48 protein-coding genes (2 of these 48 cut by a window edge) are annotated in these 57,671 nt (G+C 42.7%); 14 read left to right on the top strand and 34 right to left on the bottom strand.

The features are described 5' to 3' along the window. On the top strand, positions 1-656 hold the 3' end of the coding sequence (locus FGL37_RS14730; RefSeq protein ID WP_028069843.1) for a DEAD/DEAH box helicase. The gene continues 1,156 nt to the left of window position 1, outside the view; the window shows 656 of its 1,812 coding nt (coding positions 1,157-1,812); its start codon lies off the left edge, out of view; the stop codon is at positions 654-656. A 203-nt stretch (positions 657-859) separates the two neighbouring features. Further along, a complete protein-coding gene (locus FGL37_RS14725; RefSeq protein WP_028069842.1) occupies positions 860-2,623 on the top strand; it encodes an AMP-dependent synthetase/ligase in 1,764 nt (587 codons plus the stop codon). A 201-nt stretch (positions 2,624-2,824) separates the two neighbouring features. Here the strand turns inward: FGL37_RS14725 and rlmB are convergent, their stop codons facing one another. Continuing rightward, positions 2,825-3,622, bottom strand: coding sequence for a 23S rRNA (guanosine(2251)-2'-O)-methyltransferase RlmB (rlmB, locus tag FGL37_RS14720; RefSeq protein ID WP_370483004.1), 798 nt, complete (start codon positions 3,620-3,622; stop codon positions 2,825-2,827). A gap of 73 nt (positions 3,623-3,695) precedes the next feature. After that, positions 3,696-5,546 carry a DNA polymerase III subunit gamma/tau gene (locus FGL37_RS14715; protein ID WP_028069840.1) on the bottom strand — a complete coding sequence of 617 codons (1,851 nt, stop codon included), beginning with the start codon at positions 5,544-5,546 and terminating at the stop codon, positions 3,696-3,698. A 349-nt stretch (positions 5,547-5,895) separates the two neighbouring features. Here FGL37_RS14715 and FGL37_RS14710 point away from each other — a divergent pair, with 349 nt between their 5' ends. Further along, positions 5,896-6,591, top strand: a complete 696-nt coding sequence (locus FGL37_RS14710) for a hypothetical protein (RefSeq protein ID WP_028069839.1) — start codon at positions 5,896-5,898, stop codon at positions 6,589-6,591. A 96-nt stretch (positions 6,592-6,687) separates the two neighbouring features. On the opposite strand, the gene FGL37_RS14705 is transcribed toward FGL37_RS14710, so the two are convergent. The 5 genes from FGL37_RS14705 to FGL37_RS14685 all read right to left on the bottom strand — a co-directional run bounded on the left by FGL37_RS14705 (position 6,688) and on the right by FGL37_RS14685 (position 15,488). Further along, positions 6,688-7,962 (bottom strand): BACON domain-containing protein, encoded by a 1,275-nt coding sequence (locus FGL37_RS14705; RefSeq protein ID WP_232048708.1) that lies wholly within the window; start codon positions 7,960-7,962, stop codon positions 6,688-6,690. 13 nt (positions 7,963-7,975) lie between these two features. Continuing rightward, positions 7,976-8,869, bottom strand: coding sequence for a DUF1735 domain-containing protein (locus tag FGL37_RS14700; RefSeq protein WP_028069837.1), 894 nt, complete (start codon positions 8,867-8,869; stop codon positions 7,976-7,978). 71 nt (positions 8,870-8,940) lie between these two features. Next, positions 8,941-10,938: a RagB/SusD family nutrient uptake outer membrane protein gene (locus tag FGL37_RS14695; RefSeq protein WP_232048707.1), complete on the bottom strand. Its 1,998-nt coding sequence runs from the start codon at positions 10,936-10,938 to the stop codon at positions 8,941-8,943. Positions 10,939-11,012: 74 nt separating this feature from the next. Then, positions 11,013-14,144: a SusC/RagA family TonB-linked outer membrane protein gene (locus FGL37_RS14690; RefSeq protein WP_028069835.1), complete on the bottom strand. Its 3,132-nt coding sequence runs from the start codon at positions 14,142-14,144 to the stop codon at positions 11,013-11,015. Positions 14,145-14,162: 18 nt separating this feature from the next. After that, positions 14,163-15,488: an IPT/TIG domain-containing protein gene (locus FGL37_RS14685; RefSeq protein WP_028069834.1), complete on the bottom strand. Its 1,326-nt coding sequence runs from the start codon at positions 15,486-15,488 to the stop codon at positions 14,163-14,165. 447 nt (positions 15,489-15,935) lie between these two features. Here FGL37_RS14685 and FGL37_RS14680 point away from each other — a divergent pair, with 447 nt between their 5' ends. Continuing rightward, the gene (locus FGL37_RS14680; RefSeq protein WP_028069833.1) at positions 15,936-16,622 is read left to right on the top strand and encodes a hypothetical protein; all 687 of its coding nucleotides are present in this window, start codon (positions 15,936-15,938) and stop codon (positions 16,620-16,622) included. Between the two features lie 258 nt (positions 16,623-16,880). Then, positions 16,881-18,080, top strand: a complete 1,200-nt coding sequence (locus FGL37_RS14675; protein WP_232048706.1) for a hypothetical protein — start codon at positions 16,881-16,883, stop codon at positions 18,078-18,080. Positions 18,081-18,323: 243 nt separating this feature from the next. Here the strand turns inward: FGL37_RS14675 and FGL37_RS14670 are convergent, their stop codons facing one another. The 3 genes from FGL37_RS14670 to FGL37_RS14660 all read right to left on the bottom strand — a co-directional run bounded on the left by FGL37_RS14670 (position 18,324) and on the right by FGL37_RS14660 (position 24,529). After that, the gene (locus FGL37_RS14670) at positions 18,324-20,192 is read right to left on the bottom strand and encodes a hypothetical protein (protein ID WP_028069831.1); all 1,869 of its coding nucleotides are present in this window, start codon (positions 20,190-20,192) and stop codon (positions 18,324-18,326) included. A 61-nt stretch (positions 20,193-20,253) separates the two neighbouring features. Beyond that, positions 20,254-21,651, bottom strand: a complete 1,398-nt coding sequence (locus tag FGL37_RS14665; RefSeq protein WP_138096880.1) for a beta-helix domain-containing protein — start codon at positions 21,649-21,651, stop codon at positions 20,254-20,256. 85 nt (positions 21,652-21,736) lie between these two features. Further along, positions 21,737-24,529 (bottom strand): TonB-dependent receptor, encoded by a 2,793-nt coding sequence (locus FGL37_RS14660; protein WP_051606830.1) that lies wholly within the window; start codon positions 24,527-24,529, stop codon positions 21,737-21,739. 866 nt (positions 24,530-25,395) lie between these two features. Between FGL37_RS14660 and FGL37_RS14655 the strand changes: the two genes are divergently transcribed. The 3 genes from FGL37_RS14655 to FGL37_RS14645 are packed head-to-tail and all read left to right on the top strand — an operon-like array spanning position 25,396 to position 27,993. Continuing rightward, positions 25,396-26,037, top strand: coding sequence for an ABC transporter ATP-binding protein (locus tag FGL37_RS14655; protein ID WP_037533170.1), 642 nt, complete (start codon positions 25,396-25,398; stop codon positions 26,035-26,037). Between the two features lie 48 nt (positions 26,038-26,085). Further along, positions 26,086-27,486, top strand: coding sequence for an ABC transporter permease (locus FGL37_RS14650; RefSeq protein WP_028069828.1), 1,401 nt, complete (start codon positions 26,086-26,088; stop codon positions 27,484-27,486). A 30-nt stretch (positions 27,487-27,516) separates the two neighbouring features. Then, a complete protein-coding gene (locus FGL37_RS14645; protein WP_028069827.1) occupies positions 27,517-27,993 on the top strand; it encodes a hypothetical protein in 477 nt (158 codons plus the stop codon). Between the two features lie 22 nt (positions 27,994-28,015). Here the strand turns inward: FGL37_RS14645 and FGL37_RS14640 are convergent, their stop codons facing one another. From FGL37_RS14640 to FGL37_RS14600, 9 genes are all read right to left on the bottom strand, one after another. After that, complete coding sequence (locus FGL37_RS14640; RefSeq protein ID WP_028069826.1) at positions 28,016-28,729, bottom strand: 16S rRNA (uracil(1498)-N(3))-methyltransferase; 714 nt, start codon at positions 28,727-28,729, stop codon at positions 28,016-28,018. 18 nt (positions 28,730-28,747) lie between these two features. After that, entirely contained in the window at positions 28,748-30,061 is a 1,314-nt protein-coding gene (locus FGL37_RS14635; RefSeq protein ID WP_037533168.1) for a hemolysin family protein, read from the bottom strand. Between the two features lie 8 nt (positions 30,062-30,069). Further along, a complete protein-coding gene (locus FGL37_RS14630) occupies positions 30,070-30,612 on the bottom strand; it encodes an inorganic diphosphatase (protein WP_028069824.1) in 543 nt (180 codons plus the stop codon). 7 nt (positions 30,613-30,619) lie between these two features. Then, positions 30,620-31,270, bottom strand: a complete 651-nt coding sequence (locus FGL37_RS14625; protein ID WP_028069823.1) for a DedA family protein — start codon at positions 31,268-31,270, stop codon at positions 30,620-30,622. 144 nt (positions 31,271-31,414) lie between these two features. Further along, positions 31,415-31,831, bottom strand: coding sequence for an HIT family protein (locus tag FGL37_RS14620; RefSeq protein WP_028069822.1), 417 nt, complete (start codon positions 31,829-31,831; stop codon positions 31,415-31,417). Positions 31,832-32,048: 217 nt separating this feature from the next. Then, entirely contained in the window at positions 32,049-32,522 is a 474-nt protein-coding gene (gene greA / locus FGL37_RS14615; RefSeq protein WP_028069821.1) for a transcription elongation factor GreA, read from the bottom strand. A gap of 164 nt (positions 32,523-32,686) precedes the next feature. Beyond that, positions 32,687-33,385, bottom strand: coding sequence for a response regulator transcription factor (locus FGL37_RS14610; protein ID WP_028069820.1), 699 nt, complete (start codon positions 33,383-33,385; stop codon positions 32,687-32,689). Positions 33,386-33,399: 14 nt separating this feature from the next. Further along, entirely contained in the window at positions 33,400-35,058 is a 1,659-nt protein-coding gene (locus FGL37_RS14605; RefSeq protein ID WP_028069819.1) for a sensor histidine kinase, read from the bottom strand. Between the two features lie 9 nt (positions 35,059-35,067). After that, positions 35,068-36,909 (bottom strand): S9 family peptidase, encoded by a 1,842-nt coding sequence (locus FGL37_RS14600; protein ID WP_232048705.1) that lies wholly within the window; start codon positions 36,907-36,909, stop codon positions 35,068-35,070. A gap of 357 nt (positions 36,910-37,266) precedes the next feature. On the opposite strand from FGL37_RS14600, the gene FGL37_RS14595 reads away from it, so the two are divergent. After that, the gene (locus tag FGL37_RS14595) at positions 37,267-37,557 is read left to right on the top strand and encodes a DUF4286 family protein (RefSeq protein WP_028069817.1); all 291 of its coding nucleotides are present in this window, start codon (positions 37,267-37,269) and stop codon (positions 37,555-37,557) included. 44 nt (positions 37,558-37,601) lie between these two features. Here FGL37_RS14595 and FGL37_RS14590 read toward each other — a convergent pair whose 3' ends face one another. From FGL37_RS14590 to FGL37_RS14565, 6 genes are all read right to left on the bottom strand, one after another. After that, positions 37,602-38,033 carry a DUF983 domain-containing protein gene (locus FGL37_RS14590; protein ID WP_051606828.1) on the bottom strand — a complete coding sequence of 144 codons (432 nt, stop codon included), beginning with the start codon at positions 38,031-38,033 and terminating at the stop codon, positions 37,602-37,604. Between the two features lie 5 nt (positions 38,034-38,038). After that, positions 38,039-38,302 carry a CAMCR motif-containing small membrane protein gene (locus tag FGL37_RS14585; protein ID WP_028069816.1) on the bottom strand — a complete coding sequence of 88 codons (264 nt, stop codon included), beginning with the start codon at positions 38,300-38,302 and terminating at the stop codon, positions 38,039-38,041. Positions 38,303-38,329: 27 nt separating this feature from the next. After that, positions 38,330-39,031 carry an RluA family pseudouridine synthase gene (locus tag FGL37_RS14580; protein WP_028069815.1) on the bottom strand — a complete coding sequence of 234 codons (702 nt, stop codon included), beginning with the start codon at positions 39,029-39,031 and terminating at the stop codon, positions 38,330-38,332. A 143-nt stretch (positions 39,032-39,174) separates the two neighbouring features. Further along, positions 39,175-40,179 (bottom strand): MlaD family protein, encoded by a 1,005-nt coding sequence (locus tag FGL37_RS14575; RefSeq protein WP_028069814.1) that lies wholly within the window; start codon positions 40,177-40,179, stop codon positions 39,175-39,177. Positions 40,180-40,184: 5 nt separating this feature from the next. Next, positions 40,185-40,958, bottom strand: a complete 774-nt coding sequence (locus tag FGL37_RS14570) for an ABC transporter ATP-binding protein (protein ID WP_028069813.1) — start codon at positions 40,956-40,958, stop codon at positions 40,185-40,187. 6 nt (positions 40,959-40,964) lie between these two features. Beyond that, on the bottom strand, positions 40,965-41,723 hold the full coding sequence (locus FGL37_RS14565) for an MlaE family ABC transporter permease (RefSeq protein ID WP_028069812.1): 759 nt from the start codon (positions 41,721-41,723) through the stop codon (positions 40,965-40,967). Between the two features lie 255 nt (positions 41,724-41,978). Between FGL37_RS14565 and FGL37_RS14560 the strand changes: the two genes are divergently transcribed. The 3 genes from FGL37_RS14560 to FGL37_RS14550 all read left to right on the top strand — a co-directional run bounded on the left by FGL37_RS14560 (position 41,979) and on the right by FGL37_RS14550 (position 45,612). Continuing rightward, the gene (locus FGL37_RS14560) at positions 41,979-43,490 is read left to right on the top strand and encodes a DUF6600 domain-containing protein (protein ID WP_051606826.1); all 1,512 of its coding nucleotides are present in this window, start codon (positions 41,979-41,981) and stop codon (positions 43,488-43,490) included. 246 nt (positions 43,491-43,736) lie between these two features. After that, a complete protein-coding gene (gene pncB / locus FGL37_RS14555) occupies positions 43,737-44,918 on the top strand; it encodes a nicotinate phosphoribosyltransferase (RefSeq protein ID WP_028069811.1) in 1,182 nt (393 codons plus the stop codon). After that, entirely contained in the window at positions 44,905-45,612 is a 708-nt protein-coding gene (locus FGL37_RS14550; protein WP_232048704.1) for a class I SAM-dependent methyltransferase, read from the top strand. The genes pncB and FGL37_RS14550 overlap by 14 nt, the downstream gene beginning before the upstream one ends. A gap of 28 nt (positions 45,613-45,640) precedes the next feature. On the opposite strand, the gene FGL37_RS14545 is transcribed toward FGL37_RS14550, so the two are convergent. The 8 genes from FGL37_RS14545 to FGL37_RS14510 all read right to left on the bottom strand — a co-directional run bounded on the left by FGL37_RS14545 (position 45,641) and on the right by FGL37_RS14510 (position 55,664). Next, positions 45,641-46,522, bottom strand: coding sequence for a DUF4097 family beta strand repeat-containing protein (locus FGL37_RS14545; RefSeq protein ID WP_081817859.1), 882 nt, complete (start codon positions 46,520-46,522; stop codon positions 45,641-45,643). Positions 46,523-46,632: 110 nt separating this feature from the next. Then, positions 46,633-47,445 (bottom strand): hypothetical protein, encoded by an 813-nt coding sequence (locus FGL37_RS14540; protein ID WP_028069808.1) that lies wholly within the window; start codon positions 47,443-47,445, stop codon positions 46,633-46,635. Then, positions 47,435-47,992, bottom strand: a complete 558-nt coding sequence (locus FGL37_RS14535) for an RNA polymerase sigma factor (protein WP_138096878.1) — start codon at positions 47,990-47,992, stop codon at positions 47,435-47,437. The genes FGL37_RS14540 and FGL37_RS14535 overlap by 11 nt, the downstream gene beginning before the upstream one ends. Before the next feature lie 225 nt (positions 47,993-48,217). Then, positions 48,218-48,700 (bottom strand): hypothetical protein, encoded by a 483-nt coding sequence (locus FGL37_RS14530; RefSeq protein WP_037533162.1) that lies wholly within the window; start codon positions 48,698-48,700, stop codon positions 48,218-48,220. Positions 48,701-48,762: 62 nt separating this feature from the next. Then, positions 48,763-50,370 (bottom strand): SusD/RagB family nutrient-binding outer membrane lipoprotein, encoded by a 1,608-nt coding sequence (locus FGL37_RS14525; RefSeq protein ID WP_232048703.1) that lies wholly within the window; start codon positions 50,368-50,370, stop codon positions 48,763-48,765. Positions 50,371-50,381: 11 nt separating this feature from the next. After that, entirely contained in the window at positions 50,382-53,639 is a 3,258-nt protein-coding gene (locus FGL37_RS14520) for a SusC/RagA family TonB-linked outer membrane protein (RefSeq protein WP_232048702.1), read from the bottom strand. Positions 53,640-53,825: 186 nt separating this feature from the next. Then, positions 53,826-54,929 (bottom strand): FecR family protein, encoded by a 1,104-nt coding sequence (locus tag FGL37_RS14515; RefSeq protein ID WP_028069803.1) that lies wholly within the window; start codon positions 54,927-54,929, stop codon positions 53,826-53,828. Positions 54,930-55,103: 174 nt separating this feature from the next. Then, positions 55,104-55,664, bottom strand: a complete 561-nt coding sequence (locus FGL37_RS14510) for an RNA polymerase sigma factor (RefSeq protein WP_232048701.1) — start codon at positions 55,662-55,664, stop codon at positions 55,104-55,106. Positions 55,665-55,927: 263 nt separating this feature from the next. Here FGL37_RS14510 and FGL37_RS14505 point away from each other — a divergent pair, with 263 nt between their 5' ends. Together FGL37_RS14505 and FGL37_RS14500 are read left to right on the top strand one after the other, a co-directional pair. Next, positions 55,928-56,464, top strand: a complete 537-nt coding sequence (locus FGL37_RS14505; protein WP_028069801.1) for an NADPH-dependent FMN reductase — start codon at positions 55,928-55,930, stop codon at positions 56,462-56,464. Then, positions 56,445-56,666 carry a VF530 family protein gene (locus FGL37_RS14500; RefSeq protein ID WP_028069800.1) on the top strand — a complete coding sequence of 74 codons (222 nt, stop codon included), beginning with the start codon at positions 56,445-56,447 and terminating at the stop codon, positions 56,664-56,666. Before FGL37_RS14505 ends, FGL37_RS14500 begins: the two co-directional genes overlap by 20 nt. Before the next feature lie 96 nt (positions 56,667-56,762). On the opposite strand, the gene FGL37_RS14495 is transcribed toward FGL37_RS14500, so the two are convergent. Further along, positions 56,763-57,671, bottom strand: partial view of a peptidase associated/transthyretin-like domain-containing protein gene (locus FGL37_RS14495; RefSeq protein ID WP_051606824.1) — the 3' portion only. It continues 786 nt past the right edge of the window; 909 of the gene's 1,695 nt are visible here — the last part of the coding sequence; its start codon lies off the right edge, out of view; it ends in the stop codon at positions 56,763-56,765.

Genomic DNA, 57,671 nt, shown 5'->3' with positions numbered 1-57,671 from the left:
AAAAGATTGAAAATGTAGAAGTAAACGACGAGCAGATCACGCCATTCTTGCCTGCAATTATGGAAAATCTGGAGTCGCTTTCCAAGGAAGACATCATTAAGAGATTTGCTTCACTTGAGTTTAACCGTTTCCTGGAGTACTACAAAAATGCGCCTGACTTAAACATTGAAGCGCGTGAAAGTTCACGTGATGACCGTGGCGACAAACGTTCACGTGAAGGCTCCAAAGGGTATACCCGCCTATTTATCAACTTAGGATCTGTGGATGAATTCAGTCGTGGTGATATGCTAGGCTTTATCTGCAACAACGCGAATATTTCCGGAAAATCTATCGGTAAAATTGACCTCAAAGGTGTATTTACATTCTTCGAAGTTCAAGATGCTGAAGTGGATAAGGTATTTCAGGGATTCCAGAGCGTGGAATACAACGGCCGTCAGGTACGTATCGAAGTATCCAGTGACGGAAGAAGCGAAGGCCGTGGCGGCAGAGGCCGTGGCGACCGTGGCGGAAGACGTGATGGAGGGTATCGTAGTGACCGCGGCGGAAGACGTGACGGTGGATACCGTGGCGGAGACCGTAGCGAAAGACGAGACCGCAATAGCGGAGGTTTCCGTGATTTCTCCGGTAAACGCAAAGAATCGAAAAGCAAGTACTAAATTTAGACTTTAGTATTGAATAAGAGTAAGAAGACTCTGATTACAAGGCGCTGACTTTGTATCAGAGTCTTTTTCGTTTATAAGGTATCAGCCTTCCTTTCCTGACTGTATACGCTAGCGGCAAACGGACTATTCTCGTGCGCCATGCTTCATTCTCCACAAAAAAACGTAAATTAGCTTAATTACACGAACTGGAATTCCGCATGCCCACAGCAACAAGATTATTTGATTTAGCTTATCTGCAACAGGAGGTTGCACCCGGCTTCCCGATGTTTTCATACAAAAAAAATGGAGACTGGGTCACTATGAGCAATACCGTTTTTATCGAACAAGTAAACGAGGTATCCAAAGGCTTAATTTCTCTTGGTGTCAGATCGGGTGAAAAAGTAGCACTGATCAGCGAAAACCGCATCGAGTGGAATATTTTGGATTTTGCAATCCAGCAAATTGGAGCAGTAGTCGTTGCGATTTATCCTAACATATCGGCTTCTGATTATACCTATATTTTCAATCATGCCGAAATCAGGCACTGCATCGTCAGTTCAAAAAAAATTTATGACAAGATCGTCTCAATCCAAGCTTCGTGCCCGCTGCTGGAACATGTATTTACTTTGGACAAAGAGGCGGAGATACCACATTGGCTAGAATTTATCGAAACTGGTTTTGGTATTGCCGACGAACAGCTCCAGGTCTTACGCGAGGACACTACCACAGATCACCTAGCCTCCATCATCTACACATCAGGCACCACGGGAAACCCTAAAGGCGTGATGCTTTCGCATGGTAATCTGCTGGCCGATACCATGAGCAGCGAATATTCGTTCCCCGTAGAACGCGGCGATCGCGCGCTTTCTTTTCTCCCCGTCTGCCATGCTTACGAGCGTGTCTTTCAATACGTTTATATGTACAAGGGGTTGACCATCTTTTTCGCCCAATCCATGGACAGCATCGGTGAGGATTTCAAGTCGGTAAAACCCCATATCTTTTCGGCCGTACCCCGCGTACTCGAGAAGGTTTACGAAAAAATCCGCGCAACAGGTGAAGGCCTGCGGGGCGTCAAGCGCAAGATCTTTTTCTGGTCCTTACGTCTGGGAGAAGGTTACCAACTAGAAGGGCGGTCCTTGTGGTACAATCTACAGCTCTATATCGCCCGTAAGCTGATCTTTTCGAAATGGCGCGAAGCCTTAGGAGGTGAGATCAAAGGCATTGCATCGGGCAGCGCCGCATTGCAGGAAAAATTGATCCGCTTGTACATGGCTGCTGGCATCCCCATATATGAAGGTTATGGACTCACAGAAGCGGGCCCATGCATTGCAGTCAATTGCTTTAAAAGAGGGATGAAAATCGGCACCGTAGGGCTCCCCTTAATCAATATCGACATTAAGCTTGCTGCCGATGGAGAGATCCTGACCAGAGGTAAAAATAATATGATAGGCTACTACAAGGATCCTGAAGGTACCGCCGAAGTGCTCAAAGATGGTTGGTTATATACAGGAGATATCGGTCAATGGGTCGATGGAAGGTATCTAAAAATTATTGACCGCAAAAAAGAAATGTTCAAGACCTCTGGCGGTAAGTATATTGTTCCGCAGCAGATCGAATCCAAAATCGTGGAATCTCCATTCATTGAGCAGGCGATGGTCATTGGTGAAGGCCGTAAGTTTCCCGCTGCGCTGATCGTCCCCAGTTATAGCTATTTCGTGGAATGGGCCAAAGAGAAGGCACCATCAGTGAACAGCCATTCAGCAGCTGAATTTCTGAAGAGTGCAGCCGTGAGACAGCAGCTTGAAGCCGAACTCGACCGCATCAACCGCAACTTCGGCAATTGGGAGCAGATTAAAAAATTTGCAGTTATTCCAGCTGAAATGACAATTGAAACGGGTGAACTCACACCTACCCTAAAAATGAAACGCAAGGTCATCCTTCAGAAATACGCCAAAGAGGTCGATGCAATTTACGAGGACTGAAAGTTCTCTTCCCGATTGTTTATACTGCTTATTCGATCCTTCTGATATGATCTCATGATGAAGCGATCCACGGACAGTCTGGCATGCCGGCTTCGGGCTGTTGCATTGTCGGAAGACGGAAGCATACAGCCCTGGCACGTATAAGGCAGTTTTTACCCCTGAGGAATGAAATATGAGCGACTGCTACCTCCGCCAGAAAAATTATTTTGTTTTGCTGATCATCCGTTGGCGGATAGCCTCATAGATCACAACAGCTGCTGACACAGAAACATTAAGAGAACCGATTTCGCCGTACATCGGTATTTTGGCAAGGTTGTCGGAAATACGGATCAGGTCGTTTGATACGCCGACGTCTTCTGCGCCCATGATCACACAAGTCGGTGCCGTATAATCCACGTCGTATATGCTTGAAGTTGTTTTTTCCGTACTTACAACCAGCTGCACACCCGAATCAATCAAAAACTTGCCGACTTTGGACAGACTGTCGTGACGGCATACAGGTATTTTATATAGGGCACCCGCAGACGTCTTGATCGCATCAGGATTTACTTCTGCCGAACCTTTTTTGGGTACTATAATGGCATGTACGCCCGAACACTCCGCGGTACGGGCGATAGCGCCCAGATTACGTACATCGGTCACGCCATCCAGCATCAGAAGTAACGGGGTCTCTCCTTTTTCATAGATCTGTGGTAACAGCTCTTCGATATTCTGATATGTAATCGGTGAAATTACCGCGATAACACCCTGATGATTCTTGCGCGTGATACGGTTGAGCTTTTCAATGGGTACCTGCTGGTAAGCAATATTGTGTTCTTTCAACAAGGATTTCAATTCCAAAATCAAACTGCCACTTAATCCGCGCTGGATAAACAGCGACTCGATTTCTTTACCACTGTCGATCGCTTCAATGACGGCCCGAATACCGAATACCATCTGATTCACTTCCCGTCTTTCGCCGTGATCACGCTCACGTCTCTGAAAATTTCCTTGCATCATAAAATTAAAATATTGCCTGCCCCATACAGGGAATGCAAAGGTACAAAAATTTAACAGGAATATCGTCGTTTATTTAGCTCAGTCCCAGGTTAAATTCTTTACGTAATTGATCCAGAAGCGGATTCTTGTTGACCATAGCCTGATACTTCTCCTGAGAAGTGTAGGGCTTGCGTGTCACCGCATGTTCCATCATGACTCCCTGGATATCCAGAGCAAAGTTCTGTAATTTAACCCGCAGGTAGTTTAACACATCGATTTTGGCGCTTTGCAGCACGTCCATCTGTACGGCATTCTCGACATCCACTTCTATGAGTGTTCCCTGCAAGCGCGGTTGAGTAGCGGTCATCAATGTGTAGAGATTAATCTTGTTTTCTGCTTTCAGCTGTTCGGCATACATATTCCATAAACTGATAAATTGACTAAAGGTTACTTCACGTTGTTCTGTGCCTCTGATCAGTTCGGGCTCGTCACCCTCTTTAGCTACTGAATTGTTTTCATAAATGGTATTTAGATCGGGCAAAGAAGGAATGATCGCACTTGCTGCGGCCCCCCATCCTCCTTTCTTTACTTTCGGAGGCACATTTGGAGCTGCATTTTTTTGTTCGGTTTTTTCTGTCAAATGCTTATCAGCTACGGTAGGATGCCCATTGGTCGGGAGCTCAACAGGAGCTGCCGGCGTGCTTATCGGTGTATTTTGTGCGCTGATATCGGAAGATACATGTGCTGCTGCTGTCTGATGAGGCTGAACGCTTACCGGTTCAGGAAGTTTTTTTTTTAGGCCTTCAGCTGCTGAAGGCGTCTGTACAGCCCCAAGCTGACTCAACTTGATTGCGCTTGCGATATGACACATCTTCAATAGGGCCAATTCCACCTGCAGACGCTGGTTTTTGCTTGTTTTGTAATTAATCTCACACTGATTTGAAATATTCAATGCCGAGAGGAGCAATCCCGAGGACGCTCTCTGTGCCTGTTGCAGGTATTTTTGACGAATGCTGTCGCTGACTTCCAGTAGCTTGAGTGTCGACGGTTCTCTTGCCACAAGCAAATTGCGGAAATGAGCAGATAAACCAGCTATAAAATGGCTACCATCAAAGCCGTGATTCAAAATATCGTTAAAGGTCAGCAGCGCTTGAGCAGCATCTTCGGCCAAGATGGCATCCGTCAGTTTAAAATAGTAATCGTAATCCAGAATATTGAGATTGTCGATTACAGCCTGGTACGTGACATTCTTGTTTGAAAAGCTGACAATTTGGTCAAACATCGACAGCGCATCGCGAAGACCGCCATCGGCTTTCTGCGCGATGATATGCAGACCGTCCTGATCGTATGCGATCGCCTCTCTGTCGGCGATACGCGCCAGATGGGCTGCCATATCTTCTACTTTGATCCGGTTAAAATCAAAGATCTGACAGCGTGACAAAATCGTCGGCAAAATCTTGTGTTTCTCTGTTGTGGCCAGAATAAATATCGCATAAGAAGGTGGTTCTTCCAATGTCTTTAAAAAAGCATTGAATGCAGCTTGCGAAAGCATGTGCACCTCATCGATAATATAGATTTTGTATTTTCCAGCCTGTGGCGGTATCCGTACCTGATCGATCAGATTACGGATATCATCCACTGAGTTATTGGATGCAGCATCCAGTTCGTGAATGCTAAAGGAGTTTCCGTTCTGGAATGATTTGCAGCTGTCACATTCACCACAGGGTTCAGTGCCCGGCGCTATGTTTTCGCAGTTTATTGTTTTGGCCAAAATACGGGCACAAGTAGTTTTTCCAACACCCCTTGGTCCACAAAACAAAAATGCCTGGGCCAACTGATTGTTGTGAATCGCATTCTTGAGGGTACCAGTAATATGTTGCTGGCCTACAACCGAATCAAAGGTAATCGGGCGGTATTTACGTGCAGAAACAATAAAATTATCCATTGCACGAAGATACGGATTTTAATATAATTTTTCTACGTAACATTCATGTGTAGCGGAAGTAGACTGTAGCACTCTTGCAGTATAATCTCATTTTCTGACATAAAAACAGCAGCGCCTATACTTTTTATGGTCAGGTAATTGAAAAGTTTTTTATATACAATGATGCGCAAGAATACTACACCAAAGTGTTCTAGACAAAGTCATTTTAAACTGCTATTTTTAGCAGTTTAAAAGATCATTCGGAAACATTTATTTTTTGATAATAAAAAAAACAATACATCCCTGCATCGGGACACCTTAGATGCAGCAGCTTGTTCATAGCGATAGTTAACTTAAAAAAACAAATTTTATGAAGCACCTAACACACCTATTTTACACTTTTTTATTTAGTACATTTTTATTTGTAGGCTGTAAAAAAGAAGACAGCTATGAGGAACTCACGAGTCTAGCAGCGGATAAAATCGAGCAGGCCGTTAAACTAACTGAAAATCTTTCCTGCAGTGATCTGAAAGAATGCCGTATTGACACACTTTATTACACCTATGTACCCGTACACCCGAGCATCGAGCAAGCCTATAATAAATTAATTGCCGAAGCCGCTGATCTCAAGGAGAGAGCACGAAAAGTATATAAGGGACCTATCGTTTACGACACAAGTGTAGCCCCCAATTATCTTCCTCCTCATTATGGGATACGATGCATTGCCGGTAAACTGAAAGTTGCTTCAGCTAGAGATTTAGAATTATCAGAAATCAATCAACGCCTGGCGGATCTACTCCCAAAACTGCAGACTTTTTTTGATGACGTTCCCTGCAACGATCCAAGTAAATGGCACATCACTACCTTTCGTAAAGACTGTGAATTTATCTCTATACTGTATACCGACAAAGAAAACTTCGCTGAGTTTGGAAATATGGCAGAGCAATATAAGCACTTGGACAACGCAAAAAGAATACTGGACAAAAGCTTAAATTGCAGTACGACAAATGACAAACCTGCTAAAGGTGTGGTTTGTGAAAATGGCAAGCCCAAAATCACTTATTAGAACCTCGATGTACAAAACGGCCAGTCTACAGCATATTGGTCTTTGTATGCAGCCCATGCAGCTACTTAGGAGGTAGACATGCATGGGCTAATGCAATTATTTGGTTACGGTAACGACAATATCGTCTATAAAAATACGGTTAACGGTAGCAGGCCAGTTGCCAGCACGCTGGTCAAAGGCACCACCGAGAAACCACAGCTGAGTCTCAGCGGTAGCCCCTGTGACGACGAAAGAATAGGTCGCTTCCGGCGCCTGCCATGCGGCCCGGCACGACTCCAAGCTGGAGTTGGTCGCAGGTACATTCATTACATTAAACTGGCCTACACTGACAGTCCCGGGGCCTTTTACCCCCACACTCAGCAGATGATGGTCATTAACAGCATAGCGTACAGCTTTAAACGTCACCAACAGGTTTTTTGTACGCTGTACGTTCTCGAGCTTAGGCGAGATGAGGTCACCACCATAATTTGTACGGCCTAATTTTATAAACCCCGGCCGCGCATAAATCGAAGCATAGCTTCCCCCGCCTTCAGTGGGATTTGGCGTACTTGTCCACCCTTTCGCCAGTTCATCAGGAGTCCATAGGGCAATCCGCGTCTCGCCGGAAGTGGCATTAAAAACTTCGCTTCCATACGTTAACCAGTTAAAATCTTCCCGTAGAACAACATCTCCGACTTCCTGCAGCTTCACGCCTTTCTGATGAACAACAAGAGGTGAAGGTTGCTGTACGTCGTTTAAAAATAAATGCAGATTTGCTGTACGTTCTATATCGGTATTTTTATCAACAGCAATGGTTATAGGAGTATCTCCTTCCCCCTCCCGGGGAGAGACGTCTACCCAGTTAGACTCATCCTCGATGAGAACTTTCCACCTGCCGGTAGAACGGAGGACATACTGTCCTGTTATTCCTGCTTCGACAACTTCCAGGCGGTCAGAGAGACCGTCGATTTTTAGATAAGGATCTTTCTCCTGCTCTTGGTCAGTGGCACCTGCCTGCTCTATTTTTAGCACGCTATTTTGCAACTTTCCATTAAGCGTGAAAAATAACGTCAGCGAGCGTAATTCGGGATTGGTATTTCTATTGACGGTAACCGTAAAAGTTCCATTGCCGTTTCCCTCCATCGGATCAATTTTAACCCAGTTTTCTTTCCGCAGCGGCTCCACTTTCCAGCTCCCACTTGCCTGCACGGTATAAGTCGCGGATGAACCGGCCGCCGCAGCTTCCAACTTCGAGGGGTTATCTTTCAAAGCAAAAGAACCCTCCATCTCCATATCGTCTTTACATGAGGCAAATAGCATCATGAAGCTAAGACAGAGCACATATATTGATTTTGGAAGTGTATCCAGTTTGTAATAATTATTTCTGTTCATGGATTTCATCATTTTATTTAACCTGCATTTCAACCCGCTCCTTCATAATCGTTGTGACATTACCAATGGTGTACTGATAAGATAATAAAAACACGTTGGTTCGCATACCAAATGCTTCTTCCACCTTAAATTTATTGGGGTACATGGGGTCATTGTCCAATTGCACCACCTGTATATTTTTGTAAGGCTTTATTTTTACATTGTTAAATTCGTCCATTTCGAGTATCAGGCAATTCTTTTCGATATCGGGAACTTTGGAGACAAAAGTTTCGTTTCCGGCAACCATACGCACGCTGTTACGGGTCAGGGGAAACAGCTGTTTGTTTGCTGCAGTTGCCAGACCATTGGCAAAGCCCACCATGGAATACATAGTATTCTGAGCTTGTGATGCATACATATTCTCGATAATGACTTGGTACAACATGGTACTTTTCTTGGGTTTGATCTCGACACCGGAAGGACTTGTTGCCTTCAGCCCGATAAAATAAGTGGAATCTGGCGACAGTCCGTCTGGACGCAGCTTGATCATCGTACGCCCAGTAAGCTGCCCTGCCTTGATCACAATCTTATTGTCCATGATCTCATACTTTTCTTTAGGAAGTAATTTGGCATACAGTTCTTCTGCATTGTCATAAACTGCAAAATTATATTTTGCCAATGGCGCGGCATCTTCTTCTAATCCGATGACCAGATCTTTGGTAGGCGGATGTGTCCCTCCCGATGATGCTGCGACATATCCGATAACTTCTTCGCCCGTCAGCTGCACAACTTCTTTAAACGTATTGTGATAATCAGAGCTGATCAGCGCTACCTCGTTTTTATACATTTCCTTTTCGAACACTTCGTTATCCTTACAGGAATAGAGTACAGCCGAGAGTGCAAGTACTGCTATAAGACTTCGTTTCATATCTATTTCATTATGGTCCGCCGTCAATCAGCTGCCGGAAGACCTTTGTATTTTCTTTCTGTTGCTTACTCCTAATTATATCCCGGGTTCTGGTCCAGCGAAGGCAATCTTCGCATCTCGGCTCTTGGTATGGGTACCCAGATCAGCTTTTTGTCCACCTGACGAGTTAAGAACGATGAAGTACCCGGCGACACTCTTTTATAAAAAGTCTCGCTATTTGCGCCATCGGGATTCATGCCACGGATAGGCTCACGCTCAGTTTCCTCATACATTCCCCAGCGGCGCACATCATAAAAGCGCCTGTTTTCCCATAAAAACTCAACCATACGCTCACGTTCGATCTGCTTCTGAACGGCGGCTTTGCTTGCAAGCTGAGCGGATGACAAGCCCGGCAAGCCAGCACGGTAACGGACCGCGTTAAACGAAGTGCTGATCTCGTTCTGATCGCGGCTCAGGGTATAGCTTTTGTCGCCCAGTTGCACAGTATGGCTACCGGTAAGGTTATTTAGAGCCTCAGCATACGACAACAACATTTCCGCATAGCGGATGATGGGATAGGCTTTGGGCATCATCCGGGCACCGGTACCAGTAAGCGCATCGAAGGCGTGGTTCCATTTTTTGATTACATATCCAGTCAGCGGATAGTTGGGTGAAGAGGCCGACACCCCGCCGCGGCCATCAGGTTCCTGATAAAAGTATTTGGCCGTATGATTATTAAGTGTGGTGCTGGACAGGGCCTGCCATACGGCTCCGTTAAATCCGACCGAAGCATAAAAACGCATCTCACGATTGGCATACATCTTAAATATACCCGCATTTAACGGATACCCAGAAAAGTTACGAGGCTGAGTCGTAAAAAGATCATTGAACGTGCCTCCCGCCGGAAGGTCAGCAACCGTTTCGAAATAAGTATCCCCCCGGGCTTCTTCTTTCGTACGACCATCGTCCATTAGGTAGGCGTCCACGACCTTCTGTGTCACGGAGAAACGTCCCCAGCCGCCCAGCGTTGGCGGGAATGCCCCCTGATTTAAATTCGTGTTCAGATAGGTCGTATTTCTACCCCAGATATACTCAGGGTTAATCGAGGCCACGGCCTCTCCTGTAAACACGTCAGAGTAGGACCTAAAGGCATCGATACCTTTTGCACCATTCGGATAGCTGCCGTAAAAATTGGGATCTGTAGTGACACCGGCAGGTAATTCCGGCGTTCTTTCATCTGCAGGGACTGTATATAATTTATATTTTCCCATATCCATGACGCGCTTGGCGGCGGCTGCCGCTACGGCCCAGCGTTTTTCATCATATTGCTGTGAGACATAGTGAACGCCGTCAGTCCTGCGGGTCCAGTTGCCAAAATACGAACTCGCTACCGGTCCACCATTAAACAGCGGGCTGGCATGGATCAAACGTAGACGGGCAATCAAAGCATATGCAGCACCTTTAGTGGGCTTTCCAAAATCCAGTAACCCCACATCTACCGGTAACTGTACCGCAGCCTTTTCGAACTCCTCACAGATATACTCCATTGCTTCGTCGTAGGTCGCTCTGGGGCGATCATAATATTCTATGGTCTCATTTGTATTCACGATCTCGTCACCCAGCAGAATTGGCGGCCCGAAATCTATAATAAGATTATAGTAGGCATAGGCTCGTATAAAACGGGTATATCCTTCAATACGATTACGGTCGGCGTAGGTCATATCTCTGGGTTTATCGATATTTTTTAACACATTATTGGCTTTGCGGATAATCTTATAGTATGTACCCCACTGGTTAAGGCCGCCGTAAAAATCCGGCGTGATGTTGCCCGTCACAAAGTCCATCCCGTAATAAATATTGGTTGTGCCAGCACCTGTCAGACCATTGATGGCCTCATCGGTTGCCATAGGCCCGGGGGTGTAATTGCTACGGATTGTATTGGATTCATCCGGAAACAGCGCAGCTGCTCCCCACATGTAAGCCTCGATATACCGCTTGTTGCTGTACGCCGAATCAATATTGAATTCGTCGTCAAAATAAGTGTCGATATTCAGATAGTCTTTACAGGATATTGCTGTAATTAACAGCATCAAAACTAGTCCAGTTTTCGTTATCCTTTTTATGATCGTTGACGTTTTCATGTCTATAATTGATATCTGTTCTACTAAAAATTGATATAAGCCTGTAACGAATAAGTTGTTGGAATAGGATATTTACGTCCGCCCCATGCCGCTTGTTCCGGATCAAAAATCTTCACGTTATCCCAGATATATAAATTGTTTCCAACAAATTGAAGATCCATGGATTTTATACCGACCTGTTTAAGAAAGTTTGGACTAACGTTATAGCTCACGGTCAGCTCCTGTAGGCGGATATATTTGGCATCCCCCTGCCAGAAGGTGGATAGTTGGCTGTTGTTGCTGTTATTTCCATACTGCAGCCGTGGGAAACGGGCGTTCGGATTTTCTGCCAGAGACAGATCGATACCGTGTTCCAGAGCATAGTCTCTTGGGATCCACCGATTTTTGGGGTCATTTACCAAAGAAATTAAATTGCCCTGTGTTCCGGCAAAGAAAGGCATATAACCCATCCCTGTATTTTCCACGACACCTTTATAGTTCATCGGCTGACCTACATAGAAGAAGGAGGTCTTACCTGTCCCTTTGAAGAGCACGCCCAAAGACAGGTTTTTGTACCGAAACTCTCCGCCGAAACCAAACATGGTCAAGGGATAATTGCTATGCGTGAGAGGCACTTTGTCCAAGGTATTGATCACCCCGTCACCATTGACATCTTTGTATTTGATGTCACCCGGCAAAACGGCTCCAAAGCTCTGGGTAGGGCTGTATTTGATATCGTCCTCGTCTTTGAATAAACCCAGTGCCTGGTAGCCACGGATGGAGTTATAGGGGTAGCCATTATACTCCAGATAAGGATACTCCAAGTAAGCCTGTTCCCAATTTTGCACCACATTTTTGGAATACGTAAAATTCCCCCGGAGCGTCAAGGTCATATCGTTGTTGATCTTGGTGGTGTAGGTAATATTGCCATCTGCTCCAGAGCTTTTCATACGCCCGACGTTGGCATAGGGATTGGAAATCACGCCTACATAATCTGGCACCTGTACACGGGGCTGGAAAATACCATTGCGCTGATCCTCGAAAAAATCAATTACAAAATCGATCTTGTTATTAAACAATTTTCCTTCGATTCCCAGATTGGATTTGATCGCTCGCTCCCAGGCCAGATTGTCGGCTCCAATACGGGTTTCGGTAATCGTTTCAATTCCACCGACACCCCAGACATCACTTCTATAAATGTCAGCTTTTGTCAGATAGGGAAAGCGTACTGCATTGATGATGCGGTCGTTACCGACTGTACCGTAGGACGCCCTGATTTTGAAGTAGTCCAGCCACGGCGCTGCTTCCTGCACAAACTTGTAGCCCGTTGGCACCCAACCCAATGCAATCGACGGGAAGAAGCCATATTGACGGCCCGGCTGGAAGTTTTCCGAACCTGTATAGCCGAAGTTGGCATCTAGCAAATACGTATCTTTGTATCCGTATGTGAATCGGCTGGACACCCCCTGATACCGTACAGGGATTGCCGTCAGGTTGTTTGTGGCATCATCGGTGTCTTTGGCATCACTCAGGTAATAATAGATCAACGCCGAAGTTCGGTGGTCTTCTCCAAATTTTTTGTCATAATTTAAACTGGACTCAAAGAAATATTTGCGGTACTGCCTCAAGCCTTTGGCATAGTCAGCAGGCCGTTCCTGTACTTTTTGCGCCATGATGAGTGAACCGTCCAAATTACGGCCTGTAGCTTCATATAGCGCAGGCTGCAGCCATCTGCGTTCCGCGAAATAACTATGAATATCGTAGGCACCCTGTGCACGTACTTTGAGCCCTTCGACCAGACTTTTTAAATCCTGATCTAGTGCAAGCGTTATTTTCCCTTTATAAATTTGCTGATTATAGCGACCGGTGCGGTTTATCATGACGTACGGAGACGAACGTTCTCCACTGCCTATTCCGGGCAAAAGTCCGTTTGAATACTGGATCGGTATAGATACCGGAGTTAAGGTCGACTGGGTTTTCCAGATATAGTCTGTATCTGCGATCCCCGGTTCTTTTCTATCGGAAAGAAAACCATCCGATCCTAGGAAGACTTTGGTCGTCTTTGTCAGGTTGATATCCAGATTGACGCGATAGTTATAGGTATTGTATCCCACGTTGGAACTGTAAATAGAGTTTTTATCCACTTTGTAGGCAGCCGTTTCCGTGTTGCCCCCTAGGCTCAGGAAATAACGGGCAACTTCAGATCCGCCCCGGCCGGACGCATAATAACTCTGGCGCCAAAAGTTTTTATTCAATATTTCATCCTGCCAGCTGACATCCGGATACATATCGGGATCCAGATTATTTTTTATTATTCCCAGTTCAGTATCATTATATAAGGGTTCACTTCCCCTTACGATAGAGGCTTCATTCGCAAGCAGGGCGTAATCATAGGCACGAAGGTATTTTGGCAATCGGCTTAAGTGGGACATGGTTGAATTGACACGGCCCGTAATCTGTATACGGTCCACCGTACCGCGTTTTGTGGTCACCAGCACCACCCCGTTCGCTCCTCTGACACCGTATACCGCTGTTGCCGAAGCATCTTTCAGGATCGAGAAACTCTCCACATCCGCAGGGTCGATGGTATTCAGATCCCCTTCAAGACCGTCGATAAGGACCAACGCTTTCGCATTGGCTCCGAAGGTACCGATGCCACGCACCCAGAAGTCTGCAATATTTGCACCGGGTTCCCCGGATGTCTGCATCGAAATAACACCCGCTGCACGTCCGCCCAGTAAGTTGGCGATAGAAGGCGCAGGGCTTTGTAACTGTTTGACATCTACTGTGGTGATGGCGCCCACAGAGCTTATTTTTCGTTGTTTGGCACCAAGCCCAACGACCACCACCTCATCTATATTCGTACTTTTATCCAGCAGTTTTATCTGTAAGCCGGTTATGGATTCAATGACCAAGTGTTCTGCCGTTTCATATCCCACACTGGTAAACACCAGCCTATCCCCGTACACAGCCTGGATGCTGAATTTGCCGTTTTCATCTGTTGAAGTCGCACCAGTGGGTTTATCCTTGACATAAATAGACACCTTGGATATCGGCTGTCCTTTTTCATCAACAACAGTCCCCGCAACCGTGAGCTGTTCTTGCGTCTGCTGTGCAAACGTGACCGAAAAAAAGAAATAGATCGGTAGTATGCACAAAAAATGAATGATCTTCATGATAGTGTAATAGGTTAATTATTCGATAACTAGTTTACGGATACGGGCGTTGTTCCAGTCGGCTATGTATATATCCCCCTGGTCGTTAACCGCCACTCCCCAGGGCTGGTTAAATTGAGATTCTACAGGTCCGCCATCTTTATACCCAGCTTTTGTAGGCTGTCCAGCGACTGTGGAAACGATACCGTCTGCAGACAACATACGGATACAGTGATTCCCATAATCGGCAATAAACATATTACCCTGCTTGTCAAATTTGATATCTTTGGGATAGTTGAATATGGCATCTTTGACCGGCCCATCCCTAAATCCCGAACCTCCGGGTGCATTGATACGTTTAAACCCGCCAGTACCGTTAGGATCACGCAGATCCAGCACAGATATGCCCTGCGCGAATGTATTGGGACTGGCGTTGGAATGTAGCGTGATATAAAGTTCCCAGGGTTTGGCCGGATTGATCGCCTGTCCATACTGCGAACCATATGGTCCCTGATGCACAATGGTTGCCGCATAGGTGATCGGGTTTATTTTAGCGACCTTACCATCACGGAAGCGCGTATAGAGATGGCCGTCATAAGGGCAGAATGTGACGAAGTTTGCATAGCGATCCGCCTGCACAATAGAACCGTAATCAGCGGCAGAGAACTGCGCATTGCGCTGCCGCAGCGTCCAGGCTTCTCTCGGATCGAATGAGAAAAATACCTCTGCAACGGACTCGTGCGAAACGGTCATGATGCCTGTCTCTCGGTCCACAGTAACGCCATTGGCATAGGGATTGGGATTTGAGGTGGCAGAGTATAATGGCGTTACAATGTTTTCTTTCTCATTGATACGTGCGATACCATAAGAACCGCCATCACGCCAGGTCATAAATAAATTGCCCTGCGCGTCCATATCCAGGTATTTGCCATAAACATGCGCCTGATCGAGTGTCCCCGCCAAAAAATTCTTGTCTCCAGTTCCTGTCACCGTGCTTACCTGAGCCTGGATATGATAGGTAAATGACTTGTCGTAGACTACGGAATCTTGACCGATAACCACGGAAATTTTAGGATTGTCACCCGGTAATCGCGGCACAATAGCATAGATGCGCTCTCCACTGGAGGAGATTACTGCCGCCCGCGCATTATTAAAATACACTTTGATTTTACTCGGATCGGTTCCAAAATTTTCACCGTCCAGTAAGATTTTATCTTTCGCCCCCCCTTCTGTTGGGTAGAAAGAAGAAAGCACGATTGGTTTGCCGGGATCATGCCCACTTTGCTTTGTTGCAGCATCTTCTTTACAGTGAGAAAAAAAAAGCAACGATAACAAAGGAATTGTCAATTGATTGAATTTTTTCATAATGACGTCGGTTAAATGAATCTACAATTGGTTCTAATGTTAGATCGAATATAATTTAAAAAACAAACAAAACAAATATTTTAAAACAAAAAATGAAATAAAAAAAAGTTAATAACGGTTAATCTGAAAGAATTAGAAATAATAGACATAAGCTAATACAGGTTATCTTTTTAAAATTAAAACGCTGTAAAACTAACAACTAGCTTATATAATGCTTCAAAAAGCTTATTATTATATTGTTAATAATGTTTTAAATTAATACTAAACATCGTATCGGGAGAAGGAAAAAGAAACAATACTTCAAAAACGAAAGCAAATTCAACTAACAAATGAAAGTATATCAATTTGTAACAGCTGTGAGCAGCAAACAATACGTACTGTCCAAATGGTTGTAGCATGGAGCTGATATTTAACGTTATCCAGGTTGGAAAGATTTAACACCAAATTATGAAAAAAAGAATAGCCCTATTTTACACCCTCTTGTTGAGCGCTTTATTATTTTCCGGCTGCAAAAAAGAAGACAATTATGACGAACTCAGCAGGCTTGCCGATCTTAAAATCCAGGAAGCCATAAAATTAGCCACAAGCCGCCCTTGCAGTGATCTGAAGGAATGGTATATTGATACATTGTACTATACCTACGCGGCCGTACATCCTAGTTTTGAGAAAGAGTACAAGCAATTGCTTGCCGAAGCAAGGGAGCTACAAGCGAGGGCTCAGAAAGTTTATAAAGGCCCCCCTATACTTAACGATCCGGGACCTCTTCCGCCCCATTTTGGTTTGCGATGCCTTACCGGCCATGTCAAAGTCGCCCGGGCCACAGATCTGGAACTTGAAGAAATTAACCAGCGTCTGCATGATCTATTTAGCCAGATCACCACATTTTTTGATGATGTGCCTTGCACCGACGCCAGTAAATGGGGCGTTGTTACCATACGCAAAGATTGTGAGTTCGTTCCGATATTGATGACCGAGACAAAGAATTTTGCAGAGTTTGGAAATATGATGGAACAATATAACCAGCTATATCACGCAAAAAGGTTGCTGATCAAAAGCTCCGACTGCCCATCCCGAAATGACAAGCCTGCTAAAGGTGTAGTTTGCGAAAATGGCAAACCCAAAGTGACATATTAATTTGAAACGCCAAACAGCCCAGTTCTCTACACTGGGCTTTACGATTCATATTGGAAGGCATTTCTCATATAAAGCTCCCTCCTTTGTTCAGTATCCGTTTTTATCCATTTGCAGCTATGAGCTTACCAAGGACAATAACACCTATCAATATCAGGTCATTTCATATCAAATAAACACAAACATTTGTACCAAATACTTTAATAATTGCCAGACAATTATTAAATTTATATTACACTAATGTTATTAAATTGTTAAGAATTGACTATCAATCGGATCCATATTGCGTTTTTGACCCTTCTAGTGTGGTTGAGTTACAGTCCGCAGCTGCTTAAGGCGCAGCAGTATGAGTTCGATTTTTACGATGGGAAAGTCTCTGTTACTGTCCCAGTTAATTTTAATATTCCGTTCGATGACAGTTTAACAATTGCTCATGTGCAACAGTTTTACCAGACGGTCGAACAGACAGATTATTATAATTTAGTTAATAGTCTCTTGGACTATAAAGACAAACAGCATCTGAATGACTGGGTGTATTATCAGCTCATCCGGCGCACAGCTCAACAGATTGCTCCTAAAGCAGAAAACTATGCACGTTATACTTTGTATAAGTGGTTTCTTATGTGCAAATCAGGTTATGACGCACGTCTGGCCGTTGGCAATAGTCAGATCATATTCTTTATTCAAAATAATGAGGATATCTCGGACATCCCCTTCTTTGAGATCGACGGTAAAAAATATACCTGTTTGAATTTCCATGACTATGGAAAACTATTTCAGCGAACCGATACCTATGTCCCAGTCAAAATCAAAGTGCCTGAGGCAACTAACGACTTCAGCTATAAAATCACAAAGCTACCCGATTTTGTGCCCGCCAATTATATAGAGAAGCAAATCGCCTTTAATGACGGACATAAAGCCTATCATTTTAACATTAAGCTGAATAATGATATCAGTGATCTATTTAAAAACTATCCCGGAGTAGATTTTGAAACGTATTTTAACATCCCTCTGAGCAAGGAGACCTATCAGTCCTTAATCCCAGCACTAAAGGAAAATTTGAAAGGAAAGAGTGAGAAGGATGGAGTAGATTATTTGATGCGATTTACCCGCTATGCATTTTTATATGAAAATGACGAAGAGAACTTTGGAAAGGAAAAACGCCTTTCTCCCGAACAAACTTTATTGAATACATATAGTGATTGCGATGACCGGGCAGCTTTGTTCTTTTATTTAGTTAAAGAGATTTACAATCTACCTATGATTACGCTTCTTTACCCCACCCATATCACAATGGCCGTCCAATTTGAGCAGTCGGTTGGCGATGCCATTTTATACAATGGTAAGTACTATTCTGTATGCGAACCTACTCCACAGGCGCAGAGCCTGGCTATCGGTCAATTATCAGATGAGCTTAAAACGCAAACCTACCAGATTGTGTACCATTATGAGCCAAGGTAAACCACGGCTCATAAGAGGTTCAAAAATAGCTACAACATGGACGGTGCAATAACTATAATTTATTAATAAGATCTAACAAATCGGAATATTTACCATCCGATCATAAGTTTACGTTTTAATTGGCTGTAGAACGAAATATTGGAATCGAATACAAAAAATCCTGCACGTGGCAGGATTTTCATATAAAATTTATTTTTAGAATATATAGGCTAATATTGAATTAGTCTATATATTTATAGTCTGCTAATTATTATAATCAACAACTGGACACCCCGATTTTCCGGGATAATCTCGGGAACCTCCCTTGAACTCCGTATCCACAACTTTAAAGATCACTCTTTCTCTTGATTCGTTGTTGGGATACTTTGGATCAGTAATCGTAAATTTTATATATATACCTATTGCCGGCCTAAATTTCTGATCCGTCGTAAAACCGTTTGAATAATATCCAGTATTATTGGCGTATTGATCGTGATAAAACTTCTTAATATAGAAAATAGAAGAGGGCGACTGTTGATAATATGGAAAGAATTTTCGCCATCCAGAATTAACACTATTGACAGTAATCCCTTCATTATATGGCTCATACTTATCAAAAACTTTATATGGCATATAATTAAATGAATTAGCATAGCCATCTCCGAAATCTCTACGATTTAACAAAGTCAATTTCACACTATCCAATCGAACACGATTGACTAAATCACTTACTTCATCATTTGTAAAGTGAGATAAAATTGGAAAAATCGACTGTTCTTGAATGCTAAATTGTCCTTGTCTTACAGGCTCGTATGGCCACCCATTATGACACTGATAGAGAATCTCATCATATTTTAGATGTAGAGCCCAATTAGAATTAATTCCATTTTCTGATTCGAAAACAGGTATTAACCCGATTGTATAGTCATATAATGGAACATAATACGATGGTGAAAGACTATTGTTACCTGTATAAAATTGAATATTATAGAGATTATTTGTGAGGTTGGCTGTTCCCGTTGTTTTAACGATACCGTTGTATTGTAAAGATGTCTGTGTATTGGTAGCAGATTTTGAACCTCCGACAAATGATTTCACAAAACCAAATAATCCTTTAATTACGCCAATTCCTGCTGCTACAGTTGCAATGGGTATTGCTGCGCGAAGTCGCGACGTTTCCAAATTACTTTCTGCCTTGGTTGATCTAGCAACCTTTGCTTTAACATCGGGGAAAGATTCTTTTAATTTATTTATTGATTCCACTAAAGCTCCTCCAGATGTTGTATATTCTACCCCTCCATTTATAAATTTAGCAAAATCAGAACCAGACTTTCCAGCCCCACCGATTGAAGATTTAGCCGTTAAAGTCGAGAAGTCCGACCCCAAGTTCAATTCAGTCTCATTCACTCCAAATACACTGAGTACCAAATTAGTACTATTCTTATACGGGGATGGTTTCGCCATTACAAAATCAAAGTTCATCCATACGTCACTCGCATTTTTTCTGGTAACACTGACTAAAGATAAATCTCTATCTTCTTTGTCGATAATAAATTGATCAGGTGGAGCAGAAAAGCTTAGCATTCCATTATGTTGATCAGGAATTGCATAGCTGAGCTTTGCTATATAGTGAGTTTTCGACCCTTCATTGAGATCTTGTACTCTATAATTGTATACAAAAAATCTTAATACTCCAGAATAAATATTATATAGTGCGAAAAATGGAGCCTGTGCGGGACGATCCGGTGTACCAAAATCCTTCAAATATAACACCCACCCTAATTCGGAACGATAGTCTTTATCAGAATTATTTAACGGATTACCAAAAGTGTTCCAAGGTAACGGCCTTTCTATAGACGGACTTGGTTGACCATTAATTTTGGGTTTAAAATACAAATTTACCTTTGTCAAATTAGGATCGTCCCATTTCCAATTCTTATTAGCATTTTGTTCGTTTGGGTCTGTAACAGCGTTGGCTTTTGTTTTTCGTACGGTGGTTTCTTCTGTTATTTCCTTTGAGTTTTCAAGCTTATCATTTTTTGAACATGATAAACATACAAATAAAGCTAATAACGGCATTAGTCGTCTAAAATTGGCTACAACTGTATTACAGTTATTTTTTTTTCTTCTCATAATTATAAAGTTCAAAAAAAAGCCCACTGGAATGTGGGCCTTTAGGTTCTTAAATATTTTTTTAGAAAGAAGCGCCAGTAGCAGCCTCAGATCCTGACTTCAAGAGGAAGTTTGGAGAGGTTAAACTGTAAGGACCAACCAAAAGGTTCTTAGCAGCAGCTTCGTCCAAGAATTTATTGTTATTTTCAGTCAAATAAGCTTTTAATAAATCTGCATTTTCGAAAGATGCGGTGTTTTTAGCTTTATCTCCTGCAACGATTGTTTTATCAGCCGTGAAAGCTTGATAAATATTGTTTTTGATTAAAGACGTTTTATCTGTCAATGCATCACTAGTTTCCTTATCGCGAATATCAATGCCATAGCGCATATTTATAAAGATTGAATTCGCTAACACCATTTTACTACCTCTTCTCCACAAGTTAGCGTATTCGTGTTTTGCATCAACATCCGTATTTCCTGGACCTATCAAAGTCATATTTGAAATTACAGGACGTGTTCTTGGTGACGAACCAAATACTTTTTCGGAGTTATCCGATTCAATGCCGTTGGATTGACCAGCTTGATCCGCAAGTTTAGGATCTCGAATACCAACTAAGTATTGAAGTTTACCAGAATACCCATTATCAAAATCAAAAATATCGTCTATATTTGCAGTTGATACGAGGTGTTTTGCATTCACCGTACCACCAAACCACTCGAATGAATCATCACCAGAATAGGCTACTTGAACATAATCAACTGTTGTTTTAGATCCTACAGATCCAAAAGTAATACCATTGATTTCATTATTTGTTGTATAAGCAATCCCTGGAAATTCAACACGAACATATTTAAGTACACCTGAGTTATCATCAGCAATAGTACCACCGTGATTTCCATAAGGTGCAGTCAGTCCCCCTTCAATTATACCTGTACCACCCGGGATATTATTAGTAGCCTTACCCAAAATAATCAATCCTCCCCAGTCACCGGGAGCTCTTGTACCCGCCGGTTGGTTGGATGTAAACACAATCGGTTTCGCCGCAGTGCCCTCTGCATTGATCCTGCCACCCATTGTAATAACTAAAGTCGCTTTAGTATTTTTATCTCCTCTAATTACAGTTCCTGCTGGAATTGTTAGCGTTACACCACTTTTTACGTAAACAAAACCCTTCAATAAATATGTTTTTGATGCATCTAAAGTCTTATCTGCAGAAATTTCGCCCGACAATTCCTCTGTAGCAGCAGAATATGCTGTTTTATTTGGTTCATAGTTTACCCAGCCCGCTGTCCAATCTGTTGTACCAAATGCCCCTTTATAAGCAACTTTATCAAAAAAAGCGTCAGCAAGAGATTCATTCGAATCACCTGGTTTCACAGGAGGTTCAATTACTGCTGGATCACTTTTACTACAGCTTACAAATACAGTCAAACCTGCAGCTAAAACAGCCAAAAGATTTAAGTTTAAATTCGTTTTCATTTTCATGTTTTATTTGTACAAAAAGAATATTTTAATTTTACCCAATGATTAACCCGATGTTAAATATTTATGAATTAACAAAGACCTACCAGAACTTATATGAAAGTGTTAATGAGATTGTCGACCCATATTGTTCCATTCTATTAATATTGTCTGTGTCCTTATTAAATGCAGCATTTGGATCGGCACCTTTTGGTTTTTGATAGAAATAAGCTTTATTATTCAATATATCACTATAATTCAATTTTACCTCGGCTCTAGCATTCGCAAATTTCTTGGCGACTTGCAAGTCAAGAATATTTCTAGAGTACTCATAAATATCTGGATCCTCAGCATTTCCGATTGCCCATATTCTCGGTCCAACTCTGTTATAAAGTAAAGTGATTGCCGTAGTATTAGGATCCTTAGTGGTATAAGATAATCCCGCATTGATTAAGTATGGTGATTGTCCTTGTAATTTGCGCTTACCTGTTGAATTCACCGTTGTTGGCACAATAACCTTCGAATAGATGTATGAACCATTGGCACTGATTACGAAATTATCCAAGCGCTCGTCAATAAATTTTAAGTTTTTCCTAACTTCAGCTTCGATCCCAAACACATCCGCAGATTTTGAATTGGTGTAGTTAAAAGAACGTCCAGAGTTGCCTAATTGTAAAGACTGTTCGATTGGATTTTCAAAATATTTATAAAATGCACCTATGGACAAAACCTCGCCAGCTGTTGGATAATATGCATATCCCAAATCAAAATTCGACGTTTTGGATTGTTTCAAATTGGGATTTCCACGAACGTTCATATTTTTGTTAAAATCATAGAAAGGAAATGGAGCCATCTCTCTAAACTCCTGTCTTCCTACTGTTTGTGAAGCTGCAAAACGAAGACTTTGCTTTTCATCCAAATTGTAGATTAAATTTAAAGATGGCAACAACGAAATTGTAGTTGTATCAACTCCTACCGGATTGCCATTATCTTCACTATTTAGTTTTAAATTATATGATTCCAAACGTGCTCCTGTGATCACTCTCAGTTTTTCCATCACGAATCCATCATACATTAAATAACCCGCATTTAAAAATGCTTTTGCGTCATAATGATCCCCACCGTTTGTAATTTCATTCAGTATGAATCCATCTGGGCGAATATTAGCTTGATCAAAAATCTTATCCTGAGGTAATTTCAACAGATTTGCATCAAAATTTCCATTTCTAATAAAACCAATTACCCTTGCATTAAAATTTCTATCCCGGAGCTGATTGAAATATCCTGCTTTCAATTTGTCATTTTCAGAAAATAAACGAATTGGCAGGGTAAAGTTTAAGGCTCCACCATAAGAATTTTCTGTCATCGTAGAGTTGAAATTACCCGCTCTATCGGCTGTGGCAGAACTTGTCGCTGAAATTGCGGCAATTCCATCTTTCGAGTACTCCATACGTTTGTAACCAGGCTCATCTCTATCAGTTCGTCCATAATTTAATGACCAATCTATTTTCAGATTGCTTTTTGAGGAAAGGATGTGTTCCCCTGACAATTGATTGGTCAAAATTGAACGTTGCAATAAGTAATCTCCTGTGCGATAGAACTCACTTCCGGAATCATCCGTTCCTTGGCGGTAAGTAAATTGATTCTCTAGGATACGATTATATAAATTTTTAAAGGAAATCTTATTTGTTTTCCAAGAGTATGCAAAATTAGCCAACGCCCCTAGGTTAGTATTAAAACTATATTGGTCATCATGGAAGACTTCCGGTAATGACTGACCCACATAAGCGTTTTGATCTGCTTCCCGTTTCCGTTGATCATAGCGGTAGGTCAAAGATAGGATAGCTCCAAATTTCGAATCGTCTTTAAAGTTCTTTGTAGAACCATAGTTAAACTGAAGATTTGGTGTCAAAGTTGATTTTTTTGTTTCATATCCCCAATTGTTTTTGAACAGTTTAGAATATTCAAAAATTTCATTTGAATTATTCTCTAAAGATTGAAAATCTTTTGTCGAAGGAAAACCTTTAGGAATTTGACGGTCACTACTAGCAAATCCAAATGCTTCACTACCGGCTCTTTTTGCTGATGTAAAATCCTTAAACGTGGATTGCGTATTGTATGATGTTCCTATTGCCGCGTCAAAGAAATTTTTATCTGGAAAATCCTTTGTATTTACTTGCACCACACCCCCAGAAAAATCAGCTGGAATATCTGGTGTGGCTGTTTTATTAATAATAATAGATTCAATCAGATTTGAAGGAATAATATCAAATGAGAATGCTCTTTTGTCAACTTCTGTATTGGGCAAAACCGCATTGTTCAACATTGCTGAATTATATCGGTCACTTAAACCTCTTACGATGACATATTTGTTATCTTGTATACTAGCACCGCTTACACGTTTGATTGCCTCTGATGTATTTCTATCTGGACTTCTTTTTATTTGTTCCGTAGAAATACCACTAGAAATTCGAGCGCTATTCTTTTGCTGTGCATAAAGTGCACCTATAGATTCTTTTTTAAATGTTCCGGTGATAACAACCTGGTCCAAAAGCTTACCCTCAGAGTTATCAAGAACCACATCTAAATTCGTTATATCCTTATCTTTAATCTCTACATCAGTAATCTGCTTTGTTGCAAACCCCAAGTAGCTAAATTCTAAGGTATACTTTCCTGCGGGTACTGCTGGAATATTGTAATTACCTGTTACATCCGAACTTCCCACTCGCGAAGTGCCAAGTACTTTTACTGTCACCCCTGCAATAGTCTCCCCCGTCTTGACGTTTGTAACTTTACCTGTCACCTTTCCACTACCTTGTGCATAAACACTTGTTGACGCAGCTACCGCTAGAGTAATGACAGCAGCGATTCTTTTGAGTTGTAATTGTGATTCCAATTTATTTTGCTTTTTGTTTCTGCAAAGCTATCCCCAGAATATTATATTAACATTAACAACGAATTACCATTACGTAAACCACTTGTTAACTTAATGTTACGGCTCCACCCACAGTATCACAATTCAAATAAAAAATGTACTTTAAACACTATTAGACCGGTATTTCAGCCTTATTAACTACTGCACATTAAAGCAGTGTAATAAAATTATTAAGCTCAAAAGTTATTAACATTGTGCTCATGTTGTGTTCTGATGATGACTTTCTATCTGTACTGAAGTAGCTTTTTCTTTAAGGCTTCACAAAAACTTGCTGATATAGTTTACCCTTACTCCAATGCAGCGTACTTTTCCCTTCAGGCTTGGCAAAAACTTCATGACGTAAATTACCCTTACTCCAATGCGGTGCACTTTTCCCTTCAGGCTTGGCAAAAACTTCACGAGGTAGTTTACCCTTACTCCAATGCAGCGCACTTTTCCCTTCAGGCTTGGCAAAAACTTCACGAGGTAGTTTACCCTTACTCCAATGCGACGCACGTTTCCTTCGAGGCTTTGTAAAAACTTTCTGATGTAATTTAATTTTACTCGAATGCGATGCACTTTCTCCTTAAAGTCAACCTCGGTAGCTGGACCGTCTCAAATATGCCCCTATGAACGCCAAAAGCCGTTTTTGAAAGAATACTTATTATATTTCAATAATAATACGGGATAAAATCCCGCCAAAAAGTCGTTTCCGTTTTTTGTATTTTGGCGGAATATTACCCCTTAGCGGCTTTCCCCGCTGTAACAAGATTGATCTATTGTTGCAATATTATTGCATATGCAAAGCAATTTCTCTAAGTTTGAATATATTTTCAATTCTGAGGTGTATGAGCAATCCAATCGTATCTACTGAACAGCTATCATTCCGGTATCACAAAGCCAAAAGCATTGTATTTCCTGACATTCATATCGAAAAAGGCGAACATACGCTATTGCTGGGGGATTCAGGAACTGGTAAAACCACCTTGCTCAATATATTAGCTGGCTTGTCCCGGCCTGAAACCGGCACAGTAAAGATAAATAGTCAGAACCTTGCCGAGCTCTCTAATAGTAAATTGGATCACTTCCGATCGCGTTATATCGGATTTATATTTCAGGAAGCTCATCTGCTCAAAAACTTAACCTTAGTGGAGAACATCAAACTGGCGCAATCTCTGGCGGGGGAGAAAGTTGATGTGCAACAAATTCATCTAGTACTGCAGCAGCTACAGCTGGAGCATAAAACCGAGGCCTACCCCAATGAACTAAGCCGTGGACAGCTGCAACGGGCTGCGATCGCGCGTAGCGTTATTAACAAGCCTGCATTGCTGATCGCCGACGAACCGACGGCCGCCCTCGATGACAATAATACCAACCGGGTACTGGAACTACTTCTACATATCGCCGATACAGCTGGATCGACCCTGTTAATCACAACACACGATAAACGGATCAAAGAAAGGTTCTCTAAAATGTACCTTTTGGCATAACCGGTTTACTTTATTTATTCATTATCCTCTTAGTTTTTAGAATTCGTTATGAACACAATACAACTGGTCTGGAAAAATCTAAGTAGACAGTTTGGATCTGTCTTCCTGAGTATCTTACTCACAGCGTTTGGCATTTCCATCCTTGCAGTCCTGTCCATTACCGGCGACACGTTTGAAAAGCAGCTTGACAACAACAGTAAAAATATAGATTTAGTAATAGGCGCCAAAGGTAGTCCGCTACAGCTGATTTTGTCCAGCGTGTACCACATCGACAATCCTACCGGAAATATTCCCTTGGACCAGCTGGAGCCACTACGTGACAACCCTCTTGTACGCCTCGCTGTCCCTTTGTCTTTAGGGGACAACTTTAAGGGGCATCGCATTGTGGGGACCGATTCCAGCTTTCTGGTGATCTATGAAACTAAAGTAAAGGAGGGACGACTCTGGCAAAAGAATTTTGAGGTAGTTATCGGCGCCCAGGTCGCCAAAAAACAACAGCTCAAAATCGGTGATAAAATCAACAGCTCCCATGGGCTCAGCAAAGATGGTCATAGCCATGACGAGCACCCTTTTACAATTGTCGGGATCCTCCAACAAAACAACAATGTCACCGACAACCTGATATTGACCAATCTGGAAAGCGTCTGGGACGTGCATGGCATCGGCCACGACCACGCCGAACACGAAACTGCTGCGGAACGGGAACAGCGCGAACGTCAGGAGGACCGGGAAGAGACCGTGAAAGCACATCTGCATCACCATGGCGAAGACTTACCGGAAACGACCACTTCACCTGCCACCCAAGGTCATGACGATCACAACCATGCCCATCATGACCATGATCACGATCATGAAGATGAAGGCACCTTTGTTAAATCGATCGGGGCGGATATGATTACCCAAAATGGTCTCGAAATTACCGCCATATTGGTCAAGTATCAATCCCCTGCAGCAATAGGTATATTGCCCAAAATGATCGATCAGCAAACAGACATGCAGTCTGCTTCTCCTGCCATGGAAAGCACCCGCTTATTTTCGCTGCTAGGCGTAGGCATAGATTCTTTGGCAATTCTCGCCTATGTCATCATGCTGATCGCAGGGCTGAGCGTATTTATCAACCTCTACAACGCTTTGAAACAACGCAAGTATGACCTGGCAATCATGCGCACACTCGGCGCTTCTAAAGCAAAACTATTCACCATCGTATTGCTGGAAGGACTCGTAATCACTATTGTCGGTGGACTAGTAGGCTTAATACTCGCTCATCTTGCCCTGTATTACATCAGCAACCAGACAAGCCAGAGCGCCGACTTTATCGAAGCTTTTAGGCTTCATCCAAAAGAATTGGTATTTTTGCTTGTTGCGTGCATCATTGGCATACTGGCAGCGTTGATTCCGGCGATCAAAGCGTACAGAACAAGTATATCCGGAACATTGTCAAATAAATAGTGTATAAAAGGTGATAGAGGAAAAAAGAAAATGAAAAAATTGATTACAACATTCGCATTTATTGTATTTTGTATAGTTAATACTCATGCACAGATCGGGAGCAATCCAGATGTGCCGGACCATACCCCCATGATGAACAAAACATGGGACGCCATCGATAAAATGGCGTATAAAGTCAGCTATAACGGTGCAAAGAAAGTTTATACGCCATATTATCCCAAAGAACTCAAAGCACTCGAAAATAAAGTCGTTGAACTACCGGGCTATATGGTGCCGCTGCACAGTGGACGCAATCACAAAAACTTTATGATGTCTGTATTACCTGTCATGCAGTGTCAGTTTTGTGGGTCCAACGGTATCCCCCCGATGGTTGAAGTCACCCTAAAGGGCGGCGCGATTAAATTTTCGGAAGACCCGATAAAGCTTAAGGGAAAAATGATCTTCACAAAAGATCCATTAAAAGGAAATTCGGAGATACAGATTGTTGACGCAGAAGTCGTTAAGTAGGCAAAAAGGCAGAATTAATAGCCTATCTATTCAGCAGCGAGATCTCCAGGCAAGCGGCTAATGCTGCTGTTTCGGTACGCAGACGTGCTTCACCAAGAGAAATGGGTTGAAACCCAGCATGTAGGGCAAGCTCAATTTCCTCAGCGGAGAAATCTCCTTCTGGGCCAATCAGTACAATATAATGCTGCCCAGGTTGAAAAATCTGATCTAAATACTTCTTATCAGATTCCACACAATGGGCAATAGCTTTTTGCACGCCTTCCAGAGGAACTGTATCCAAAAATTGCCGAAACGATATGGTAGGATTCAGCTTAGGCAAACAGGCCTTTAACGACTGCTTCATGGCGGCTACAATCACTTTGTTCAGCCTATCCAGCTTGACTTCTTTACGCTCTGAATGTTCACAGATGATAGGTGTAATTTCCTGAATGCCCACTTCCGTAGCTTTCTCTAAAAACCACTCTATACGGTCTATATTCTTTGTGGGGCCAACCGCGACATGTAAATGATACCTCGGCTGCTGAAAGTCCTCCTCAACTTTTAAGATGGACAATACAGTACGTTTGGGATGTGGATCCACCACTTCCGCTTCATATAAGCCACCTCGGCCGTCAATCAGATGCAGACGATCACCGCTATTCATGCGTAGGACACGGATAGCATGTTTACTTTCCTCTTCACTGAGGATAAAATTTTTGAGTGAAGGATCGATATCGGGAGTAAAAAATAGTTGCATGACCTAATACTTATGCTCTTATTCTTCCAAATCTTCATCAGCCGATTCGACCAATTCCAATTTAACAAACTCGATATTTTGCTGGGCTTTGCGGATGATGGTGAAGATATAACCATATTCTTCCTTCCGCTCACCGACTTCAGGAATCTTATCAAAAATTTCACTTACCAGTCCAGCCATGGTGTCATAATCCTGACTTTCGGGCAATTCAATCGGTAAAAACTCATTGACGTCGTGAATGCTCGCCCCCGCATCCACCATATACTCCGTTTCGGAGATACGCTCCACTACCGGTGTCTCCTCGTCATATTCATCCTGAATCTCACCGACCAACTCTTCGACTATATCTTCTAAGGTAGCCATCCCCGCCGTACCGCCAAACTCATCAAGCACAATAGCGAGCTGCAGACGACGCTGCTGAAACTCTGCCATCAGATCATTGATCTTTTTGGTTTCGGGAATAAAGTATGGCTTACGCATGATATTTTTCATAACCACCTCTTTACCTTTGGCCAGCAAGGGCAAAATATCTTTGGTATGGACGATCCCGACGATCTGGTCGATGTTATCTTCATAAATTGGAATACGGGAATATCCCTCTTCTGTCATCGTTTCGATCAGTTCCGAAGCATCTGCAGTGACTTCAACAGCGACAATTTTAGTTCGTGGTACCATGATATTCTTGACGATACGCTCATTAAAATCAAACACATTTTTGATCAGTTCGTGCTCAGAAATATCCAGCGCACCAGACTCTTTTCCCTTGTCCAGCAGATATTGCAGCTCTTCGGAAGAGTGTGCTGATTCGCCTTTCGTTACTTCAAAACCTAAGATTTTCAGCAAGAAATTAGCAAAGCCATTCAATATCCAGATGAAGGGTCTAAAAATAAAATAGAAAAATTGCAAAGGTACTGCAATTTTCATTGTGGTTGCAACTGGCTTCTGAATCGCAATCGACTTAGGGGCCAATTCACCAAATACGATATGCAACACGGTAATGATCGTAAAGGCTAATATATGACCTGCATTTTTTGCTATTGCTCCTGTCAGCTCAACCCCAAAAAAACCTAATGCCCCTTGCACAATTTGGGTCATTACAGCCTCTCCGACCCACCCCAAGGCAAGTGAAGAAAGTGTAATACCCAATTGTGTAGCGGCCAAATAACCATCCAAATGCTCTGTTATACTTTTGGCTATTGTAGCTACTTTGCTACCTGTTTTTGCCTGAACTTCAATTTGGGAGACCCGGACTTTGACAATAGCAAATTCGGCAGCAACAAAAAAACCGTTGGCCAATACCAAAAACAATGTCCAAAAAATATCGAGCGCCATGCTTGGGGTTATTTGTTAACAAATTCTTTTTTGTACAATTCGATAGCCTCAACTAAGATTCTCTGTGCTTCCTCTCTTCCCTTCACCCCTTCTACCACAACATGTTTTTTCTCTAAAGCCTTGTAGCTTTCAAAGAATTGTACAATTTCTTTCATCGTATGCGGCGGCAATTGATCGATGTCTTTGATATAATTGAATACAGGATCATTTTTAGCGACCGCAATGATCTTGTCATCTTGCTCACCACCGTCAACCATGTTCATAACGCCAATAACCTGAGCTTCGACTAAAGTCAACGGCAAAATATCTACCGAACAGATCACCAAGATATCCAGAGGATCCTTGTCATCGCAATATGTCTGTGGAATAAAACCATAATTGGCTGGATATACGACAGATGAACTCATCACTCTGTCCAAAAGCAACAAACCTGTTTCTTTGTCTAATTCGTACTTTCCTTTGGATCCGTTTGTAATCTCAATGATAGCATTTACGGCATTTGGCACATTCTCACCTGGAGAAACCATGTGCCAAGGGTTTTGTTTACTCATTTTTTATTTACTGTATATTTTGTTTGTTTTTTTTGTCTTTTATCCGCTTTTTAAGCAGGGTAATAGCAATAGGCATGAATGCAATGACGATCATCCCCACGATTACATACTCTACATAATGAATAATCCAAGGGAATTCAATCCCTAAAAAATATCCTGAAAGGGTCAATACCAAGACCCAGATCAAAGCGCCACTGATGTTATATAAAACGAATTTCTTGAAATCTAATTTTACAACACCTGCAAAGATAGGTGCAAAAGTACGAACTATTGGAACAAATCTTCCTATAATTAATGCCGTGCCACCATATTTATGATAAAATTCCTCGGCCATCACTACATATTTGCGCTTGAAGATGAGACTATCCTTACGCTTAAACAACATGGGGCCGGCCCGGTATCCAAACCAGTACCCCGTAAAATTACCCAGTATACCCGCTCCCAATAGGCCGATACAAAGTGTATAAATACTAACATCTATCTTGTGAAGGGCACAGAATAATCCGGCTAGGAATAAGAGGTAGTCACCTGGGAGAAAAAAACCAAAAAACAGACCCGTTTCGGCAAATACGATTAAGATAACTAAATAAAATCCCCCTGAACTCAATAGCTCTTCGGGATTCATTAATTGTTGAAATGACAACAAAAGTTCATGCATAACTTTTAGTAAAAATCAATGTTGTTTCTCTTTTTTTAGAATCAAAATCTACTTTCTCGCCTGTATAATTTAAAACAACAAAGTACAAATATAGTATTCTTCTAAACAACGAAAGTAAATCAAGTGTAATATAATCTTTCGTCCTTATTGATTTTGAGTAGTTATGCTGATAATGGACTCCCTAATCGTCTCGGCGATCTGACTGAGTTCCTCATTGCTCAACGTTAGCTTTGGCCCTGCAAAATTTAGATCGCTGATCTTATTGATCGGAACCAGATGGATATGCGCATGCGCAACCTCCAATCCGACGACAGCAACACCAACTTTAACACATGGAATTACTTTTTTTATCCCTTGTGCAACAATTTTCGCAAACACCCAAAGTGCCATGTATTCATCATCATCGATATCAAAAATGTAATCCGTCTCCTTTTTTGGAATCACCAGTACATGCCCTTTGGCCACGGGACTAATGTCCAGAAAAGCCAGAAAATCATTACTTTCTGCCACTTTATAAGCTGGAATCTCTCCAGCAACGATTTTTGAAAAAATTGTCGACATATTATTCAATATTGGAATAAATCTTAATTTATATACGATCCACTAAAGCTGACAAGATACAGGAACATTGCCTTTTTCTAAATCATCAGCCCTTTCAGCGTTCATTGTTTTAACAAATATAAACAAAAAAGGTCGCGATTGCTATAATCGGACCTTCTTAATATAAAGTTAATTTGTGAATGTGCGGTTATGGCATACCGCACATAACCGACAAATGTTATCTTGAAATCTCTACAATCTCAAATTCAATTTTACCTGCAGGCACCTCAATGACGGCGGTATCACCTTTTGATTTACCCAACAACCCCTGTGCAATAGGAGACTTAACCGAAATCTTACCAGACTTAAGATCTGCCTCAGACTCCGCTACCAATTGATAGGTCATCACAGCACCGTTCTTTTTATTTTTGATCTTGACAATAGAAAGCGCCAAGACTTTGGACGTATCGAGCTTCGATTCGTCAATCAAACGCGCTGTAGCCAAGGTATTTTCCAAATTGGCTATTTTAGCCTCATGTAGTCCCTGCGCCTCTTTCGCGGCATCATACTCCGCATTCTCCGATAAATCGCCTTTGTCCCTCGCCTCTGCAATCGCATTGGCAATTTTAGCTCTTCCTTCCGTCTTCAGATAAGCTAATTCTTCTTTAAGCTTACGCAATCCTTCTTCCGTAAAATAAGTTACTTCTGCCATAATTTTATCTTTTTCTTATTTTCTACATTTTAAAAAAGAAACAAGACCATATTACCCTCGTCGGGTAACATGGTCTTGCTTTCAATCTATACGAAGATAATAATTGTTTTCAACAAAACAAATTCATCCGTATAAAATTTGTCTATTCATAGTAATCGGTCCTATCAGGACTCCTCATCATCGACAAATTTGTAACCCAAGCCCCGTACTGTCTGCAGATAATGCGGTTTGTCCGGATTGGTTTCTATCTTTTTACGCAGACGCACAACGTGCATGTCAAGCGTGCGTGTATTTACATTTGAACTGTAGCCCCACACCACTTCCATCAGTTCCTCCCGTGTGATCTCCCGCCCAAGGTTCTGTAGAAAATGTAACAGAATCCTGTTTTCCAAAATTGTCAGTTCCACCTTCTTACCATCACGTATCAGAGAGTGAATATTCGGATGATGCTCAGTCTGGCCGAATTTATAAATCTCAGGGCTATTTTTAGGCAAGAAAAATTTCACCTTGTTATCTATCATAGCGATCAATACATCCATATTGAATGGCTTGCTGATATAGTCCGTCACGCCAAAACTATAAGCTTCAATTTTGTCCACATCTTGGGATTTTGCCGTCATCATAATAATGATGTTCTCAAATCCTGCTTTGCGTACATCTTCACAGATCTCGTTACCTTCTTTTCCCGGAAGCATCCAGTCCAATAAAACCACATCGGGTCTTTTTTCCAGAATCAAACTTTCTGCTTCATTCCCATTTCCGCTTTGAATGACTTGATAGCCCTCAGATTCCAATCGATGTTTTACCAAGAAACGCAAGTTCTCATCATCTTCAATAACAGCAACAGTGATGTCTTTGTTCATATTTAAATTTATTTTTAAACCGGAAATACCAATGTAAAGGTGGTCCCATGACCCAACTGGCTTTTCACCGTAATGTCGCCGCCGATAAACTCGGTGATCTCTTTACAGAATGCCAGACCTAAACCAATACTTCCTTGCTGATTATATTGACTCTTTATCCTATAAAACTTTTTGAAGATATTGTTAAACTCCGCCTTCTCTATCCCAATGCCTTCATCCCTGAAAATGATAACAAAATTCTTCTTGCTTTGTTGTATGGCAATATCCAGGATTTTATGTCCCGATTTCGAATATTTATAAGCGTTGTCGATCATGTTCTGAAATACGCTGCTCAACAATACCGGATCCGCTAGCATAGATGTTCGTACATCAATTTTTGTGCTAATTTTGAAATCGGGATATTTTATTCTCGAAGAAGCGACGATATTTTCAGTAAACTCCTCTAGATCAACCTCTTCCTTATTCAATTTAATTGTTTTATTTTCAATCTGGCTAAACGACAATAATTTATTCATCAAATTGTTGAGCCGGTCAGCCTCCTGATCCAATATATTACCGTACATCCTTCTTTCATCTTCTGAAAGCACCTGCGCACTCTTGATGTTATTTCCAGCAATTTTAATAACGCTCACAGGTGTTTTAAACTCATGCGTCAGGTTGTTGATGAAATCATACTGCAATTTAAAAAGTCTTCCGTTAATTTCTAAATTTCTATAAATTAAATATAGAATCGCAATCAAAATAATATAAATCAGCGATATACCACCCAAAACAGGCCAAAAACTACGGTTGATCTCGTCCGAAATAAAACTTTTGCTCGACCTAAACAGCAGTTTATAATCCGCCAGAGCTCCGGGCAAAGGCATTTCGGTGGAGATCTCATCATTCTCTGGCGTAATCGGTGCGCCTACTAAGGGTACAATTTCAATCTTTTCGTAAAGATTGGGATAACTGTTTTTGACTTCCAGATACATTGGATCGATCTGGAAATTAAACATATCCTGCTCATAACCCACCGTATGATCCAGATTGCCCTCCATTATGGATTTGTAAACGATCAGATCATTCACCCTCGGAATATTCAGGTAGGTGATCTGCCCTGGTCTGATGGTATAAAAAACCTTTAATATATCTTTATCCGACAACTTTGCATTAGGCTGTAGCTTATCGATATAAGTCGCCAACTTGACTCCTATATTATTGATATCTTCTGAATGCAAGCCCATTTGCGCACGATCACGGATCGTATTTTTATACAAACCTGACCGAGAAATGGAAAAAAAAGTGATCGTCTTGGGCTGGATCCGTAGATTATTAACGATAAAACCATAGTTCAGATTATGATCATTGTTTAGCTGAAGATCAAAAAAACCAATTTCACGTACGAAAGGATAGGAACTTAAAATGCTGTACGCATATTTCCCCGCCTGCACAGAATCCAGGAAGCCTTGGTAAAACGATACCTCAGGTACTCTGTTCTGAAAAAAATCGTTAAATGGGACTAATGTTTGATCAAAAATTTCCGATCTCCTGTTCGTAAATTCATTTTTAATATGAGACTCCGTATAATTTCTGGCCAAAAAAAGCGCAAACAAATACAGACCGCTGATCGCGATCAAAAATACCAACAGTAGACCATAATTTTTCCGGTAGCTGTATTTCGCTGCTTTCATACTTTGTCCCTAATCTACGAGATATTTTGCCAAAAATCGCTCCAGCTCGTTATAATAACCGAAAACATTCTCATCTTTTTTAAAGGTTCTATCCTCATCTTCCTTTAAAAAATACTGCACAGGAATATGGTTGTTTTTTAGTTTCTGAACAAATTGGTTTGCATCCGTCACGGAACTGAAACGGTCTTTTCCACCCTGGGCGAGCAATACTGGGATTCTTACCTTATCAGAATGGAATACAGGCGAAATATTTTTAAACAATTCGGCTTCTCGAATAGGATTGCCAACAATCTGATACATTTTCTGTACGTAGGACTTAAAATAAGGCGGGATGTCCCTAAAATAAGTGAATAGGTTGGTGTAGCCAGAATAGGACGCTGCGCATTTATAAAGATCGGAATTGAAACAGGCGGCATGCAGCGCCGAATATCCACCAAATCCTTTCCCTACAATAGCGATCCTGTTCCCGTCTGCAATCCCTTCTTTGATCAGCCACTTCACTCCGTCGGTAATATCATCCTGGATTTTACCTCCCCATTCCTTAAAACCCGCCGTCCAGAACTTCTTACCAAAACCTGTCGAGCCCCTGTAGTTCATCTGAAAAACCAGATATCCTCTATTGGCCAGAAACTGCGCTTCGTTATCAAACCCCCAAACCTCACGGCCATTGGGTCCATCATGGGGCAATACCACCATCGGTAAATTTTTTCGGTTTGAATGTACTGGATAGGTCAAATAACCGGTTATCTGCTGACCATCTCGCGCTTTATAGGTTACAAATTCATTCGGAGACAACTCCTTATCCTTCAAATCGGGGTTGTTATCCGCCAGCTTTGTCAGTTTTTTAGTCCTAAAATCATAGAAATAAATCCCTCCCGGATTGACATCGGTATAAGTTTTAATAATGATCCTGTCTCCTGAAACATCCGTATTCAGTACCTGAAATTCAAAGCCTTCAATTTGCTCCGCCAATTGATCGTACTTCTTTTTTGTTGCCACATCAAAAAAATGCCGGCCCTGTCTCGAAGTTGTATAATTAACAAACAACAGTCTGTTCTGCTCGGAAAAATATCCACCTGGACTCATATCCACTTCTTTATGGCTGAACAGCTCGCCCAGCTCCCTTTGGTGCGACAGATCGTAACTGACCAGAGCGAGCTTGTCGCGATTGATGTTGGACAGAGCATAAATAACTGACTGTGCACTATCCTGATATCCCAACGGAGTAAAACTACTTTCCACGTCACAACGGACAATCTCTTTGAACGATTCTTTTTCCGATGTTCGATAAAGGACAGATTGCTGTACAGAATCATTTGCGATTGCCAGCCGCACCTGCCCATCAGTTGATACGATCCACGAGCTCATATTGCCCGGATTTTGAAGCACGAGTTCGCGCGGCCGCCCGTCGAGATAAATACGATAAAGGTCAAACAGCGAAGAATCCCGGTCATTGATCCCTGCAATAAAGCTTCCATCCGCGGAGACCGTAGCGTGTACCCATCTAAAACGGGCACGTACCGGTTTGATCAGCGGCCAGATTTTATCTGTTTTGATATCTACCGCATATAGCCGCAGGCTGTCCTGCGAAGACTGTTCGGTCAAAAAAGAAATTTTTGAGCTACTATTCCATACAAAAGACTTGACATTAATATCATTCTGATAGGTCAGTTGTTTCGAACTATCCTGATGCTGCAGGTCGATGATATATATATTTTTACAATGATTATCAATACCGATATAGGCAATATATCGGCCGTCGGGAGAAATCTTAAAACTCGATTTTTCGGGCGTTGAAAAAAAATGGTTGATAGGTATAGGGTCGGCATGATGTTGGCGACACCCCAGCATGACTACACAAAAAAACAAAACAGTCCAAAATTGCAACCTCATAATCCCGAATACGTCCTTATCAATTAACTCAAATATTGTAATTAAATACGAAATTGCAGCGAATGCAACCTTATTTTTACAAGATATCGTAAATCCAAATAACATTCAAACTTAGCTAAATTAGCGCTCATATAAAAACGTTTTATGACGTGCGGGCGATAACTCTGCTGGCCTGACCATTAGGTATGGGTATGCTTGCCTTTCCTGTTAGCACTTTTTTCTATTGGGAGTCGCCGCATTTATACACATCCCCCTTTATCTATAAGCTGTTATTGACTGGAATCTTTTTTACAATAGAAAACCTTATTTTTGTCTATGTTTTTATATAATGTCTCCGTCATAGCGGAAGAAGCAATCCACCAGGAGATTGTCGTCTGGATTCAGGATAATATTCTGCAATCCAAAAAATTTGAGGTTCATTTTCTACAGATGTTGCAGTCACCCCATGAAGGAATGACTTATTGCATACAAGTGGTACTCCCTTCAGAACAACATATTGCGGACTTTCAGCAGGTTCACCTGCTTCCCTTACAGGAGCTTGTTGCAGAAACGTACCAGAACAAGGTCTTCCTTTTTGACAGCACCATGAAGTACTTAAAAAAATAAGAGCGTTCAGACGCTCTTTATTTTCTATATCATGTAACACAGCTTTATTTACTGCTTTCATTTTCGGGTTGCCGATCGTTTTCCTGAATTTCCAAAGCCAGTTCGAACCGCGGGTCGTAGCTTATTTTAGGTGTCAGAAAATGAAGCAGAATCAGACGGGCATACCGGAAATTGAAAGGTGCAAAGAGCAAGATCGTCACCGCTAAACCTGCAAGATACACCCATGGTGACTCGCTTCGGCTCAGCACCGCTATAGCCACAGACACCGAAACAATTTCGGCCACGGACAACGCATAACTGACATACATGGCTGCATAAAAATACCCCGGTTCGACCTCATATTTAACGCCGCAATGCGGGCACACCTCATTCATATGCTGTTTGCGCAAACTGTAAACCTTCCCTTCAAATACGTTCCCCACATGGCATTTGGGGCATTTGGAATGGATCATCGCATGGAATTTAGATGTCGGCATTTCGTCTATTGTATCTCGTTAAAAAATTTCTTTGCAGGCACGTTTCGCTTGCGGTACTTTTTGTACCACAGAAAACCCAGACCTGCTGCTGCTAGATAAGGTATGGCCAGAAGAAACAGGATACCATCATTCAAGCCTTTTCCTTGCATATTCCCCTCTTTTGTAGAGTTTTCGGCATTCAAGGTACACATAGCGCATTGGGCCTGCGAAACAGATGCTGTAGAGCAGCTTAGGGCCACTATGATGACTAGATATTTAAACCATTTCATAGGACAAAGTTACTGAAAATTTAACGATTAGCGCAGCAGGGATTCAAATTTATCCCAAAAACCATCCTTGGGCAGCGATGCAACCAGTTCCGTCTTTTCTTTTTTGATGGGATGTGTAAACACAAGCGAACGCGAATGAAGACAGATGCTTCCCAGTGAACTGCCCCGGGGATACCCATACTTATTGTCCCCAACAATTGGGCAGCCCATGGCAGCCAACTGCGCGCGGATCTGGTGCGTACGTCCTGTCAGCGGCTCGATGCGGAGTAAGTAGAATCCATTGAGCTCACCAACAAGCATATAATCGAGTTCGGCGTAGGTACCGCCTTTTACCTCACGTGGAAAAGCTTTCGTAACACGGGTCTGTCGATTCCGGATCAGCCAGTTGATCAATTTCCCCTCCCTGTTGCGGGGACGCTGCCGCACGATCGCAAAATAAGTCTTTTTCACGGACCGGTCCTGAAAAAACTTATTCATTCTTTCCAGAGCCTTGCTCGTTTTGGCGAATAAGATCATGCCGCTGACGGGCCTGTCCAAACGATGGATCACGCCCACATAGGCATCGTTGGGTTTATCATATTTCTTCTTTAGATAGGCTCTTACCATATCTTCCAATGAAAGATCGCCCGTTTCATCCACCTGTACAATATCCCCCGCTCTTTTATTGATGGCAATCAGGTGATTATCTTCGTAGATTACATCCTTGTCTGTAATGTCCGGTTTATTCATATGTAATTATTTGGCGGTGCGGTCGACTCCTAGAAATAAGCTGCCAACACCTGTATTGTTCTTCAATAACAAAAGCATAAGCCTTCCTGCATAAAAAAGGCTCTACGCAAGCGTAAAGCCTCTTACCTATATATATCGCAGGCTTACTGCGCACTGTCTGCCTTCAGCTGCTCTGCTTTTTTGGCTTCTTCTTTCATTTTCTTTTTGAAAAAGCCGCGCAGCAGGAAATTATGTTGTAGGGCTTCCATATTTTCATCCAATCTTTCTGTACTTGAATTTAAATTATTGATTGCCGATTTGATCTGATCGGCGGACGCCGGATCATTCAATAGAACACCAACGGCATTATCTTTGTCATTTAGACGGCTCGACGCGCTATTCAAATTATTGATCAGCGCGTTGGCTGTCTGCGCGACACCCTGCAGCTGCGCAGCCGACTGACGCAAATTGGAGAAAATAGCTGTATCTGTCGTCAGATCATGAATTAAGCCTTTGTTACTGTTCAACGAATTGGTCAATGTCACCAGATTTGCCGAAGCCTTATTTGCGTTATTCATCGCAGCGCTGATAGACAATAATGTGGCACGCAGAGTATTGACCATGGAGGTATCTGTCAGCATTGCCCCTACCATACCCTTACCATCCGCCAGACCACGCGAGATTTCCACAAAATCTGTTGTTATTTTGGCCAGGTTCTCATTATTCACCTGCAATGTTTCCATCATCGCTTCCATATCAGCAGTTTTGGCCGAGCGCAGAAAATCACCGGTCTCCACAGTAGGCGCATTTTGAGATCCACCGGAAATAACCACAATTTTATTACCGATCAGACCGTCAGATCCCAATTTGGTCACGGCGTCTTTACGGATATACTCAGCAGACTTCTCTTCAATGGTCAGCACCACTTCCACGTCTTGCACACTTTTGAAATGGATATTTTTAATGATTCCCACTTTAACCCCCGAAAACCAGACGTTACTGCCGACTTTCAAACCTGCAACATCAGGAAAGGAAGTGGTAATCTCGATATTTTTTGTAAATTTCTTTTGCTGGCTGCCCAAAATAAAGATTCCGGCCAAAAGAATCAATACGCCTAAAAAAACAAAAATACCAACAATGATTGCTCTTTTATTTTCTGCCTTACTCATGTATATTATAGAATAAAATTATAATTATAAAACGCTTTTACGCGTTCGTCATCTGTATCAAAAATCTCCTCAAAAGATCCCTGTCTTTCAAATTTACCATCCAGCAACATCACGATACGATCGCCCACCTCCTTTGCGCAGGCCAGATCATGGGTGATGATAATGGAAGCGGTCTTGTAACGTTCCTGAACTTCATTGATCAGACCATTGATGTCCAGACAAGTAATGGGATCCAGACCAGCAGTAGGCTCGTCATACATCATAATTTCAGGTCTAAGGATCAATGTGCGTGCAATACCGATCCGTTTACGCTGTCCTCCGGATAATTCAGAAGGCATCTGATTAATGGTCTGTGACAGTCCTACACCATCCAGCACTTCCTCTATAGCATAGTTGATCTCTGATCTTGTCAGCTTGCGCTTATTGCGCACCAACGGAAATTCCAGGTTTTCACGGACCGTCATACTATCATACAAGGCACTGTTCTGAAAGGAAAAGCCAATTTTGAGCCGCAATTCACGCAGCTGACGGTCATTCAAGGTGGTCACCGAATCACCTAGCACATTGATGGTTCCTTCGTCAGGTCGCAGTAGGCCGGCAATCAGCTTGATCAGAACCGACTTACCCGTTCCGGATCTTCCAAGCACGACAAGGTTCTCTTCTTTATATAAATCAAGGTTTACCCCTCTAAGCACATGATTATCGCCGAATGACTTGCTGACATTGCGGATCTCAATAACCGATTTAGAACGATCTATATCCAATTTAGCCTTTTCCATATACCTTTATCCAAAGAACGATAAAACCTGTACAATAATTATTTCCTCGATAAATACAAAGAACATCGAGGCTACTACCGCCGCATTGGCTGCCTTTCCGACACCTTCTGTCCCTTTTGACGAAAAATAACCGCAATAGCAGCTCACCGCGCCTATCGTAAAACCGAAGATTACAGCACGAAGCACCATGGCTCCCAAATCCTTAAATGCAATGGTTTCAAAGACCTGCGTGAAAAAACTCAAAAAACTGAGATCATCCTTGCTCATCATACTTAGGTAACCACCTAATAGACCGATCCCTGCTACATAAAAACAGAGCACCGGAATTCCAATCGTTGTAGCTAAAATTCTACTAACAATCAAAAATTTATAAGGATTAGTCCCGGAGACTTCCATCGCGTCGATCTGCTCCGTGACATTCATTGAACTGAGTTCGGCACCGATCTGAGACCCCACTTTACCAGAGGCGATCAACGCCGTCACCAAGGGTGCAAGTGCCCGTACAATGGCAATGGAAATCAAAGATGGCAACATTGAGGTCGCCCCAAACTCCTCTAGTGAAGGACGCGATTGTTTTGTGAATACAAATCCCACAATAAAACCGGTCAGACTGATTAAAGGCAGTGATTTATAGCCTATTTCATAGCACTGACGGATAATCTCTTTGAATTCATATGGTGGAGTGACCAATTCGCGCCAAAACCGCAACAAGAAACGATGAATGTTTGCGAATTCTAGAAAAAAAGTCTGAAGTTTTTTAGCCATTTAAAATGATGTCTATTTCAAATTAATGTGTCATAAACACGTCGTACGCTGAACAAACACGTAACAATTCGAGCGGTAAAGGTAAATAAAAAATATGTATCTAAAATTGTCGTTTATGTAAAAAGATCATGAAATTGACTTTTATATCATAAAAATCAGAATTATAGTGTACCGATTAAACCATTCTATACGTTATGCTGTCATAATAACAAAGACAATAGCATAGAGTTTTGTCGCATTAAAAATATTACAGAGATGAAAAATTTAGGCAACATTAAATATTGGGTATTGGGGTTGATCGGTGTCGCATCTTTTTCAAGTTGCGCAACTTCAATGGCCCAGAGAGGCGGCTATGTAGGTTATAACAACTACAATTCGGGGGTCTCTTTTCAAATGTTCTACGACGAACTTTCGCCTTATGGACAATGGATCAACGATCCAAACTATGGCTATGTCTGGATTCCGGACGCTGGGCCTGATTTTCAGCCCTATGCCACCAATGGTTACTGGACCATGACAGACTACGGCAATACATGGGTATCCAACTACGATTGGGGATGGGCTCCTTTTCACTATGGTCGCTGGAATTACAACGACCGCTATGGTTGGGGTTGGGTCCCCGACTACGAATGGGGACCAGCGTGGGTCAATTGGCGTCAAAGCAGTGATTACTATGGCTGGGCTCCTCTTGGCCCCGGCATGAGCATCAATGTTTCGGTCAATATCCCAATGAACTTCTGGACTTTCGTCTCCGTCAATCATTTCATGAACCGGAACATGGATCGCTATTATGTAAACAGACGCAATTACAACAGCATATACAATAGAACCACGGTAATCAACAATACCACCATCATCAACAACAATTATTATGTGGGAGGTCCAAGAAGGTCAGATATTGAACGTTCGACAGGAAGGAGTATTGCCGTAAACAGAATCACAAATGCGGATAGACCCGGTTCGGCCCGCACGAGTGCAAGTCGCACGAGAACCGGTGAAATCGCCATGTACCGGCCGGCAGTAGACCGCAACACACGTTCGTCGGCACGTCCTACCAATGTGGTTGACGTTTCTACACGAACACGTAACAACAACAGCTCCATCGCCGACCGTAACAATCGCGTCATCTCCAATCGGGACAATATTAATTCGAGATCGGGAAACCGGGAACTGTATATCGATAATAATGGTAATGCTTCGATAAGATCACGTAGCGAAAGTAACAATAATGGCGCAAGCCGCGGTTCTACTAGCAACAGCAGAACCAGAGACAACAGTTCCGTGGACAGAAACAATGTGAGCAGACAGCCCAATAACACGAATTACGATTTTAGAACGCGTACGTCAAATAGCAACCCTACTTCTACCAGTAGAAACAGACAGGACGGCACTGCTGACAACAGTGGAGTTGTCAGCAGCAGAACCCGTTCGGGCCAGCCAGCCTCACAACCTGATCAGACGATACGTAACCGTGGCTATGACAATGGAAGCAGAACGCGCTCCAGTCAGCCCGTAAATCAGCCGATGCAAAACCGAGGCTACGAGGGCGTTAGCAGAACCCGTTCGAGTCAACCGGCTTCGCAGCCGAGTCAACCTGCTCAGACTAGAGTTCAGCATAGAGGCTACGAGAATACCAGAAGCAGATCTTCTGCCCCATCCGTGGAAAGATCGACCCAACAGGGGGCATCCTCTTCAAGAAGCCGGTCGTCCGAAAGTTCAGGCCGGGGTGGCGGTTCGGAAAGATCTTCTGGCGGCAGAACGCGTTGAGAATAACTTAAGTAAACAGAACAAAGGCGGGACAGTACATCTACTGTACCCGCTTTTTTGCTAGGCTCATCATCAATCTATCTTTTTCAAATCACAAGAAATGTATTCCCCATAATCGCCGTTAGTCGTCCGCTGACCAACCAACGAATTGCAGCCACATCAACACGGAACTTGTATTTGTACTGAACAATCCGTACTTTTTCATGTTAATTAGTAAATTTACCCCTTCAAACAAAATCAGACAGAATGGCATCAATAACCTCTATATTGGACAACGATTTTTATAAATTCACGATGCAGCATGCTGTGGTCAAGCTATTTCCTAAGGCAAAAGCCCGCTATCATTTCATCAACCGTGGACACCATAAATTTCCGGAGGGATTTGACATCCTTCTACGGGATGCTGTCCACGAAATGGCTGACCTACGGCTCACTAAAGCAGAAAAAACCTTTTTTGCACGCAACTGTCCCTATATTGATCCTACGTATTTCGACTTTTTGCAAGGCTATCGTTACGATCCAGAAGAGGTCAAAATTACGCAGGACGGACCCGACCTGGAAGTCGTCATTGAAGGTTACTGGTACCGCACGATCTTATGGGAAGTACCGCTGATGTCGCTGATCTGTGAGCTTTTCTACGAATCGCAGGGTCTGATCCGGGCCCGCGATGAAGAGGTGATAACTACGGCAAAAGAAAAAATTGAGAAATATAAAAAACTGCGTATTACCATTGCGGATTTCGGTACCCGCAGACGGCATTCTTATGAGGTTCACGACCTTGTCGTGCGCACCTTAAAGCAGTATGGAGAGAAGACCTTTATCGGTACAAGTAACGTTCACCTCGCCATGAAGTATGAAACTAAACCGATCGGCACACATGCCCACGAATGGTTTATGTTTCATGCCGCAAAGTACGGCTACAAAATGGCCAACTTGCTGGGACTGGAGCACTGGTCCGATGTCTACAGGGGTGACCTTGGAATAGCACTTTCGGATACCTATACCACCGAAGTTTTTTTCCAGCAATTTGACAAAAAACTAGCCAAGCTGTTTGACGGAGTACGTCATGACAGTGGCGACCCTTTGGAATTTACGGACAAAGTCGTTGCTCATTACAGAAAGAATGGTATTGATCCGCTATCCAAAACAATTATATTTTCTGACGGGCTAGATTATGACAAAGTTGAGCGGATCGCGAATTATTGCGAAGGGAAGATATTACACTCTTTTGGAGTCGGAACCAATTTCACAAATGACGTTGGTCTTAAGCCCATGAACATTGTCATCAAAATGACGGATGCACTTCCCGAAGATGAGCTCTGGACGCCGGTGATTAAATTATCGGATGAACCGATGAAGCACACCGGAGATGAAGACTCCATTTATATCGCAAAAAAAGTTTTAATGATCGACGATGACAATGTATAGAGACGTATATGGTGAGGCACTGGATGACTATTTTGTACATCAGGAAGAAAAATTTCCCCTCGTTCTTCATACGAGCTATGGGGATCAAGACGAAATGCCTGTCGAGGTGTTCTTTAGAGATGCCGTGGATTTCCCGGAGCTCGAATTCATCGGGCTATCGCTATGTGATGGCCAGGTGCTGGATGTCGGTGCCGGTGTAGGCAGTCATAGTCTTTATCTCCAGGAGAAAGGCTTTCGTGTTGACGCTCTGGAATTGAGCCAACCAGCCTGTCATATCATGCAGCAGCGAGGCGTCCAAAATATTATTTGCACGGACTTCTATGAATTCAGTGGCCAAAAATATGATACTCTTCTGTTTCTGATGAACGGCATTGGTATCGCCGGCGATATTGCGGGGTTCAAAAAGCTCCTTCAGCATAGTCAGACCCTATTGACCGACCGCGGGCAGCTTATTTTCGATTCCTCAGATATCAGTTATCTCTATAGGGACTTTAATATTAAAAAGCCCGATCATTATTTTGGAGAAATTCAATACCAATATGAATATAAAGGCAAAAAAGGCAATCCTTTTAAATGGCTGTATTTAGATCAGGATACCCTGATCAACATTTCCCATGAACTGGGCTGGGTCGTTCAAATCTTGTACGAAGATGAAAATGACCAATACCTGGCTCGTATGGAACCAAAAAAATAAGCCCTCAGCGGGCTTATTTTCAAAAGTACTACTTTTGGGTTCGGATGTAAATATCCCCCATGGATGTCTTTAAAATCACGTCCTGTCCGCCACCGTTCATTTTGCCTTTTACAGTATTCGACATCCGGAAGCTGTCCTTAGGCTCTTCAGCAGGCTTCTCAAATTGAAATTCATCTGCTGCATAGATATTTCCCATAGACGTTTTCACGTCGACATTAGCACTGAATTTTTTAGGGAAAGCCACATCCACTGCCCCCATGGCCGAGATAAGCGAAATCGGTCCTTTTACAGGCTGGACAAATTGGGCGACCACATCACCTTGCGCTACTTTTACACTGAGTGGCCCCGTAATATTGATGACTTTGACATCGCCCATGGTACTGGAAACCTCCACTTCAGCGCGGATGTCCTTTATTTCAATTCCACCACCATTAAAAAATCCACCACGGCCTCCTTTTACACTCACGGGCAGATCGAAAGGAACGCGCACATGTACTGAATCCTCCAAGGGCATACCAACCATGCTAATTTCGGTAACACCACCGTTGTTCTGGATATTCATCCCTAATCCTGAATTGTCAGCCAGACCCGAACCATTGACCACACGCAAACCTTTGGCCCGCTCATTTGTTTCCCGCTCTTCCACCTTCGCCGTGATCAATACATCTTTACCATTATAGCCTTCGATCGCGATGTTATCGAATTTCAGCAATAACTTATTTCCTAAACCGGGAACCTTGATCTCTTTCCAGACCTTTTTTGCGTCGCGGTCAAAAGAACCACTTATTCCCCTCGGCGCTTTGGGCGGTTTTGGCGGAACCGCTCCTTCCATTTGCTCACTCACCTGGGCCTGCAATGCGTTCGCAAAAAGCAGTGCCATTCCCATAATCATTATTCTTATCTTTTTCATTGCTATAATTATTATTCTTTCCTATTTACTACAGTAAGATTCCCATCCTTCATATTCTTTGCGGACCCAAAACTCTGGTATTTCAGGTTAGCATCCTATTTTACTTCCTGCTACTGACTGAGCAGTACAGCATATGCTTGTTCCTTCACGAATTTCAGAGCCAATGGATCATCCACAATGGCATTTAACTTCTCCTTGGTACTTGATTTTATTTCCGGATCTGTCTCCGCAATCATCTGCATCAATTCGACCTGCATTGTCGGATCATTTTGTGCCACGAAAAAGTCCTGCACCTTTTGTTGCCTCTCTTCTGGTGCTATGCTGCCTAACAGAGTTTCTATGGCAGCCATTCGGACATTACTGCTGGCATCGGACACCGCCATTTTCTCCAGCTCATGTACAGCATGTTCATTCAAGTGCCCCTGTTTCTGAAGCGCGAGCACTGCTCCAAGACGGGTGCTTGCCGAACTGGAATCCTGAAGCATTTGCACATAATCATCCTTATGTAGGTCCAGCGCCTGCTCCTTATCTGCCCGCTGTCTTTTCCTGTTAGCCGCAAGCTGTACTTTCGCTCTGCTTGTCATGGTCTGCATCGACCAGCGCAGCTCGTTTTTCTCCGTCACTTCATCCACCTGCTGCTGCGAAGGCTTCGTCACAACGTCCTTCTGCTTGATCTGAACTGTGTTCAGATCAGCTACCTGCGCTGTGTCCGCTTTTTGTTGGCTGAAGATCCAGAAAGCCACAGCTCCTGTCAATACGCTAGCCGCGGCAATGCTTGCCCATCGCCACAGAGGTCTAATTTTCTTTTCCTGTACCTCGGGTACGACCTGTGGTCTGATCTTATTCCATAGATCCGCAGATGGTTCTCTGTGGTCAAACGCATCCCGATTGGCATTCACAAAATCCTTCAAATTATCCCGCATAATTATACCTCTCCTTCAGTTGTTCATAAATTTTCTTTTTCGCACGATGATATTGGCTACGCACAGCAACCGCTGTCATTCCCAAGGTGTCGGCAACCTCATCGTGACTCATATCTTCAAAAAGATACAGGTTGACCACCATTTTTGGCACGCCTGTCAATTGATCGATCACGGCTTCGAGATCCGTCAGCTGACATTCCCGCCATTCTTTTTCCAGCAATTCATCTTCGCCTTCGTCCCGAATCTCCAGATCTTCTATCGGTGAAAAATACTGCTTATTCTTGCGCAATAAAGAAATCGCTTTATTGACACCCATCCGGCGCAGCCAAGCTTCGACACTAAGCACGGCCTCCCATTTGTCTGGCCTTGAGAAAAACTCTACAAAGGTCTCCTGCAATACATCTTCGCTCTCTTCCTGATTAGACAAAACCCGATAGATCGAACTAAAAATCTTCTTCGCATAGCGATGATAAAGCTGTGCAAAGCCCAACTCATTGCCCGATTGGCACATCGCTAATAAATCTTTATCGCTAAGTTGATCCTGCACGTTTTGCTAATTAATACTGTTATTTCCTATGTTCTATTCAATAGTCGGACAGCTGCTGAAAATGTTGCAATTTAATTTTAATTTTTTTTATATAATAAATAGGCTATCCCCGTCCCTGCTTAACAAGCATTTCTGTTTAAAAAAAAACACCCAGAATAACTCCCGGGTGCTTGCATAAACAAAATATATTGTGCAGCGGTTTTATAGTTTCCTTGGCGACAATAATCACTTTATTTTTAGATAGGTTTCGATGATCAAGTGTTTAACGCCCAATTCTGGCAAATTCTCTTCACCTTTTTGAATCAGTGTGTCTCCTTTAAACTCGAGTTCGAAATCAAATGCATTATTTTCCCAATCGCGTAGGCTGCAATACTGCAGACGTTCCTGGTACTTTTTACCGTCGAATGAATAAGTCCCACCACCTGCCAAAAAGTGAGGCTCTTTGCCCTTCCCTTTTTCTTTGTCATGGTTGAAAAAGGAGAAATGGTCATCGTTGAACATTTTGAACATTTCGGTCTTGCTGCTATCTGTAAAAGCTGTTACTGTATCTTTTCCTTTGATGGTCATACTTTCGATCAGCTTATAGGTACCGTTCAGTGCGAGCTTCTTGGGCAATTCGCTTTCATTCATCTTTTTGTCTACTGGATCACAGGAAAAAGCAATAAAAGGCAGTGCTGCAATTAGTAAAATTTGAGTTTTTAGATTCATAATTTATATCGTGGTTTATAACGGCCAAACTACAAAAGTTTGGCCGCAAAAAAAACTTTGGATTATTCTTTGTCCCACCAGACACGGCCGGTATAGGTGTCCCCGCCGGGCACAGAGTTGGAAGCAACCCTATAGTGGTCAGGATTATTGGATGCTTCACTTATTGGATACGGGAATCGTCTCGGAATTACCCCTCCCGTGCTGTTGTCAGGATGTTTTACCGGTGTTAGAACAGGAAAGCCCGAACGCTTCCAGTTGTTCCAAGATTCATAAAAATCAAATAAGGTATTGGTATGTGCCCAATACTGCTCGTTAATTTGCTTCAATCCATCTGCGTCATTGTAAGGATTTGCTTTCAGAAAAGCCTCGGCTTCTGCATCCGAAATAGCCAATTTCGCGTCATATTGATTCAAACAGGTAATTGCTGCCTTCACCCCATTTTGATAATGCTCCCGCGCTGTGCCACCAATGCCCCAGCGTCTTGCGGCCTCTGCTTTCAGTAATTCTGTCTGACCATACGTTAAGATCAATGTGATACCATCCCGTTTAAACATATTGGGATTAGGAGAAGAATAGTCGGGATAATCCGTAAAGCTGGGATCCTTCCGAATATCAAATGCATCCCCATTGGCTGCATCCACCTGCTTCCCATTAGGCATTCCTTTTTGGATCGCCGGATTCGATACATAATTTTCATTCTGATTTTTGTTGGATAGGCTGGTATATATGTTGGTCACGGCAATCTTTCCAAGCCTGGGATCATTTGATTTTTTTAAGAAAGAGATAAAGGTATTGGACCATTTTCCGTAATAATAATCCTGCGATCCGACATCTCCCAATAACACCTGACTATTTCGGTTTTGCGTTATACGCGCTCCTTTTTCATTATGCCTTACGAAGGCATTGTCTTCATTGGATGTAAACGTATTCGAAACTGCTTTCTGCGCATATTCTTTTGCTTGCGTTTCGTCCACTTTCACCAAGCGCATAGCCAGCCGCAACATAAAGGAATGCGCAAACCTCTTCCACTTGCTAATATCACCAGCGTAAATAATATCTCCGGAAACCTTATCAGCACCAGTTTGTAATGCAGCTGCAGCTTCTTCGAGTTCCTTTAACATCGAGCTGTATATATCCTCTTGTTTATCATATTTTGGCAGATAAATCTTTTGGTAATATCCTAAACCAGCTTCCGAGTAAGGTACATCGCCATATAAATCCGTTATTCGCGCCAACACCACTACTCGCCAGATACGGGCTATCTGATGCAGATTTTTATATTTTTCCTTGCCACGGGTACCTTCTACAACATCAACAATATTCCTCACCTGTTCGATATAACTTCCCACCGACCCCGTCCCCCAATATGCCGCTGTATGTTCTTCAAAAATCAGATATTTGTCACCCCGCCATTCCGTAGTACAGTTTGCCAGGGCCTGGACAAATGGTCCAGCCAAAGAAAAATTACTCCGGTAAGCGTCATAGGCCATATCAAAGCTACCGGTGTAGTTGAGTTGAGCAGATGACAGAATGAAGTTGGGATCAAACTTATCTGAGCGATTGGTTACAGGATTTGTATTAATCTGATCAAAATCTTTCGTACAACCTGTCATAGCCAAAAGGCAGGAGACAGCAAATACGGATATAATGGGTTTAATAGTTGTTTTCATAATTTTCATAACTAAAATTTAGCACTTAAGTTAATTCCATAGGTACGTACAGCCGGTACTCCGCCTAACTCCAATCCCGGAAACGTCGCATTATAGCTTGACTCGGGATCGACATTATCCGTCTTTTTCATGAAGACAAACAGGTTACGGCCTACCGCACTGACATTAATAGATTTGATTTTATTGTTAAACAAGCTCGAAGGGAACGTGTACCCCAATATTATCTGTCTAAGTTTGATAAAATCAGCACTATGAACAAAAATCTTTGATGTGTTATTGGCAACATTAGTATAATAGGTAGGAGCATTTGCTCCATACTCTTCCCGTTTGTCCAGCGTTCCTTTATGCAATCCAAAGACATATCCATAATAATCTGTCGCAGAGAACAGCTTGCCTCCCCATTTACCATCAATTAGAAAAGACAAATTAAACCTGTCGTACGAAAACTCGTTGTTCCAACCTGCAAACCACTTATTAAACGCGGACCCATAGGCTGTTAATTCGCCTCTCTCGGGAGATCTTTTGTCGGCGAGTAATACAATATTGCCATTTTCGTCATATTTATTATCGAAAGCCATGACCTGAAATGCAGCATAACCTTTCACGTTTGCCACCGAGCCGGCACCTGTGCGCGACATGGCGACAGACTGAAAGTTGAATCCGTCAGCCAGCGACAATATCTTGTTATCATTATAAGAGCCATTGAGAGACGAAATCCATTTAAATTTTCCATTTTTTATAATTGTCGCAGCAATCAATGCTTCAAAGCCTTTATTTTGCATTTCGCCTGCGTTTAACACTGCAGCGCTAAAGCCACTGGAAGATGGAGTCGTAATATAGGTAATTTCGTTTTTCGACTTCTTGTTATACCAGGTTAAATCAACATTGATACGATCATTGAATAAACGCAGCTCTGTTCCGATTTCGAATTCTGAAGCAGACGAAGCAATGAGTTCGGGATTCGGGATGCGCGTATTGTCAATGATACCAAGCGGTGTTTCATTCAAACTTTCACTTCTGAGGCGATATCCCAGTAATGTTTGGTAAGGATCGGTAGCCTGACCGACCGTGGCATAACCTGCCCGCAGCTTGCCAAAGTTGAGCCACGGAGCCTTTAGATATTCTGAATACACAAATGAGCCTGAAATTGATGGGTAAACCGAATTTAGTTTATTGTCGTATCCGGAGGCCGCGAGTGTGGAGAACCAATCCGAACGAAGGCTCCCCGTTAAGTAAAGAACGTCTTTATAAGCAAATTCCAGGGTTCCATACGCCGATTGAGTTTCCTGCTCTGATTCGTTATACTCCAAAGATTGGTTTTTCGCATTGGTAATATTATAATTGCCAAATACGGCAAGGTCAACTCCATTATTGGTTATCTGTTTGGTTTTGGTGTTCCGATAGCTCGCACCGATATTAGGGGTAATGGAAATATCTCCGAAAGTGAACTGCTGACCGATTAAAATATCCGCGTTGATGTCATCAAAGTTTGTGTTCTGTTCGGAGATCTTACCCCTGGTATAATAGGCGGTACCCGAAGCCACTACATTTTTATAGCGGTCCGCATAGGAATCGCGTCCTGCACGGCCTTGAAAAAACAGCCCATTATCCAGCGTATATTTTGCTGTCAGGGAACTGATTGTGCGCCTTCGATCGGTATTATTTTGAAATTCATAGGCGGCAAACCAAGGGTTCGTTGCATAGACGTTTCCAGAATAACCGATTTCTTTGCCATTTTCGTCCTTCCATGGCTTGAGATCATTCACATTGATGGATGTCGGTAGAAACATCACGTTAAAATTGGCATTTCCAGCTCCGTCAGAAAGCATCGGTCTATTCTTGACCTGCTCATAGATTAGATTGATCCGTCCATCAACTGTCAGCCCCTTCAATGGCTCAAATAATCCAGCCAAATTAAATGACTGCCGATCAAGTCCTGAATTTGGAACGACCGATTTATTTTTTACATCGGTACCAGAAAGGCGAATAGAGCCGCCTTCGAACGATTTATTCAGCGCAATGGTGTTTGTCCATGTATTTCCAGTACGATAGAAACGCCCCAGATTACCTTTTTGCAGCGAGTAAGGCCTTTCCTTTCCATCAAATTGGAGAACCGGAGAACCATCTAATTTTGCTCCCCAGCTACTTGCCCCCGTAGATAAGGCATTATCGATATTGGCGGGTTTGATACCTCCACCACCGTGACCATATTCTGTCTGCCAGTCAGTCTGGTCGATTATTCTCTCAGCAACATAATTGCTACTAAAATCTATTGAATTCCCTTTACCTGATTTTGTCGTTATTAGAATTACTCCTGCTTTCGCCCGCGACCCATACAACGCCGAAGCCGCTGCACCTTTCAAAACAGAAATACTCTCGATGTCGTCCGGATTGATATTGCTTATGGCGTCTCCGAGATCGGGTGCATTATCCCATTGGCTACCCGAATTGCCCTTAGAATTACCATTGTTTAGACCTACCGGTTTGCTTTCCATGGGTATACCGTTTATAACGTATAAAGGCTGATTAGTTTGATTCAAACTAGAGACCCCACGTATCGTCACGTTCGTTGCCGCACCGGCACCCCCAGCCGTACTGCTAATGTCCAAACCGGCAACTTTTCCTGCCAAAGTATTCATCACATTATTTTCGCGCGCCGTTGTCAAGGACTCGCCCGCCACCTGTGTTACCGAATAACCCAGTGACCGTTTTTCTTTCTTCTGCCCGAGTGCTGTCACCACGACCTCGTTGAGCATACGGTTGTCTTCCAGCAGTACTATTTTCATATCGCTTTCCTTGGTGACCGCGACCTCCTGAGAAGTGTAGCCTGCAAAAGAAACAATAAGAATATTTCCAGTAGATGCCTCGATACTAAACCGCCCGTTGATATCTGTCGCCCGACCTACTGCGGTGCCTTTAACGCGAACGCTGGCGCCTGCCAGTGGATTGCCCTTGTCGTCGGTCACTTGTCCAGCTACCGCAACTTGCTGCTGCTGGCTGATCACCACAAGACCTTCTTTGGATACCGAATAGACCAGTCCACTTTTATTGAAAAGTTTGCTCAGGACATCCAGGACTTTACTATTCGTCACATTGACCGACACTTCTTTATTTAAATTCTCGTTGGTCGAGTTATAGACAAAGTAATAGTCACTCTGCGCTTCGATCATCTTAAGTACTCTGCTCAGTTTTGTTTTTTGGACATCTAAAGAGACTTTCTGTTGGGAAAATACGTTTGCCGACACATTCATAATAGCACACGTAGTCATAATTAAGGCTAGTTTCATCCGGATAATGAATCTAAAATGCACAATATATCCATTGCGCATTTGCAATAAGCAATTTTTAATCATATTTTAGTGTTGGTTAAAATTAAAATTGAGCAGCACACCCAATGTTGCTGCTTTTGGTTAATCATTTTTTCAATGAAGGATGGTGTTGGTCCACCATCCTTTTTACTTTTCTGAAATAGTTACTTTTCTCCCATATATTTCATATTTAAAAGGTTCAACTTTCTGTAGGGCTGCCAATACCTGTGAGATATTCTCTTTGCTAAAGGTTGCTGTAAAACGATAATCCTTCAGCCGGCCACCTTGAAGCCGTATATCTACATCGTACCAGCGTTCGAGTGTCCGGCGCAAAGATTCGAAGTCCTGGTCCACGATTTCGAGCCTGTTTTCCTTCCATGCGATATCTGGTATTTCAACTCTATTTGATTCCACTACCGGAATATTCTCGATGGCAATCTCTTTGATCGGCAATTTATCTCCGGCTGACTTTGTTACTTTGTCCGCCGCAGCTATGACTGCATCCCGATGTTTAAAAACGGTAATCTTTTGGTTCGGCTTGATGATAACTGAATTCTCCCGCGAGCCTTTACTTGTCATTTCAATAGCACCTTCCACCAACAGAGCTTCTGCTGTAGGTTCGTCAGGATAACTTTTCACATTGAACGAAGTACCCAATACTTTGATATCGAAATCCGAAGCTTGCACCACGAACGGTTTTTTCCTGTCTTTCGCCACATGAAAGTACCCTTCGCCTACCAATCTCACTACGCGCTCTGTCTGATTAAAATCGGCCGACAACTCGAGCCGGCTGGCTGAGTTTAAGGTGACCGTGCTACCATCAGCCAGCTCAAAGTTCTTCTTTTCTCCTTTTTTGGTTTGGTAAGTTCGTCCTACTGAAGTCATAGGCTGTACAGTAGTGTCTATCGTAGGCTGTGAATAATACCAAATGCCACCAACTGTCAGCGCGGTAACTACTGCCGCTACTGCTGCCCATTTGCGCCAATTCATCCCCAAAATGCGTAAAGGAGCAGCCGGCTTGGCTCGCAGATCGGTTTTCAGTCTTTCAAGTTGTTCATGTACAGACCTACGGTTTCCGACCAATATCTGGTATAAGCGCTTGGCTTTTTGGATCATCTCTGCCTGCTCAGGATGGTTTAAGCTATATTGCTGCCAATACAGTACACAGTTTTTGTCTTCTCCCGAACAATACTTCTGGAAAGTATCGTCAATCAAAAAATCTTCTAACTGTTTATAATCTTTTTGGCTCATGCTATGCGGTATTTATCTTATAGTGTCCAAAATGCTTTCCTTTTCCTAAGAAAAAAACAAAATATCTTATAAAACACTGAAATACAGCACATTTTATTTTAAAGTAGATAAAAAATGATGTGAAACCATGGATTCGGCAGCAGCCGCCTGAGGTCGAATTTCGATGCGAATAGATTATAGGTCTTTTAGCTCTTCCCTAAGGATTTTGAGGGCTTCATATAAGGTATTGTAGGCGGTCTTAACGGACATTTGGGTCAGTTCGGCGATCTTTTCGTAAGAAAAACCTTCAAAAAATTTAAGATTGACCAACTGTTTTTGACGGAATGTCAACTTTTCCAGAGCCTCCTTCAGGCGTATCTGAATGATTTCATTGGTCTGCACTTTGATGACAAACTCCTCATAAGGCATCTCAATCCATTCGTCTTCAGCCTTGACATTCTGAAGGGCAGTATTGATTTTATGCTGTTTCTCCAGAAGCCTCAACATACGGCGTTTTAGAAAGGTAATGAGGTAGGACTGCACATTATCGACCCGCTCGAGCTGCGCTCTCTTTTCCCAGATCTTTACAAACACCTGGTCCGTCGCTTCGCTCGCCAGATCCGTATCTCCACAGGTCCGGATTCCGAAATTCACAAGCTCTTGATATAGGGCAGCATACAGATCAAAAAAGGCCGTCTCATCTCCTGTACGAATCCGTTCCCACAACAAGCGGTACCCCAATTTATTTCTCATCATAAAGCCTATAATCCGTATTTTAGTGAATGTACTTCCTTGATTCCAAAAGTATAAACTTAATCCGTAAAAGGAAAAAGTTTTTATCTCCAAAAACAATAAGGCCATTTAAATGCAGAATTGTAATTTAGCTCTTTCTGTAATAACAGAAAAAGTTACGATGGAATCACCGTGGTCATGATCAATAAGAATAGACTGTACTGAAAGTCCTTTTGATAAATGACATTCATGGGTCCAGCACATAGATACAAGCTAATTAGATATTGATGAAAACTATTTTTGCGATCATAGGCAGTGCAAGTGGAAACTCCTCCAATCATCAGGTTGTCCGCCACTTGCAGCAGCAGCTACATCCCGAAGTTCAGCTTACATTGTTCGACCGCCTCAAGGAGCTGCCTCCATTTGATCCGGAGGAAAGCCGGTTGCAACCACCGATAGAAATTATTGCTTTACGCCAGGTCATTCAAGACGCTGACCTAATTTTAATCAGCAGTCCGGAATATATTTTCAGTGTGCCCAGCGGACTAAAAAACCTGCTCGAATGGTGTGCCGCTACGACCGTGTTCGCCGACAAAGCTGTAAGCATCATCACTGCATCAGCGCAGGGCAAAACTGCGCATCTGGAGCTACAGCGCATTATGGAAGGACTCGGTGCCAAGCTTGATCCGAGAGGTAATCTCCTAATCCAGGGAGTTAAAGGAAAATTAGATGCAGCGGGGAATATTTGGGACAAGCAGCTCCATTTAAAACTTGATGATTTCGCAAATTTCCTATCTTTGCCTTATGCAAGAACAAGTCAATAATCCTTTACATGGAAAACGGCTAGATACCATCATCGAATATCTTGTCGATTATTACGGCTGGGATGAATTGGGACGCCGGATAAACATCCGGTGTTTCAATGAAAATCCCAGCGTGAAGTCCTCCCTGACTTTCCTGCGCAAGACACCTTGGGCTCGGGAAAAAGTCGAACGGCTTTATGTGAAAACCATTCAGAAACGATAAGCGCCCTTTGCCGAAGGGACAAAGAGCGCTTATATAAATGTTAAATGTTTAAAAGCTATAAGTATAACAGCTGTCGCCGAGAAATAGTTTTTAAATTTATAATTTTAACATAAGCCCAGCCATTCCACCCCCATAAAAGGTGTTTCTCGTGCGGTCCCGCCGCCAAGCTTTCCATTGTGTGCCCGCAGCAGATGGAGCATCTTCGTCTTTTTCGGCATAGTTAAAACTCGGTGCTAGAAATAAAGACAGGCTGTTGCTCAGCTGATAAGCGGGAATAATCCGAAATGAAGACCGGTGATTATCCAGCATTTTAAATTTATCGGTCAGATGGTTGCGTGAGACTATTTCGCCGCGTACCGAAAACTTCTTCCTGCGCAGCAGCACTGCGCCCAAACCCGCTTCAAAAGCATATTTCGATTGGCCATCATCTGCAAGCGCTGCTTGGACCGACAGGATGCTGTACAGGACCCGACCGCCCGAACGAAACTGCAGGCCCAGATAGCTTTCTTCATCTATTGCCAAGGACAGGTTCCGCTCTCCATTTTTGATCAGGTTTAGCAAGCCGATTGGATAGTCGTTACTGTCCGCGATGTTGACTATACCTGCCAGCTGGAAGCCCTTGACCCCTTGGGCCTTGTTCACTATACCGGCAACCTGAATGCCGACATCGGCTGCGCTGTTATTTAATAACCCAGCTATTTGTACGGTTCCTTTACCTTCTTTGGCCGTATTTGCGATTCCCGCAAGCTGTACGCCACGCACTGTATCAGCTTTGTTGATTACGCCTGCAACTTGCACGCCGTTCACGCTGGCAAAAACCCGATTGGCAATGCCCGCTAGCTGCGCACCGCCGACATTTCCGCCTACAGCATTGAACACACCCCCTACCTGCACCCCTCGCATATCATACTGGTTGATATTGAATACCCCGCCCAACTCTACTCCGCTGACTCCCGCCGTAGCACCGCCAATGATGTTTAAGGAAAACTTGTTGACAATCTGTGA

The organism is Sphingobacterium thalpophilum (assembly GCF_901482695.1).
Classification (GTDB): Bacteria; Bacteroidota; Bacteroidia; order Sphingobacteriales; family Sphingobacteriaceae; genus Sphingobacterium; species Sphingobacterium thalpophilum.
The sequence above is the reverse complement of the archived record's forward strand: the minus strand, read 5'-3'. Positions and strand labels throughout refer to the sequence as shown.

Excerpts from the sequence above, each read along its gene's own strand:
- FGL37_RS14540 (WP_028069808.1), bottom strand. The coding sequence starts at position 47,445 with ATGCGGGATAATTTGAAGGATTTTGTGAATGCCAATCGGGATGCGTTT.
- FGL37_RS14610 (WP_028069820.1), bottom strand. The coding sequence starts at position 33,385 with ATGAACAAAGACATCACTGTTGCTGTTATTGAAGATGATGAGAACTTG.
- FGL37_RS14530 (WP_037533162.1), bottom strand. The coding sequence starts at position 48,700 with ATGAATCTAAAAACTCAAATTTTACTAATTGCAGCACTGCCTTTTATT.
- FGL37_RS14525 (WP_232048703.1), bottom strand. The coding sequence starts at position 50,370 with ATGAAAACAACTATTAAACCCATTATATCCGTATTTGCTGTCTCCTGC.
- greA (WP_028069821.1), bottom strand. The coding sequence starts at position 32,522 with ATGGCAGAAGTAACTTATTTTACGGAAGAAGGATTGCGTAAGCTTAAA.
- FGL37_RS14550 (WP_232048704.1), top strand. The coding sequence starts at position 44,905 with ATGACAATGTATAGAGACGTATATGGTGAGGCACTGGATGACTATTTT.
- FGL37_RS14710 (WP_028069839.1), top strand. The coding sequence starts at position 5,896 with ATGAAGCACCTAACACACCTATTTTACACTTTTTTATTTAGTACATTT.
- FGL37_RS14645 (WP_028069827.1), top strand. The coding sequence starts at position 27,517 with ATGAAAAAATTGATTACAACATTCGCATTTATTGTATTTTGTATAGTT.
- FGL37_RS14580 (WP_028069815.1), bottom strand. The coding sequence starts at position 39,031 with ATGAATAAACCGGACATTACAGACAAGGATGTAATCTACGAAGATAAT.
- FGL37_RS14725 (WP_028069842.1), top strand. The coding sequence starts at position 860 with ATGCCCACAGCAACAAGATTATTTGATTTAGCTTATCTGCAACAGGAG.
- FGL37_RS14630 (WP_028069824.1), bottom strand. The coding sequence starts at position 30,612 with ATGAGTAAACAAAACCCTTGGCACATGGTTTCTCCAGGTGAGAATGTG.
- FGL37_RS14560 (WP_051606826.1), top strand. The coding sequence starts at position 41,979 with ATGAAAAATTTAGGCAACATTAAATATTGGGTATTGGGGTTGATCGGT.
- FGL37_RS14685 (WP_028069834.1), bottom strand. The coding sequence starts at position 15,488 with ATGAAAAAATTCAATCAATTGACAATTCCTTTGTTATCGTTGCTTTTT.
- FGL37_RS14590 (WP_051606828.1), bottom strand. The coding sequence starts at position 38,033 with ATGCCGACATCTAAATTCCATGCGATGATCCATTCCAAATGCCCCAAA.
- FGL37_RS14620 (WP_028069822.1), bottom strand. The coding sequence starts at position 31,831 with ATGTCGACAATTTTTTCAAAAATCGTTGCTGGAGAGATTCCAGCTTAT.
- FGL37_RS14505 (WP_028069801.1), top strand. The coding sequence starts at position 55,928 with ATGAAAACTATTTTTGCGATCATAGGCAGTGCAAGTGGAAACTCCTCC.
- FGL37_RS14695 (WP_232048707.1), bottom strand. The coding sequence starts at position 10,938 with ATGCTGTTAATTACAGCAATATCCTGTAAAGACTATCTGAATATCGAC.
- FGL37_RS14510 (WP_232048701.1), bottom strand. The coding sequence starts at position 55,664 with ATGATGAGAAATAAATTGGGGTACCGCTTGTTGTGGGAACGGATTCGT.
- FGL37_RS14700 (WP_028069837.1), bottom strand. The coding sequence starts at position 8,869 with ATGAAACGAAGTCTTATAGCAGTACTTGCACTCTCGGCTGTACTCTAT.
- pncB (WP_028069811.1), top strand. The coding sequence starts at position 43,737 with ATGGCATCAATAACCTCTATATTGGACAACGATTTTTATAAATTCACG.
- FGL37_RS14500 (WP_028069800.1), top strand. The coding sequence starts at position 56,445 with ATGCAAGAACAAGTCAATAATCCTTTACATGGAAAACGGCTAGATACC.
- FGL37_RS14600 (WP_232048705.1), bottom strand. The coding sequence starts at position 36,909 with ATGCTGGGGTGTCGCCAACATCATGCCGACCCTATACCTATCAACCAT.
- FGL37_RS14575 (WP_028069814.1), bottom strand. The coding sequence starts at position 40,179 with ATGAGTAAGGCAGAAAATAAAAGAGCAATCATTGTTGGTATTTTTGTT.
- FGL37_RS14545 (WP_081817859.1), bottom strand. The coding sequence starts at position 46,522 with ATGAAAAAGATAAGAATAATGATTATGGGAATGGCACTGCTTTTTGCG.
- FGL37_RS14635 (WP_037533168.1), bottom strand. The coding sequence starts at position 30,061 with ATGGCGCTCGATATTTTTTGGACATTGTTTTTGGTATTGGCCAACGGT.
- FGL37_RS14520 (WP_232048702.1), bottom strand. The coding sequence starts at position 53,639 with ATGACTACGTGTGCTATTATGAATGTGTCGGCAAACGTATTTTCCCAA.
- FGL37_RS14665 (WP_138096880.1), bottom strand. The coding sequence starts at position 21,651 with ATGAAAACGAATTTAAACTTAAATCTTTTGGCTGTTTTAGCTGCAGGT.
- FGL37_RS14595 (WP_028069817.1), top strand. The coding sequence starts at position 37,267 with ATGTTTTTATATAATGTCTCCGTCATAGCGGAAGAAGCAATCCACCAG.
- FGL37_RS14570 (WP_028069813.1), bottom strand. The coding sequence starts at position 40,958 with ATGGAAAAGGCTAAATTGGATATAGATCGTTCTAAATCGGTTATTGAG.
- FGL37_RS14640 (WP_028069826.1), bottom strand. The coding sequence starts at position 28,729 with ATGCAACTATTTTTTACTCCCGATATCGATCCTTCACTCAAAAATTTT.
- FGL37_RS14625 (WP_028069823.1), bottom strand. The coding sequence starts at position 31,270 with ATGCATGAACTTTTGTTGTCATTTCAACAATTAATGAATCCCGAAGAG.
- FGL37_RS14680 (WP_028069833.1), top strand. The coding sequence starts at position 15,936 with ATGAAAAAAAGAATAGCCCTATTTTACACCCTCTTGTTGAGCGCTTTA.
- rlmB (WP_370483004.1), bottom strand. The coding sequence starts at position 3,622 with ATGATGCAAGGAAATTTTCAGAGACGTGAGCGTGATCACGGCGAAAGA.
- FGL37_RS14655 (WP_037533170.1), top strand. The coding sequence starts at position 25,396 with ATGAGCAATCCAATCGTATCTACTGAACAGCTATCATTCCGGTATCAC.
- FGL37_RS14705 (WP_232048708.1), bottom strand. The coding sequence starts at position 7,962 with ATGAACAGAAATAATTATTACAAACTGGATACACTTCCAAAATCAATA.
- FGL37_RS14715 (WP_028069840.1), bottom strand. The coding sequence starts at position 5,546 with ATGGATAATTTTATTGTTTCTGCACGTAAATACCGCCCGATTACCTTT.
- FGL37_RS14690 (WP_028069835.1), bottom strand. The coding sequence starts at position 14,144 with ATGAAGATCATTCATTTTTTGTGCATACTACCGATCTATTTCTTTTTT.
- FGL37_RS14515 (WP_028069803.1), bottom strand. The coding sequence starts at position 54,929 with ATGAGCCAAAAAGATTATAAACAGTTAGAAGATTTTTTGATTGACGAT.
- FGL37_RS14605 (WP_028069819.1), bottom strand. The coding sequence starts at position 35,058 with ATGAAAGCAGCGAAATACAGCTACCGGAAAAATTATGGTCTACTGTTG.
- FGL37_RS14670 (WP_028069831.1), bottom strand. The coding sequence starts at position 20,192 with ATGAGAAGAAAAAAAAATAACTGTAATACAGTTGTAGCCAATTTTAGA.
- FGL37_RS14650 (WP_028069828.1), top strand. The coding sequence starts at position 26,086 with ATGAACACAATACAACTGGTCTGGAAAAATCTAAGTAGACAGTTTGGA.
- FGL37_RS14585 (WP_028069816.1), bottom strand. The coding sequence starts at position 38,302 with ATGAAATGGTTTAAATATCTAGTCATCATAGTGGCCCTAAGCTGCTCT.
- FGL37_RS14565 (WP_028069812.1), bottom strand. The coding sequence starts at position 41,723 with ATGGCTAAAAAACTTCAGACTTTTTTTCTAGAATTCGCAAACATTCAT.